Genomic DNA, 57,671 nt, shown 5'->3' on the forward strand with positions numbered 1-57,671 from the left:
GGTTCTCGACGAGCATCGCCCGGATCTGCTCCTCGGTCACGCCGCGGTCGCGCAGGGCCGGGAGGACTTCGTGGTGGATGTGGAGGTAGTGCCAGTTCGGCATCACGACGGGCAGGAGGTCGTGGGGCAGCCAGTCGATGAAGCACGAGGCGTCGTGGGAGAGCACCATCCGGTCCGCGTGGCCCCGCTCGCACATGGTGGCGACGATCCCGGCCCGGTCCTCGAAGGGGACGAGGTCGATGCCGAACCGGTCCATGCCGAGGTACGAGCCGTTGGCGATCAGCTCCTCGAGGTACGCGACGTCGGTGGTGTCGCCCGAGTGCCCGATCACGACCCGCGACAGGTCGACGCCCTCCTCGGTGAAGATCGCCTGCTGCTCGAGGCCCCGCCGGGTCCCGGCGTGGGTGTGCGTCGAGATTGGCGCCCCGGTCTCCCGGTGGGCCCGGGCCACGGCCCTCAGCACCCGCTCCACCCCCGGCGTGACCCCCGGCTCGTCGGTGGCGCACTTGAGGATCCCGGCCTTCACCCCGGTGCCGGCGAGGCCGCCGGACAGACGAAGGGGCTCGCCTGCAGCGGCGTGAAGGTCGATTCCCTGCCCGCGGGGAAGGGCGGCGGGACCCCCTTCTCCGCCTCGGCGATCGAGGACCTGGAGTTCCGGGTCGTCTTCGCCCTGGCGCCGCCGGGCCAGCACGTCCTGAGGCTCCGCGTGCTGCTTCCCAAGGGAGCCCTCTACCAGGAGATCGCCGTTCCGTTCTCCCTCGACCCGAGGGCGACGGGGGCGACGGAAGCGGTCCTCGAGGGGTACCCCCGTCCGGTCCCGGTCCGGACGCTCCAGAAGACGACCGACCGCAAGGGCACCTGGTGGAGCGTCTCTGCTACGCTCCCGGTCGCAGGGACGATGGTGGTGGAGAACTCCCTCTACGGGACCTGGCAGGTGGAGGCCTATCTCGACCGGGAGAAGAGCCCCTGCACACCGCCGGTCTCCTTCGACCTGGCCCCCTGAGCGCGGAGCGATGGACGAGAAGGCGCGGGGCCGGCCGGACGGCCGGGACGGGGAGGCCGACGGGCCGGCGCGGCGGTACGACCCGCCCGCGGTCGCATGGGAGGAGCCGATCGAGGTCCGGGCGGCGCTGACGCTGGCCTGCACCAAGACCGACTTCATCTGCAGCATCGACAGCGCCGCGAGCTGAGGCAGCAGGGAGCCGCGATGCGCTGGAAGATCGACCCCCGGGTGGCCTGGCAGACGGTGGCCGGCGAGGCCGTCGTCGTGGACCTCTCCGCCGGGAGGTCGCTTGGCCTGAACGAGGCCGGCACGTTCGTCTGGTCGCGCGTCGCCGGGTCGGACGACGAGGAGATCGCGCGCGACATGGCGGCGGCGTTCGGGATCCCCCCGGACCGGGCCCTGTCCGACGTCCGGGCCTTCCTCACCGGGATGGAGGCGAGGAAGCTCGTCTCTCCCGCGCCGTGACCGGCGCCGGGCAGGCCCGGCTCAACGCCCGGGCCCTCGCCGCCGAGCAGCCCCTCATGGCGAGCCTGGAGCTGACCTACGCCTGCAACTGGCGCTGCGTCTTCTGCTACAACCCGCGCCACCACGACCGCTCGCCGTTGACGACGGGGGAGTGGGTCGCCCTCCTCGGCGACCTCCGCGAGCTGGGGATCCTGACCGTCTCCCTGACGGGCGGCGAGCCGCTCGCCCACCCCGGCTTCCTCGAGATCGCCCGCGCGGCCCGCTCGCGCGGGCTGGCCGTGCGGGTCCTGACGAACGCGAGCCTCGTCGACGACACGAGGGCGGAGGCGATCGCGGAGCTCCTCCCCGCGGCGGTCGAGGTGAGCGTCCACGGGGCCGTGCCCGCGACGCACGACGCCGCGACGGGTCGGCCCGGGTCCTTCGCGGCGATGTGGGCGGGGGTCGATCGGCTCCTCTCGCGCGGCGTCCGGGTGACGGTGAAGACGCCGGTGACGCGACTCGACGAGCGGGAGGTCCCGGGGATGATCGCCCTCGTGCGCGGCCGCGGCCTTCCGTACGTCCTCGACCTCTCGATCACGCCTCGCGACGACGGCGATCTCTCGCCGCTCGCGTTCGCGCCGACCGAGGAGGGGATGCGAGCGGTCCTCTCCCTGCCGGAGTACCCGGCGCTGCGCGCCGCGCGCGATCGGAAGCCGGGAGAGCCGGCGTGCGGCGTCGGCCGGATCGGGCTCGCCGTCGACCCGGAGGGGAACGTCTTCCCGTGCGTCCAGTGGCGGCACGTCGCCCTCGGGAACGTCCGGCGGACGCCGCTGCGCCAGATGTGGAGAGGCTCGCCGGCGCGGAGGGAAGCGGCCGAGACCGCCACGCGGGCCACGACGATGCTCCTCGCGGAGGGGGGAGCCGTCGCCGCAGCACCGTTCTGCCCGGCGCTCGCGCACCAGCTCTCGGGCGACGCCCTCACCGTCGACGGGCCGTCCGAGAGGCGTGCCCGGCTCGCCGCGGAGGCGAGGGAGCTGTACGGCTCCTGAGGCGTTCCTCCTCTGCGGCCGCCGGGTCGCGCTGGCCGGGGCGCCGCCGTCCGGGGCCGAGCTCGACTGGCTGGCGCGGCGGCGCGCCGGCGGGGACGCCCCTCCCGACCTCGTCCTGACGGTCGAGGAGGGAGCCCCGTGGAAGACGCCGTTCCGGCCGCCGGACGGACTGCCTGCCGAGATCGTCGTCGAGGGCGACCGGGTCGTGGCCTGGGACGAGGCCGCCGCCGCGTTCAAGGAATTTTATCCCGACGGCAAGGATGAGGGCTTGGTGTGCTATGACAGCCGCGGCCCCGGCGGTTATGATCTGGCCGACAAAGAACTGGCCGTCTTGCTGGCGGAACTGGCGAAGAATGACCCCCATGTGGCCGTTCTCCTGGATTGCTGCCACTCCGGTTCCGGCACGCGGAACGTCAACGCCTTTAAAGGAATGAAAGCCCGCCTCACTCACGAGGTGACAAAGGAAAGGCCGCTGGAGAGCTATGTTGACGGCTATTATGCGGAGCGGCAAAAGAAGAAAGAACGGTTGGCGATCCCGGCTAGCAAACATATTTTATTGGCAGCCTGTGAGCGCACGCAGCTTGCCCAGGAAACCGTGAACTCCAGCGGTGTGTTTACGGACACGTTGATCGAAGTTTTGAGCAAATCCGGCGGCAATATTAGTTACGCGGATTTATTTGTGCGCTGCCGCGCCGCCGTGCGCACGCGCGCCGAAGACCAAAGCCCCCAATTCGAACCCTACGAGAATTTTGATGCCTATGCCGGCTTCCTGGGCCGGGCCGCCTCCGGCGCGGCGCATCGCCATCGGGTTTATTTCGAGGTTGATAGCCAGGCTTGGAAAATCGACGCGGGCGCGGTGGCACCGGTGCCCGGAATTCCCACGGATTCAACCAAAGTTGTAAGGGTCGCGCTTTATCGCGGCGATGATGCTGCAAGTTTTGCGGGAAATGCCGCCATTGTCAAAGTCGGCCCGCAGACTAGTATTTTGGAACCCGGTTTCCAGATCGACCCCGAGGTGCAGTATCAAGCCGAAATAACCAACATGCCGGCTGCGCCGGTGTTCGTCTACCTGGAAGGTGAGGCCAAAGGCACGGAAGTGTTGAAAAAAGCATTGACACCCGAAGTGGGCGCGGCGCTGGGAGTGGAGTTGACTGACATCCCCGAAGGCACGCGCTATGCGCTTGCTGCTGAGGGCGGGAAATTCGTGCTGAAACAACGCGAAACGAATGTGAAGATTCTGGGCGTCAAAGATTATTCCGAACAATCGGCTAAAACCATTTTCTATGAGGGCCTCAAGCCGGTGGTGCAATGGGAACGGATTCTGGCGCTGCAGAATCACCATTCTGAAATGAACAAGGATGAAATCGATTTTGTTTTCACCGAAACCCCGGAGAATGGCAAACCGCATCAGTACGAACAAGATGAGATGACGCTGGATTACGTGAAATCCGGCAAGGAGTGGAAGAAAATTCGCGGCAAGATTCAAATACGCAACCGCACCAGACAGCCCCTGCATTTTCTGGTACTCTATTTTTCGTCGAAGTATGGCATCTTCAAGATCAAAAACGATCCGGTGCCGCAGGGCGAGGAGTACGTCACCGTGTGGGGCGATCAGCCGGATCATTACTTCGACCTGGATGACACGATGATCGAGGGCCAGGAATATAAAGTCAAGGAAGAAATCAACAACCTCAAACTGATCGTCAGCACCGAAAAGATTGACGATTTCTTGCTGGCGCAGAAAAATGTGAAAAATTTTGGGGAAGATCTGCCTGCCACGCGCGGCATGGGCGGCGTGGGCGAGGAAGATCAAGCAAAGATGTATCAAGACGAATGGTTTGCCAAAAAACTCTGCATCAAAGTCGTCCGCCAGCTCGATCAGGTGGGCGCAAAGGATACCGCGCTGGCCAAAGGCAAGATCGTCGTCAAGGGCCATCCTTCCGTCAAAGCCAATCTCAGCCTGAACGCGGCCACAACCGGGACGCGCGGCGCGGGCCAGGGTTTTGATTTCTACAAAGCGTTCGAGCACCGCGGGTTGCAGATGCTCAATTTTAGCGCAGGCACGCGCGGCGACAGCGAGAACATTCTGGAGTTGACCGATATTCAAAACGCCGAAGCGTTGGCACAAAATCCGCTGGAAATCGAGGTGAATGTTCCGCTCAACGCCGACGAGGGCATTCTGCCGTTCGTGTTCGACGGCCAGCATGTCATGCTCGGCGGCGATACGTTCAAAGATGAGCAGGGCAACACCCACATCAGCATCGATCACATTCCCGAAGTTCCGGACAACCGCCGCAGCGTGGGCAAGGCGCTGAAGCTGTACTTTTTCAAAACCTATCTCAAGCAGGATAACGTCAATCAATTGTGCTGGGTGGAGTTCAAGGAGGGCGGCGCAATCGTGCAGCACAAGAGCATGCTTGCCGAAAAAGTGAATGCCGCACAGAACATCGTCGTACTGATTCACGGCATCATCGGCGACTCTGAGAACATCGCCAAGAGCCTGCATGCCTCCGGCCTCGACAAAAAATTCGATCTCGTGCTGACTTACGATTACGAAAACCTCAGCACACCGATTGCCGAGACCGCGCTCGATCTCAAGAAAAAGCTCGAAGCAGCCGGCCTGGGCGCCAATGACAACAAAAAGCTCACGCTGCTGGCGCATTCGATGGGCGGCCTGGTCTCGCGCTGGTTCATCGAGCGCGAAGGCGGCAACAGCATGGTCGATCATCTCGTCATGTGCGGCACGCCCAACAACGGCTCGCCCTTCGGCAAGATCGATTCGGCGCGCAAGATTCTAAACGTGCTCACCGGCGTGGCGATGAATTATGTGCCGGCGTTGATTCCGTTCAACGGCGCGATTCTGTTTGCCTTGAATCGCTCGAAAAAAATCACGCCGACGTTGGAACAGATGAATCCCGCTTCGGAGTTCATGGCCGCGCTCAACAGCAGCGGCGACCCCGGCGTGCGCTATATCATTCTCGCCGGCAATGTGGACGCGTATGAAGAACCTTCCGACCGATTTTTTACCAAGCTGTTGGAAAAGGCCGGCAAAGGAATTGTTTTTGATGTTCTGTTTGGCAGCGGCGCGCATGACATTGCCGTGGGCGTCGAAAGCATTTTGGGCATCGAGGGCTCGCGCAACCCCATGCCGATTCGGGAGAACGTCGCGTGTCATCATTTGAATTACTTTATTTCTGAAGCCGGAAAGAATGCGCTGACAGCGGTGAAATGGTGAGATTTTTTGAACACGGATACCGCGAAATGCACGAATTCGTGTAGATTTTTAGTTTTTTTTGTTATCCTTGCTGCTTTATGATTTCCACGCGGTCCGTGCGCCAATTACCAAAGGAACTGCTTCATGAGCGAAACCAACGCCAAACCCCTCATCGTTGTGGCCTTTTCCAACGATCAGGATGCTTATCTCAACATGATCATTCGCGAGCGGAAGAGCATCTTCAAAGCCCTGCAGCAGCATCATGATCGCGGATATATCCAGGTGCACAAGGAAGAGAATACTTCGATTGAAGATATTTTTGATCTGTGCAATCGCTACAGCGACCGTATTGCAATTTTTCATTACGGCGGCCACGCCAGCGGCACGCATCTGCAATTGGAGGCCACCGGCGGCGCGGCGGAGATGGCAAATGCCGCTGGATTGGCGCAGTTGCTGGGTCAGCAAAAGGCATTGCAATTGGTTTTCCTGAACGGATGCGCCACCCAGGATCAGGTGGAGAAACTGTTTGCCGGCGGTGTCAAGGCGGTCATCGCCACTTCGGTTCCCATTAACGATGAAATGGCGACCAAGTTTGCCGAACAATTTTATCAGGCGCTCGCGAATAAAGCCAGCATCCAAAAGGCCTTCCAAACCGCCCAAGCGTTTGTCGCCACGCGTTACGGCAAGGAAAAAGAAGTCGGCGAGTTTCGCGGCATGAACTGGGCCGGTAAGGAGGAAACCCAGCCAACCGGCATGCCGTGGGGTTTGTATGTCAATGAGAACGGCAATGAGGCGCTCGCCTGGACGCTGCCGGAAGCTGCCGAGCATCAGGTGATCATCCGCGGCGCTGCGGTTTCGGCTAAAGCTGGCGCGCCCGTGAACACGGAGCTGATCGAAACGTTGTTCAATGCCGTGGCCAAGCACAGCCCCGAGGTGGGGGTTTTGTGGGAAGCCGCCAAACAAAGCAAGCGGCAAGACCTGCGCATGGTGCGCCAGCAGATCATCGACAGCTTTCCCGCGCCGGTGGGCGAGCAATTGCGCAAGCTCTTTGCCGGCAATACCATCGACGTGCAGCGCTTGCGGCAATTGGTGCTGACTTATGAAACCGTGGCCGAGCTCTTCTGCTTCGCCGTGCTGTCGCAACTCTGGGATGCGCGGCACGGCAATCCGGCCTTGACGTTCAGCGATGCGCATTTGGCGGAACTCAACAGTTTTTTTGCGCTCAACGCCGAAAGCCAGCCGACGTTCGACTATGTCAAGCTGATTGCCGCCGTGGGGAACATTCTTCACGAAAATAAGGTGGCGCCGTTTGTGGAAGAATTCTCTGATCTCAACGCTGTGCTGCAATTCGAGGAGTTTGACCACGCCTATCGTTTCATGGAAGAAATGCGAGCCGAGCTGCTGCGCGGTAAAGTGGCGGCCGAAGAGATCGAGAGTTTTTGTTGGCAGGCAGAAAAGCATTTGGGTGCCATCATGTCCGCCCTGGCTTTTCTGGTCAAGTATAAGCTCACGGCCATCAAGAGGATTGATATCATCAAACCCCGTCACAAAAATCCTGCCTACCGCCACAGTCAGGTCGTGCTGGACCGGGTGACCGCTGGAATCATGGACAGCGAGGAAGTCTATCCCGCCTTCACCGACAGCGAATCGGTGATTCTTTTGAAAACCGTTGAAGATGTCAAAGAATACCTGAGCCTGTCGCCTTTTATTATCGACGAAAACGCCTTCACCGGCGACCAAAATTCCAAGCTGTTTTTCTATTCCCACCATAATGCGGCAGATGACAGCTTCCATTTCAGATTTGTCGACAATGCCGAGGATGAGTTGATTGTCTCGGAGGAACGCTATCCTCAAATCAAAAAGCAATTTGAAGAATTTCGACAGGCCATGTCGAACAAATAAGATGATTCAGTTTATTAAATCCCAACAATCGCATAAGCAGTCTATTTCGACCTAAATTATTTTTCGAGCCGCCATGACATCTCCCTTCAAATTTCTCGATGCCTACGATCGCCAAGACAAAGAAATCTTCTTCGGCCGCACGGAGGAGATCGAGCAGCTTTACAAACTCATTTTTCAAACGAATCTGGTGCTGGTTTACGGCCAGTCGGGCACGGGCAAGACCAGTTTGATTCAATGCGGCCTGGCCAATCGTTTCAAGCCCACCGATTGGTTCGAAGTGTTTGTCCGGCGCAAAGACAACATCAACATCTCGCTCCATCGCGAAATTCGACGGCGCGCTGAAACCCCAATTACAGATGAGACTGCTGTTCCCGCGGCCATTCAATCGTTGTATCTCGATCATCTCCGTCCGATCTATTTGATCTTCGACCAATTCGAGGAAATCTTCATCCTCGGTTCCCCCGAGGAACAACAGACATTCATCCGCACCATTGCCGCGCTACTCAAATCCGACCTCGCCTGCAAGATTATCATTGTCATGCGCGAAGAGTACATCGCGATGTTGTACAACTTCGAAAAGGCGGTGCCCTCGCTGTTCAACAAACGCTTCCGCGTGGAACCGATGAATCTACAAAATGTGCAGCAGGTGATCACCGGGACCACCGCTGCTTTTGGCCTGCAGTTTGAAGCGGGCGAGGCGACGGTGCAACAGATTATCGACAACTTGAGCGACGGTCGCGCCGGCGTGCAGCTTTCCTACCTGCAGGTCTACCTTGACAAGCTCTATCGCAAGGCCGCCGCCGAGCAGAATGGCGGCGTGGGAGGCAGCCAAACACCCATCGTCTTCACCGAACGATTGGTGCGGCAAACCGGCGCCCTGGGCGATGTGATGGTTGATTTTCTGGAGGAACAGACCCGTGCCATTCAAAGAGAACTTGCCGCAAAATTCCGGCAAACACCCCCGGAAGCGGTGCAACTCATTCTCGAAGAATTCACCACCCTGGAAGGAACCAAGCAGCCGGTGTTGCGTGCAGAGCTCTCCACCAAGCTGCAAATGACGGATCCTGTCATTGACGCTGGTTTGGCGGCGTTGGAGCGCAGCCGAATTCTGCGAAATCTCGAGGGCGTGTATGAGCTTTCCCACGATACGCTTGCCGGGCGCATTAACGAGAGGCGCAGCCTCGAGCGGAAAAACTTGTTGAAAGTTCAAAAGCTCATTAACGATCGTTTCGCGGCTTTCGACCAGACGCATACGCTGTTGAATAAGGAAGAAATCAATTATATCGATCCCTATCTCGATAAATTGAAACTGAGCCGGGAGACGGCCGCTTTTGTCGAAAAAAGCAAATCAGCATCCAAACGCAAGCAACGGCGGGTGCTGGCCGGGACGGCTGCAATTGGCGCCGTCTTTCTCATTTTGGCGATTGTGGCTTTTATTCAAAAGCGGAATGTGCAGAATCTCAAATACTACGACGACAATTTCAGCCGTGCCAAACAATTCGAAGAAAAAGCCGGCCGCGCGTTGCAGGACCTGGAGCCCCGCGAGTTGCAGAAATCGTGGCTGTACACGCTCGCGGCGCTTGGCCAGGACAATCAAAAAAGCCTGCCGCTTTCTCAGGAAAGACTCATCCGGCAGGGAATTGCTGCCGGAATCTATCAACAGCTTTGGTGCTCGCCGGGTACTTTGAACGAAATCCGGCAGACTGAATTCAGCCCGGAGGGCAAGCTCCTCGCCATTGCCTCCGATGACGGAACCATCCGCTTCTGCGACATGGTGACCGGCGCCGAACTGAATTCTCTGCGCGGCCATACTGCCGGCATTGCCGCCATTGATTTTTGTAATAACGGCAGATGGCTTGCCTCGGCCTCACAAGATACCATCAAATTGTGGGAGCTTGCGGCGGATACTCTCGTGCAAGCATGGAATGCGCAGCAGGCTGATATTCGCAGCGTGGCATTCGGCCCCGATGACCGAATGCTGGCCTCTTCTGCGCGCAACGGCAGCATCCGGTTGTGGAATCTTGCAACTCCGGGCTTCCTGCGCGCATCCTTGAGCAGATTTTTCCCATTCATCAGGCCGGTTGCCATTTTCGACACCCTGCGTGTTATTCGCAGCACCGGCGGTGCGGTGGAGACGCTGGCCTTCAGCCCCAATGGTAAACTGCTCGCCGCAGGATCCCAAGATGGCGCCGTTCGTTTGTGGGAAGTGAAGACTGGCAGGATCATCGGCACTTTGTCGGGACATCAACGCGCGGTTTCTTCGGTGGCGTTTAGTCCGGATGGAAAGGTTTTGGCATCCGGCGCAAAGGACACGATGATTCATCTCTGGGATGTGCAGCAGCAGTCACCCAAGCACACGTTAGCCGGACACAGGGGCGAGGTGCTAAAGATTGCCTTTAGCCCGGATGGCAGGCTCTTGGCTTCGGCTTCGCAAGATTCCACTATTGGAATTTGGGATATCGATTCTGGAACAGCAAAGCATCGTCTGCATGACCATGACGGTGCGGTACGAACTCTCGCCTTCAATCCAGATGACAGCAAAGGCGTGCTTTTGTTGTCCGGCTCCAGCGACCGCAGCATTCGGTTGTGGGATGCCAACACCGGCAAAGAACTTGGCGCAAATGCCGGGCATTGGGACAAGGTTAACTGCGTGGCCATCAGTCCGAATGATTCATTGTTGGCCTCCGGTTCGCACGATGGATCAGTGTTGCTGTGGAATCGTTTTACCGGTGAGCAGCTGCATCGATTGCCGGGCCACAGAGGTGCGGTCTTGAGCCTCGCCTTTAGTCACGATGGAATGCTTCTGATCTCCGGCGGCGAGGATAAGACCGTGCGGATATGGGAAGTGCAACAGAGGACGCTGGCGGATTCGCTAACCGGACACACCGGCGCAGTAAAATGTGTTGCCATCGATCACAGCGCAGCTTTTATCGCCTCGGGTTCGGCAGACAGAACTGTTCGCCTCTGGCAAAGAAACACTGAAGTGACCGGTCATGCCGAATTCCAGGCCAGCGACAATGCTCCGGCAAAGCTTGGCAGCAGCGTTCAAACTGTCGCCTTTCATCCCAGAAACAATCTGATGGTCTCCGGCGACAGCCTGGGCATGATAACCTTCTGGGACCTCGAATCTCAGCAAAGAATAACGAGCTGGATTGCTCACGACAAAGCCGTCAATTCTTTGGCCTTCGACCGTGCGGGAACCCGTCTGGCAACTGCTTCCAGTGACGATCAGATTCGAATTTGGAAAAAGTCATTGCTCGATTTCACGAAATCGTCGCCCGGGCCGTGGAAATTCCTGCCCACCGGCACCGTGAGCTATAAGTTGACCAAGCGTTCTTTTGAGAAATTGACCATCAAAGTTCCAGACGAGATTCTGAGTGCATTACGCAGCATGGAAGATGACTGGTTTACCGGAGAAGTCGCTTTCTTGGAGAGCATAAAACGCAAAATTGGTGAAGTGCCAACAAATCGCTATCAAGCTGCGCTGATGGAAGATGCCGTAAAAAAAGAAACGCGAAAATTGCTCGTCTATGGACCGGGCATCAGAACTCCCAAGGAATTGGACCTCAACTTGATGCTGGAGTTGAGCGGCCATGAAGATGACGTGCTCAGTGTGGCCTTCAATCATAGTGGCGACTTTTTGGCCTCCGGCTCCGGCGATAAAACCGTTCGGATTTGGGATATCCAAGCCGCCAGCGAATTGGTTTCGTTTGACGGACATCACGACAAGGTTCTCAGCGTTGCCTTCAATCATGATTCCACTCGGACAGTGCTGGCCTCGGCCTCGTGGGATAAGAGCATTCGTCTTTGGAATGTCCAAGAAAGCGCCAACCAAAATGTCCTCCTGAGCAATGAGTCGGCCGTGAGCGGCTTGTCGTTTAGCCCGTCCGGCCGGTACTTGGTTTCTACTGCAGAAGATCACCGCCTGCGCCGCTGGGAAATGTTCGACGGCTTCGCCGGTGGACTTGTCCGCAGAGTCGGAGGTGCCGCAGCCCTGTTGAGTCTGGCGTTTACTCCGAATGATTCACTCCTGTCCTTCGGTGCGGAAGATGATTTCATTAGATTGTGGGATATGAAATCGGGCAGAATCTCAGAGCTTACCGGGCATCACGGAGACGGTTTGAGTCTGGCCATCAGCCGCGATGGAAGATACCTGGCTTCGGGATCGAGCGACGGCAAGATTCGCCTGTGGAATTTGCAGGCGCGCGCGCCCAAGCCATTCAGCGTGGTCGCCCACAATGACAAGATCCGTAGTGTTGCCTTTGGCCCGGAGAGCAATCTCCTGGCTTCCGCGGGCAGCGACAAGCTCGTTCACATATGGCTGCTCAAGGAAGGCGAGTTGGAACTTTTAAAAACCTATGACGGCCACAAAAACGGCGTGTGGAGCATAGCCTTCAGCCCGGAGGGCAACACGCTGGCGACTGCTTCGTGGGACAACTCCGTGCACCTTTGGAACTTCAGAACCGGCCACGCAAAGCGGCTCATCGGACATCGTGGCCCCGTGCTGACCGTGGCTTTCAATTCCGATGGCACACGCCTGGCTTCCGGCTCTTGGGACCAGACGGTACGATTATGGGAAGTGCAATCCGGCCGTGAGCTTGATGTTATTCGCATGCACACAGCGCCGGTGACCAGTGTTGCTTTTGATCCCGCCGGGAAAATCCTGGCCTCCGGCGCGAAAGACCAGACCATCCGCCTGCGAAATCTTGGCTATCTAAGCTCCTTTGAATTCGGCAGGAGAGACGCCGTGGAAAAGTTGCTGAGCGAAGTTGTTGGCGATACCAGCGTTCATCTTCACGATCTCGATTATTTGACCTCTGCGAAGTTCACGCAGCACAATGCAGAATATTTGCCGTTCCACAACATTTTCGAAGTCTATGCTTATCTGTTCGGTTATCGTCTTGAGGGAGAGGCGGGATTGGTCGAAGAGCCGCCGAAGTTCTATCTGAAAGCGACGGGCGACAAAATTCTTGCCCCACACAAGTTTGAGAAATTGCGCCGGCCGCGTTCCCCCAATCAAGGCGTATTGGAGTGGGTGTATGTGCGAATACCAAGACGATAATTTTCTTTCTCGTTGACGCAGGTTACCAGAAAAAGGAAACACCATGATCACCGACGATTCATTGAAACAAATCATGCCCAAGCTTTCGGATGCCAAGCGCACGGCATTTCTGCCCTCGCTGCAAAGCGCGCTAAACGAGTTCGGCGTGAACACACCCAAGCGCGAAGCCGCGTTTTTGGCGCAAATCGCCCACGAGTCCGGCGAATTGAACATCTTCGTAGAGAATCTCAACTACGGCGCCAAGGGCTTGATGGCCACCTGGCCCAAACGCTTCGATGCCGCAAAAGCACAGCAGTATGAGCGCAACCCGCAAAAGATCGCGAGCTATGTTTATGCCAACCGCATTGGCAACGGCGATGAAGCGAGCGGCGACGGCTGGCGCTTTCGCGGCCGCGGCCCGATTCAAATTACCGGACGCGAGAACTATCAGAAATACGGCAGCCGCCTTAACGTCGATCTCATCAACGATCCTGACAAAGCCGCGACGCCGGAAGTGGGATTTCGCATTGCCGGTTTGTATTGGCGCGAGAACGGCCTGAACGAGCTAGCCGACGGCGGAATGTTCGAAACCATCACCAAGCGGATCAATGGCGGATTGAAGGGCCTGGAGGATCGCGTGAAATACTACACCCGCGCCAAACAAGTGCTGGGTGTGCCGGTAACCCGCAGCATGGGGATTCCGGAATCTGAACGCAATATTCAATTGCCGCCGCTGTTCACGCGCGGAGTCGAAGCTCTTGAGGAGGAGATGCCGGTTGAGCAAAGCAAACCGCGAACACGCGGGGCTGCGCTCACGCCCCCAGAGCCGGCAAAGAAGAGAACTGCCGGGAAAAAAGCCAGTCCGAAGAAGGCTGCAAAGAAGAAAGTTGTAAAGAAGAAGGCTGGTAAGAAGAAGGCTGGTAAAAAGAAAGTCAGCAAGAAGAAAGCTGAGAAAAAGAAGGTCAGTAAGAAAACCAGCAGCAAAACCCGGAAACCGGCAAAAGCAAAGGGCAAGCGCAAATCTGCATCACGCCGCAAATAATCAATGCCAGCGATTTTATCTGACAAACCCGTCATCTTCCTCGCCTTTGCGCAAGATCGCGTCGAAGGCGGCGCGTACTTGCGCAATTTGCCCACCGAGCTGGACGGCATTCGCAAGGCGCTGCAGAAAGCGCGGCAGGCCGGGCTGTGTGAAATCGTCGAGCGCTCAAACACGACGGTGGAAAACATACTCGATGTGTTTCAGGAATATCAGGATCGCATTGCCATTTTTCACTACGGCGGCCATGCCGACAGCTACGAGCTTTTGCTCGAATCACTGAGCGGCGAGCACGCCATCGCGCGCAGCGAAGGCCTGGTTTCGTTTCTCGCCCGGCAAAAAGGCCTGCAACTGGTTTTCTTGAACGGCTGCAGCTCGCGACAACAGGCGCTGGATTTGACCGAAGCAGGTGTTCCGGCGGTGATCGGAACGTCGCAGAAAATCAATGATGCCGTGGCAACCAATCTCTCCGGGCGATTTTACCGGGGATTGGCTGCCGGCCTCGCGATCGAACGCGCCTGGGCAGAAGCGATCGATCAGATCAACATCGAGACAGACACGGCGAATTTCCGCGGGATGCACGGCGAGGGCATTGCGGAGGAAGAAGCCGAGACCCGCTTGCCGTGGGAGATTTACTATCGCGAAGGCGCAGAGATTGTCAAGAATTGGAACCTGCCGGCGGCTGCCAATCAGCCGCTGTTTGGTTTGCCGCTGCCGGAAAGTTATTATCGCCGGCTGCCGGCCGCGCCCTTCATCTGGCTGAAAGATTTCAAGCAAGAGGATGCGGCGATCTTTTTCGGGCGCGGCGAAGAGATTCGAAAGCTGCATACACAAATCACTGCCGGTAGTCAACCAATTCTTCTTTTTTACGGCAAAGCCGGCGTGGGCAAATCCTCCTTGCTGCAGGCCGGGCTGATGCCGCGCCTCGAAAGTGATTACACGATCAAATACGTGCGCTGCCTTCCCGGCAAAAGTTTGGCTGACACACTAACGCAGGCTCTGCAGGACACAGGCGATGAATGCGGATTGCCGCCGCTGCAATCCCGCGGGCAAGAGGAACTTCGTCTCAAGCTCTCAGATCTGCAAAAAGCCATGAGCGAAAGCTCGGGATTCGCCCGGCAAGTGTTGGAAAAAGCGCGGCAGCAGCTTGCGGCGTTGACCGCAGAAACAGTGACGATTGCCGAGTATTGGCTTCGAATTGAACAGAAAACCAATCGGCCGCTGTTGCTCGTGCTTGATGAGGTGGAGAACAATCTGACGCATCCTGAGCGAGGCGAGGCCGTTCCCGCTGAGGCACTGCCAGGCTTTTTGAATATCGTGCAGCAGATTTTTACACAAACAGAAAAGCACCCCAAGGGAAAACTCCTGCTCAGTTGCCGCGAAGAATCTCACGGCCCGCTGCGCGAAACTCTGCAAGTTCAGTCGCTGCCCTTTGCAGAAATGTTTCTTGCGCCGCTGAGTTGGGAAGGAATCGTCGAAGCCGTGGAAGGCGTTACCCGGCATCCTGCCACGCAAACGCAGTTTCATTTGGAGATTGATAGAAACAAAAGCGTCAATCTGCCTGAGATCATTGCCGGCGATCTTTTGGAAAGCGAGGAATCGCCGCTGGCGCCGATGCTGCAAATTGTGTTGACCGGGTTATGGCGGGCCGCGATCAAGGAAAACGCCAAAGCGCCGCGCTTGAGCGTGCGGCAGTATCAAGAACTTAAGCAAGCTGGCGGCCTGGTCGGCGAATTTTTCAAACAACAGATCGAGCAGCTTAATATTTGGCAGAGCCGTGTGGTGGAGTCCGGGTTGGTGTTGGATTTGCTTTACCGGCATACCACGCCCTCCGGCAATGCGGTGAGTCTCAGCACCGAGCAACTGCAAAAAATTTATCATGGCCGGCAGCATTTGCTTGATCAACTTCTGGACAAATGCCGCGATCTTTACCTGCTCACGGATGTTCCGCCGCGCGGCACCGGTTTGGCGCATGCGCTGCTCGCGCCGATCGTGATCAAAGAATACAGCAACTCCGTCAAGCCCGGGCAGCAAGCCGCGCGCATTTTAAACAGCAGAATCGAGGAATTTCGCGCCAATGCAAAAGACATTTGGCTGAATGACGCTGATCTGGAAATGGCTGAAAAGGGCAGGGAGGGGATGCGGCAATTTGATGCCGATGAAGAACGCCTGCTGCAAATCAGCCGTGAGCGCAAGGCGCAACGCGAGCGCGAACGCAAGCGCAATCGGGTCATCCGCAATGTTTTGGCCGTGTGCATTCTTCTGTTTGCCGTGCTGGCGGGCTGGCAGTGGCAGGTGTCGGAGCGCAATTACAAACGCTCCAAGGCGAATCAACTGGCGTTTGCTGCGAAAGATCTCTTCAAGACTGACAATACCAAAGCGCTGCGGGTTGCTGAGGCGGCATATGCGATTTTGGGCGCGAATTCACCAGCCACCGTCACTCGCACATTGAGCGAGATTTTTCATTCGCAAGAACTCTGGCCGTTTTATGAGGCAAGCTATTCCCACGACAAGCATGTCACCTCCGCGGCCATCGCTCCGGATGGCCGGCGCATTCTCACCGCCTCGGAGGACGGTTTCGCCAAGCTGTGGGATGAACACGGAAATTTGCTGCAGGCCTTTGATCACGAGGGCTATGAAGTCGAATCCGCGGCGTTCTCTCCGAACGGCAAACAAGTCATGACCCTGGCCAACGGCATGGTGAAGCTGTGGGAAATGAATGGCAAGCTGGTTGATAGCGATACGCTGCCTGCCGGCCACGCGGCTGATCTCTCCGATTTTTCAACCGACGGCATGCGCATTCTAAAAACGTTTGCCGGCAGCGAGGATGAGAAGTTTCGCGCGCTCATCCAACGCCTTAAACAAGAGGAGGAAACGTATCAGGTCATCCCTGCCGCCAACCAGCAGCGTGTGGCGACTATTTCATCTTATGGAATTGCCATGCTGCTCGATGGTGAAGGCAACATACTGCGGAGTATCGATAGCAGCGTTGTCGCCGCTGCCATTTCACCTGACGGCAAGCGTTTGTTGACTGTCACGGTCGACAGTCTCAGCACCATCAAGTTTTGGGATGAGCAGGGAAATTTTCTCGGCGATTTCAAATACCGCGGCGAAGTGAACCACGCGGTTTTCTCACCCGATGGCGCGCAGATTCTCACGGCGGCCAACGATCACACGGCAAAGCTTTGGGATCTTTCGCAGAAGTTTGTGCATCGTCTGCCGCAGCACGGTTTGGGCGTTACCGCAGCCGGCTTCTCTCCTGACCGCAAGCATATCGTCACGGCCTCGCATGATGGCTTTGCCCGGCTTTGGGATGAACGCGGCGTGCTGCTTGACAGCCTCGCGCATGGTGATGTCGTGAACGCGGCGGCCTTTTCTCCTGATGGAAAACGAATTCTCACGGCCTCACGAGATGGCAATGCGCGATTGTGGCTGTTTGAAGAGGCGCGCGTGCTAAATTTGCCGCATCGCGGGGAAGTGCAATCTGCAATTTTTTCGCCGGATGAGGGCAGCCGCATTCTCACGGCTGCGCGCGACAGCACCGCGAGATTGTGGACGGCAGGCGGCTCTCCGCTATATGCGCTTCAGCATCCTGGTGAAGTGATGGCGGTTGCCTTTTCCCCGAGTGGCCGCCAAATCCTGACGGTTTCTTCGGACAGCGCGGTGACTTTGTGGAACGCCAGCGGCGATTCGATCAAAGTCTTCAAGCACCATGATGAAGTTTACGCGGCCGCTTTTTCTCCGGACGGGAATCAGATACTCACGGCCTGCGCCGACAGCGTTGCCCGGTTGTGGCAAGCAGAGAAGCCTTTTGCGGCGCAATCTTTCAAGCATGGTGAGAACGTGCGGATGGTTGCGTTCTCTCCGGCTTCGGGAAAACGTTTGCTGGTGACCGCGGGAAATACCGTCAAGTTGTGGAATGAGCAGGGAAATTTGCTCGAAAGTCTTGCGCACAAATATGGTGTCAAGGCAGTGGCATTTTCATCAGATGGTCAGCAGGTTCTCACGGCTTCCATCGATGCCAGCGCCAAGCTCTGGAATATGCGCGGTGAGCTGCTGGCCAATTACGGCAAACATACGCTGCCCGTGAATTCGGCGAATTTTTCCTTCAACGGCAAATACATTATTACTGCCTCGGATGACGGCTATGCCATTCTCTGGTGGACGTCCAGAACGATTTTTGAATGGTTAAAAACTGCGCCGGTTTACCGGCTGACGCGGGAGGAGGAAGAACGGTATGAAATCATCAGATGAGTCAATTGGCATCGCCCAGAAAAAAGAAATCCCACAGAAAGCTTGGATTGCGTGTCTGTGGGATTTCTAATTCCGTGAGCAAGCGAACTGGGCTTGACTCAATAGTAGGCAAAATCCGTCAGCATCGCGCAGGCTTCCATCATATAGTAGAACAGCCGTTCCTCCTTGTCATCATCCACCGTTTGCCAATCGTTCACCTTGACGACAACCCCGAGAAAATCATCTCCATCAATGGTGAGAGAAGCAAAAAGCTCTGCGACAGGATCGCCGTTCTCATCCACGGCGGCTCGTCCCATGAGCTTGCTGTAGTAAGGCTCCTCTTCATCATCCAGAAAATCATCGATCTCATCCTCATCTTCAGGATCGGTAGCCCAGTCCTCGCGGTCACTGAGAATATAACTTTCAAACCATGTCATCGCGGCCCGGCTTTCTTCGAGAGAGTTATTGCTGCGCGCAAAAATAATCATGGTGATGCCCTCGAAGGGACTGGAGGCTTCGATCAGAGTGTGGCCTTCGCTTTTTTCAATACTCAAGTCGCTTTGCGCCGGAATAGCAATGGAGGCGCCGGTATTCTCTTCTTGATAGACGTCGATGAGCTGTTCATACAAATCGTATAGGGTTGCCCGTTCGCCTTCGTCAAAGGACGCTTCATTTTCCGTTACCAGATCACGAATATACGCTTGCTCTTCTTCGAACATGGTGTCATAGACGTCCTTACAAGTCGCACGGTACTCGTGGGTAAAGACGATGGTATTGCCGTTGTCATCGACAAACGTAAAAGGCTCGTTCTCCGCCAATTCCGCCAGCACCGGATCATTTTCCAAATGCGGATTGTCGGCGCGCAGGCCGCTGTACAGCCGTTCGGAGCTACAGGCGCTGCGAGGAATGGCGGTCGAGCCCTCGCTCAATAATCTGGCAAAATTGCCGGCTGCTGGAATGGCCCAGATAAAACCTTTGCCGTTAATCGGAGGACCGCCGTCAACCAGGCCGACGATGTGTCCCTGAAAAGTCAAGGGCGAGCCGGAATGCGCTTTTCTGATGTTCTTTTCCTCAAACTTAAAAACACTGGTTTTCAAGGTTGGATAATTGCTCTGGCCGTCTGAGCAGAGCGCTTGCGCCAGGGCTGCCGAGTTTCGCTCGAGGCGATTATCCAATTGCTCCAGCGGCACGGCGCGATTGAGCTTGGTTTCTTTCTTATCCATGCGAAACATTTTTTCCGGCGCTTCCCAAAAATTGAGTGGCGTGTCCAACGGAGGATTGCCTGGATAAATTTTCAACGCCGGGATGTTGGGCGGGGGAGAGGCCTGCAAGCGCAGGAGGGCTAAATCAGCCGGTTTATAGGTTTTTTCAATCGCCGCAGAAAATTTTTGGTTTTTCCACACCACGGTTATCGGCGAGCGCCCGGCTACAACGTGAAGCGCGGTGACGATATTGCCCGGATTGCCGTAAGCCACGCCGTAGCCGGAGGCTTTGCCGGCATGCACCAGCACCACGGATTCTTGCTGACCCGCGGCGGGCGAAATCGCCAGCATCAAAGCGAATAACAGGAAGGTAAGTCCGCGAGCACTCAAAAAACGGTAAAGCACTCCTGGTGATTTGGGGAGAGTTGGCACGTGGTTATCTCCTAGAAAAGTTCACGCAAATGCAACACGATGGGTACGTTCACCCATGAGAAATGTGAGGTAGGACATATGGGTGCGACAAACCATGCAAAGAGAAAGATAAGAGAAGGAATCGCACCCAAGGTGACGGTAAAAATTGAACGAACGGAATATACACCGGCTGATTGAGCAAAGCGGGCCGCAAGCCTTGTGATACCGAACAACGGAGATCAGTTGCCGCCGGAGCCACTTTTAATCGGCTCGCCGCGGCTGCGCTTAAATTTAATGTGGCAGGTTTGGTCGCCGTCTGTTCCCGTCACCGTGTCGACTTCTCGTCCGGTGCCTTTATCTATGATCGTCCACACTTCGCCTGGCGCGGTGTTTTGCGTGGATGATAGCTTGGGCGCCAGATCAATGACAAAGTCGCTCCCGCGATTGATGCTGACTTCATACAGGCTCTCGTTCACGAACGTGATATTGCCCTGGGCGTTCGACATGATTCACCTCCTCCGATTAAGTTTTGATATGGAATGTTGCAGAAATATAACTATATTGTCTTGATTCGCAAGACAAATCTCTTGGAGACATGATTCTTGAGCCAGGGCCTTCGGCCATGAGAGTATTCTTCGCTTCCCTCATTCGTTTAAGCGGGCTATTGAGTTGGACAGTTTTGTCCGCCCAGTCTTTATTGCCGGTCTCGGACGATCAACTTCGATTTGAGCGGCTTTCCGTAGAGCAGGGACTCTCGCAGAACACGGTGCAGTGTATCCTGCAGGATCGCCGCGGCTTCATGTGGTTCGGCACGCAAGACGGCCTGAATAAATATGACGGCTATGCGTTTACTGTCTACAAACCGGATCCTCAGGACCCGCAAAGCCTAAGCAGCACGCGAATAGAATCGCTTTTCGAAGATCACACCGGAACACTCTGGGTCGGTACGGATGGCGGCGGCCTAAATCAATTCGACGCAGCCAGCGAGACCTTCAGGAATTATCAACACGATCCGAAAAATCGGCAGAGCTTGAGCAATAACCATGTTCTGACGATTTATGAAGATCGTGCTGGAACGCTTTGGATTGGTACGGAAAAAGGACTCAATCGCTTCGATCGTACGATGGGAGCCTTTAAACGATATCAAAACGATGCCAACAATCCAGAAAGCCTCGGCCACAATTCCGTCAGCTCGCTTTATGAGGACGAGGCGGGAGTGCTCTGGATTGGCACTTGGGGCGGCGGCCTTTCGCGTTTGAATCCTGCCGATCGAGAAGAAGGGACATTCGTTCATTGCCGGCACGATCCCGGCAACCGCCAAAGTCTGAGCGACAATGTCGTCAGAGCCATCGCAGGAGATCTGCAAGGAACGCTTTGGATTGCTACCAAGTCCGGGCTTTCTTGCCTGAGACGCGAGAATCGCGACACAGGAATTTTTCAGCGCTATCAATTTGATTCGAACAATCCTTCAGGTCTGAGTCATGACGACGTTTGGCCGGTTTATGTGGATCGCAACGGCGCGCTCTGGATTGGAACATATGGCGGAGGGCTTAGCCGCTTTGATGCGGCCACGCAAAGCTTCCGGCATTATCAGCATGACCCGCAAAACCCGTTTAGCTTGGGCAGCAATGAGGTTTATGCGATTCGTGAAGATCAATCCGGCGCGATTTGGATCGGCACGCGAGACGGCGTCAGCCGCGTTGATCGAACGCCGTTATCCTTCCGTCATTACCAGCATGATCCCAAGAATCCTCGCAGCTTGAGCGACAATTCCATCTGGACGATTTATGAAGATCGCGCCGGAAATGTTTGGATTGGCACGATGAGCGGCGGACTTAATTTGTTTGATCGCATCACTGAAACCTTCACGCATTATCAAAACGACCCGAAGGATTCTCGCAGCTTAAGCAACAACTCGGTGTGGACCGTTTATGAAGATCGCGCCGGTGATTTATGGATCGGCACACGAGGCGGGCTTTCGCGTATGAGCCGCGATGCCCGCGGCCAGGCGCGCTTTCGCAACTATCAACGCGATTCCAAGTCTCTTCAGGGTTTAAGCCACAATTGGGTGACCTCGATTCACGAAGATCGCGCCCGATCAGGGGTGCTCTGGCTTGGCACGTGGGGCGGCGGACTCAATCGCTTCGACCGCGCCACAGAAACGTTCCGGCATTTTCGCAATGATGCCAATAATTCCCGCAGCATCAGTTCGAATGCGATCTGGTTGATTCATGAAGATCGAGCAGGAAGAGTATGGATTGCGACGGAAGCCGAGGGCCTCGATGAATTTGATCCCGCCACCGAAGCCTTCCGGCATTATCAACATGATCCCAAGAACCCGAATAGCCTGAGCAATAATTCGATCTGGTCGATTCATGAAGATGACGACGGCGTGTTGTGGATTGGCACGCGAGCGGGGCTAAACCGGTTCGATCCCCAAACGGAAACATTCAAACATTATCGCGAAAAAGACGGTTTGCCCAATGAAGTGATTTATGGCATCCTGGGTGACGAGCACGGCCATCTTTGGTTGAGCACCAACAAAGGCCTATCCAAATTCGATCCCCAAGCCGAAACCTTTCGCAACTATGATGTGCATGATGGCCTGCAGAGCAACGAATTCAACGCTGATGCGGCATTTCGAAGCCGCAACGGCGAATTGTTTTTTGGGGGAATCAACGGCTTCAATGTGTTTCTTCCGGAGAGCGTGCGGGACAATCCTTACATTCCGCCTATAGTCGTCACGGGCTTAAAACGGTATAACACCGACGTTACCGGCGGCGCCGCGCTCACGGAAAAGGGAATAGCCGCAACGTCGCACATTTCTTTGACCTACAAGGATGAGATTCTCTCGTTTGAAGTGGCGGCGCTCAATTTTCGAAATAGCGCGAAAAACCAGTATGCCTATAAGCTGGAAGGATTGCATGATCGTTGGTTTCAACTCGGCGCCAAACGGGAAATCACTTTCACCAATCTTGATCCCGGCGACTATACGCTGCGCGTGAAAGGTTCAAATAACGACGGTGTGTGGAACGAGGAAGGCGCGGCGCTGCACCTCACCATCACGCCGCCGTGGTGGCGGACGAAATGGATGTATGCGTTTTACGCGGCCCTGGGCCTGGGTTTTCTCTTTGCCGCCAGAAGGTTCGAGCTGAATCGGCGTGAACAGAAGGCCAGAATCCGAGAATCTGAATTGCACGCGCAGGCGGCAGAAGCGCAAGCCAAGGCCCTGCAAGCGGAGAACGAACGCAAAGAATTGGAGCTGCAAAAAGCCGCCGAGTTGAAGGTGGCTTATGAGGCTTTGGGAAAAGCGCACGAGCATTTGCAGGCGACACAACAGCAGCTTATTACCCAGGAAAAACTGGCTTCGTTGGGCCAGCTCACCGCCGGCATCGCGCACGAGATCAAAAACCCGCTGAACTTTGTGAATAATTTTGCCGCGTTATCAGTAGAACTGGCGGCAGAGTTGCATGAGGAAATTGCAAAGATTATCGATAGTGGCGCAAATATCGCCGATCGCGACCAGCGCGCCGCGATCGAGGAAATTCTTGCCGCGTTGATGCAGAACGCGGAAAAAATCAATCATCACGGCAAGCGCGCCGACAGCATCGTGAAGAGCATGATGCAGCACGCGCGCGGGTCTTCCCATCAGCGCGAAAGCGCGAATATCAACGCGTTGCTGGAGGGTGCGGTGAATCTCATGTATCACGGCTTGCGGGCGAATGATGCTTCGTTCAATATTACCATTGAGAAGGATTACGATGAATCGATCGGCGAGTTGGAGGTGGCGCCGCAGGATTTGAGCCGGGTGTTCTTGAACGTCTTGAACAATGCCGCTTACGCCGCACATCAAAAGAAGAAAATCTCTCCCCAGAATTTTTCGCCAACATTGTCTGTCGCAACCAGAAATTTGAATGGTAAAGTCGAAGTCCGCATTCGCGACAACGGCAATGGCATTCCCAAAGATATTTGCGAGAAAATTTTTACGCCTTTCTTTACGACGAAACCGGCCGGTCAGGGCACCGGCTTGGGATTGTCGATCAGCTACGATATCATCGTGCAGCAACATCGCGGGCAGATCGAGGTGAAAAGTGAAGAAGGGCTTTTCACCGAATTTGTGATCAGCTTGCCAAAAGCAGAATGAATCCATCCTGCCCGTGTGACCCTCGCATCGCTGTTCCTGCCTGTTTTGGCACAAACTCTCCCAATCACTTTCCCGAGTTTCAGACACACGTGCAGACGTGCCGCCACGCTCTGTAGGCCTATAAAATTAGGCTGTGAAGACGTCCGGCCAAATTTTGTGTGCTCGGGCTTACGCACGCAAAAATCAAAATTTTTGCACAGATCGTTCTCGGTGTGAACCGTGCCCTCGCTCCCGTGATTTTCGTCTTTGGATGCGATAAGCTTTATAAACTAGAAGAGAGATGGTCGAAACGGCAAAAATTAGCAGTTATTCCGGCGAAGCTTTTCTGCAAAGGCCGTCCTTGCAGGTAAAGATGTGATAAATGAATTTTGTTGTTCCGGCGCATGCTGTTGCAATGAAGCTTGTTAGGCCGTAGAAACAGCCGAAAAATTTTGAAATCATGTTGCGGCAGGATTTTCTGCAAGGAGAACTCGGGACGATGGCAGGTTCGGGGTGGATGAAGCGATAAAACTTCTCCCCGGCTTGGCAACCTCATAGCAGTTTTTCATGAAGATGTTATTTGATGTATTAATTGGGAATCTTTTCTAGATCGCTCATACACGACTCTGGGATCCACACGATATATTCGATTTGAGCGATTAATCCTTCATTATTTCCATTTTCCTTTCTTGTAATCGACGTCCGGATTAGAGGCTTTATCCGGATTATGACAATTTCTGCTTGGCGCATTTGAATTTTGCTTGCGAAGAATGGGAAAAGCATTTTGGCATATTTTGTATGATTCGCAAGCCCTCGGGGCAACCGACTAAGCGGAACAATCTATTGACGTTCGTTAAGTCATTTGGCGAATATCGTTGAGAAATTTCTCGGAATTTCACGCGGTTTTGTCAAATGAATTGGCGAGGGTTTGCCCTTTTCTGAAACAGGCTGAAGCGCATTTTGATCCTTCGGAACCGATCAATTTTCGGTATCAGCAAGCTGGCTTCGCGCGATTTTAAGAATCTGTTTGCCTAACCCAACGATGGCGGGTTCATGCATTTGCCCGGCATGGAGGTTTGGGGCTGCAATGCTGGACGCTTCTGCGGATTAGAAAATTGGATACTTCGTTCTGTTTGTGCGTTTCAACACGGCAAGGGACATGCCAGAAATTAGATCGAGCATAGCAAGGAAACTGCCGTGACGTTTCCGCAGGAATGTACAAACGTAGAGAAACAAGAGTTTGTTGTTAAAAATATTCACAGCATGTCTGCGGCATTCGAAATTTGAAAAATGATGAAAGGGATATCATAAACGAATTGACCGCAAAAAGTTTTCACGCTCTGCGAAAATTTTTTGCATCGCCAAGATTTTAAGCGGGATGTTCCGTTCGGGGTAATAGGGAATTTATGAAGAATTTAACTTTCGCCGTGGGAGGACAGCGCCATGGTTACAAAATTTATTTCGTTGCGGGAAAATAAGTCCATTTTTGCCGCGTGGCGGGCGATTAACCTTTCGCTCAAATTGCTGATTTCAACGCCGCTTTTTTTGCTGGTGTTGCTGATTTTATTGCGGCTGCTGTTTTGATACTAACGCTTTGCCGATAACGCATATTCACCATCATTAATGGGGTTTGTCAACGATGTCACCTGGCGAACATTGGTATGCCATCTATTGCAAAAGCCGGCACGAACGCATCGTGCGCGACCGGCTCACGGCCAAAGGCATTGAAAATTACCTGGCCGATTACGTGACGCGCGTGAAGTGGGGAACGCGGTTGAGAAAATTCAAGAAAAATTTGCTGCCCGGGTATGTGCTGGTGCGGGCGAATATGCAACCGGACATTTATCTCACGATTTTGCAGACGCAAAGCGTGGTTAAGTTTGTTGGTCGTCCCTGGCCCAGGCTTTCGTGGATTCCAGATGAGCAGGTAAGAAGCCTGCGTTTGTTGCTCGAAAGCCATCAGCAATTCGAAGAAATTCCTTATTTCAAAGCGGGTGAACGGGTTGAGGTGATCGTTGGACCGCTGGCCGGCTTGCAGGGATTCATTCAAGGCCCCGCCAACCCCAAGCATCGCGTTATCGTGTCAATCGCTTTGTTGCGCCGCAGTGTGTCCATTGAGATTGATGCGTGTCTGTTGCGGCGCGCGAAGCATGTCCCGGAGTTAGTTGAAGAAGATGATGATGATGAATACGAGTGGGAAGAGGCGGCGTAATTGCTGTTTAGTGTTGCTGATGGACCGTTGTTCGGTTTCTCGTCTTTTGAAAGAAAACCTTCCGGGCGTTTAGAAGGCGGAGCTATGCTCAACCCAGAAGGGTTGGCTGTGGCACGGGCACGTGAAAAATTAGATTGGGTTACGGGGCGACGATCAGCAGAAATGCGTGAGGGCGTTGAGAAAGCGGAGCTATGCCAGGGAGTTGCGATCAGGTTTTCGCGGATGGCCGCAGGCAATGTCTTTACGCGTGCGGCGGAACGCGGTTTACTCATGGTATTTTACACCTTCGATCTCATTTATATGAAGCATAATCTGCTCAAGCGGCTTTTCTGCGCATCGGCTTTTTTTGTCCTGTTTATCCTGGCTGACAATGTGTCGGCGCAATCGGAAAGAGCCATTGAGCCTGGCAATGTTCTGGAAATCGTAGTCTTCGGCCATCAGGAACTGTCGCGCACCGTCACCGTTGCGCCCAGCGGCACAGTTGATTTTCCTTTTCTGCAAGATTTGCCGGTCAACGGTTTGTCGCTGAATGATGTGCGGGATATGATCGTCGCCCAGCTTTCAAAATACATTCCCGAACGCCCGATTGTGACGGTTAGCAAGGTGCAAAGTTATACCATTCCGGTGACGGTTCTCGGCCAGGTGAAAACGCCGGGTGAGCATAACATCGCCGTGAATGCGACGATTCAGGGCGCATTGGTCGCTGCCGGCGGCGCAACACATGGCGCGCAGCTCGACAAGATTCGCATTTTTTCCCGCGCTGCCACAAACGGCCACTTCACGGAAGTCAACCTGCTTGATTTTTTTAACAAAGCCAATCCCAGTTTGTTGCCCCAACTGGGAAAGGGCGACATCATCGTCGTTCCCGGCCATCCGCTCTCACTAGGCGCTACGGATCTCAAGGTACTCGGTGAGGTCAATCAACCCGGACCGTACACGGCTTATCAAGGCGCGAATCTATTGGATTTGATTTTTATTGCGGGCGGCCCAACACTCGAAGCCGATCTGAAAAAAACACGTATTCTGTCGCCGCTTAATCCCAGCAACCGGCAGAAAGAAGTGAACCTGGACAAATTGCTCACGGCGAAAGAGTTCAAGCAAATTCCCTTGATCAATCCCGGTGACATTGTTTACGTGCCCAAAAAGAAAAATTCGTTTGGCCGGATTTTTCTCAGCGTGGCGCGCGATGTGGTCAGCATCGGCTCTTTATTCTTGATTCTCGAACGCCTTTATGACGCTGCCAACAGAAGCGGCAACTCCAAGAAATGAAGCCGAACTCGCGTCGAATGAACATAAATCGCTTCAATCCTTTTGATCGTCGATTCGTCAATTTATGCAAACGATAACGGCCTCCACTAACGGCCATTTATCCTCGCCGGCAAAACCGGAAGCCCGGCAGGCCAATCCTTTTCGCGCCTATGTCGATCTGATTTACCGGCGCAAGTGGACCATTATCGTTGTTTTCATCATCGTGCTCGCGTCCACCGCAATTTACAATTTGACGCAGCCCGACGTTTATTTAGCCAAATCCGTTCTGATGATCGAATCGCAAAATGTCAGCATGGGAACCGGCGCGGGCATGGCGATTCGTGAGAACGTCCGGCCTCTGGGTTTCTATCAGGCGGTTCTGGGCAGCCGGCCGTTTCGCGAGCAGGCGGTCAAAAATTTTATGGACCACGCCCATGAATTGCCGCAACCGCCCTCGCCCGTCGACGTGCCGCAGTTGTTCAGCCAGAACTTGTCGCTCACCAAAGCGCAATATCTGGACTTCATCGAGCTGGGCGCCAAGGCCTTCGATCCTGATGTCGCCTATCTGCTCTGCACGGTTGCAACGCAAAATCTCAAGAACCGTTGCCAGGAGATCGAGCAGGAAGAAACCCAAAATGAAGTCAGTTTTATCGAAAATCAAATTTTATTGGCCCGGGGAAAACTAGAAGAAGCCGATCGCTCGTTGCAACAATTTAAGGACAAGGCCAACATCAGTGTTGCTGTGAAAGACGGTGATATTGTCAGCCAATTGGCGGGCCTTGAGACCAAGCTGGGGGAGGTGCAAGCCCAACGCGAAATGGCAGAGATCAACCTGCAATCGTACGAAACCCGCATCAAGCAAATACACGGTAATCGTACCACCAGTGCAGTTGACCTGGATGTGAATCAATCGCCCGAGGTTCTCCGGTTGAAATCCGAAATCACCCGTCTCGAACAGCAGTATCGCGAGTTGACCGAGCAAAGCAACTCCGGCAAGGGTAGTTTGATGGCAACAAGCGAGAACCAGGATGTGCTGGAGAAACTGAATGCCAAAAAAAGGCAATTGGTGCAGGCTATTGTGCGGTCCTCGGCCGCTCCTCAGGAAAATGTTGAAGCCGGTCAGGCTGAGCTTTCGCAATCGCTCGAAGAAAAAAGGGTGATGGAGCAGCTCAATATCTTTCTGCTCAGAAATCGCGAAGTGTATTATTCGCGCCTGGTGGAAAATTTCAAACAAAAGAATCCCAATATTGTGGATCGCGCCATGGAATTCACTCGGCTCTCGCGCGCTAAAACCGTGTACGAAAATTTGTATTCGTTTTTGATCGAGCGCGGCGAAGAAGCAAAGATCAAAGGCGCTTCCGGCACCGGCGGCATGCGCATCATCGATCCGGCGACGCGCCCGCTGAATCCTATTCCCAAGAATTTGCACCAAACGTTGCTGACGGCAACGCTTTGCGGCCTCGCCCTCGGCCTGGTGGTTGCCCTTGCCAAAGACAAGTTCGACAATTCGTTTCGCGTCGAAGACGATGTTACCGATACTTTGGCATTGCCCGTGCTGGGCTTGATCCCGGCCATCGAAGGAGGCATCATACCGCGCGACGGGGGATGGCGGACGCGCCTTTCTTCCTTGAATTTCAAGGGTATTTCCGATCAAGCGGCTCAATCCGTGAGATTTAGCGAGCGGCTGATCATCAACCTCAGCCCCAAAGATCCGATTGTAGAAGCGTATCGCACGCTGCGCACCAACATCGCTTTTCTCAACCCGGATCATCCGATCAAAAAATTATTGATAACCAGCACCGTGCCGAGCGAAGGCAAGACGTTGACTTCCGCGAACCTCGCGATTTCATTTGCGGAGATCGGCAAGAAAGTGGCGCTGGTGGATGTCGATCTGCGCCGGCCCAGCCAGCACAATTATTTCAACATCAACAAGACGCCGGGGCTGACCAATTACTTGTATGACGATATGCCCTTGCATGAGGCCATGCACGAATACAAAACGTCTCATTTTAGTTTGCATGTGCTTCCCGCCGGCAAGCTGCCGCCTAATCCCGTGCAAACTCTGACCTCCACCAGTATGCGCGAGTTGATTCAGGTGTTGTCACAAGAGTATGATATTGTCATTCTTGATTCGCCGCCGTTGATTTCTGTGACGGATCCCTTGTTGCTGGCGGCGCAGGTGGACGGCGTGCTGATGATCATCAAAGCCGGCTCCACCCCGCGTGAGGCGGCCTCGCAAGCCCTGGGCAAACTTCGCACAACGAAGGCAAATGTGCTGGGCGCAGTGTTGAACGACGTCGATGTCAGTCAGGGGTATGGCTATTATCGCTATTACTATTATTACCGCTATTATTACGGCGAAGAAGGCGGCAAGAAGAAACGCATGAAACGTGACACCTCAAAGGATTTACGCAAGATATAGCAGTCACAAAGTGGGGGAATGGGGAATGGGCGCCTGAGCCTGTCGAAGGCGAGCCTGTCGAAGGCGAGCAAGGGGTGATCGAAAGAGAATGGCAAGTAACCCTAAACCAGTGCTCCGTGAATGACGCCGTCACATAAGCGGAATAAAATACTTGCCATTTTCTTTCTGGGGTTTGTCGTATTCACCTCACGCGAATCGATTTTGCTCGGTGTGGGGAATTTCCTGATTGCAGGAGATGAATTGCAGCGGGCAGATCTCATTCACGTGCTTGGCGGCGATGTCGAGCGCATTGATTACGGGATTACGTTGTACCAACAGGATTATGGGGGGAAAATCCTGTTTACCGGCGGGCGCGTCGAGATTCCGCTGGCCGATGTAACATACTCACATTTGGCGCGGGAATATGCCCAAGCCCGGGGGATACCTTCTGAGAGTATCCTGCCCTTTGAATCCAAAGCCACCAGTACATTCGAAGAAGTTTTGGAACTGCACCACGTTTTGGCAAGCGACACCTCGCTTCAAACACTGCTAATTGTGAGCAGCCCTTTTCATCTGCGCCGCGCGCGCTGGATTTTTGAAAAGGCCCTGCCGCCTCGCGTGCAACTGCGTTTTGTGCCGGTGCCGTTTGAGCGCTCCCGGCATAAGCAACGCTGGTGGACGGCTGAACTATCTTTGCAGGCAGTGGTGAATGAGTATCTCAAGATTCCGTTTTATTTTCTGAAGTATTGAGGCGTTCACGCAAAGCCGCGAAGCCGCAAAGATTCAAACCATACAAAGCTTTTAATCGTTTTGTCCCAAATTGTTTTGCCTTGAATTTTTCATCCATTGTGTTGTTTCCATCCGTTGGGAAAATATTTTTGTAAACGGCGCGCTCACCTCATCGTTTGCATTTTTCTGTTTGCCATTTTCTTTTTGCTTTTTCGGCTTTTACCGCCTTTTCGCGAAACTACCCTGCTTGCTCTGGGAAACTTCTTAATCGTTCATGATGATCTTAAACCGGCTGAACTCATTCACGTGCTCGGCGGCGGCGACGTTGGCCGCGTCGATCACGGCGTCGCGTTATACCAACAAGGCTTGGGCAAAAAGATGTTCTTCACCGGCGGCCGGGTGGAGCCGCGCGGCATGTCTAATCTTCCCGATTCGTTCTTATCGGGAGATTATGCCGAGCTGCAAGGCGTAAGCCCCGAAGATATTCTGTTGCGTGGGGATGCCGCGGCAAATACGTATGAAGAAGCCGTGACCCTGCGAGATTTATTGGATAAAGAAAATGCCATTCATTCCGTCATTATCGTCAGCACGCCCTATCACTTGCAGCGCGCCCGTTGGATTTTCAACAAAGTGGCAGGCAATCGTGTTCACTTGCAGTATGCGCCCGTCCCTTTCGCCATTTCTCAATACAAGCAACGCTGGTGGGAGGACAAGCTCTCGCGCACGATGGTCAAACATGAATATCTCAAGCTCCTGTTTTACTTTTTGAAATACTGAGCATGGGAGCAACCAGCAACGAGCAACCAGCAACCAGATTATGAAACGCGCACTCATTACCGGCATCACCGGCCAAGACGGTTCTTATCTTGCAGAACTGCTCCTGTCCAAAGACTATGAAGTTCACGGCATCATCCGCCGTTCGAGCAGTTTCAACACCGGGCGCATCGAGCATCTCTATATCGACCCGCATGCTGAAAATGCCCGCATCTTTTTGCACTATGGCGATCTGGCGGATTCGGTGCAGCTCGTCAAGCTGCTCTATGACTTGCAGCCGGATGAGATTTACAACATCGGCGCGCAGAGCCACGTGCGCGTGAGCTTCGACATTCCGGAGTACACCGCCGACATCGCTGGCCTGGGCACGCTGCGCATTTTGGAAGCGATTCGTGAATCCGGCGTCAAATGCCGTTTCTATCAAGCTTCCAGCAGCGAGATGTTCGGCAAAGTCGCAGAAGTTCCGCAGAAAGAGACCACGCCGTTTCATCCGAGAAGCCCTTATGGCTGTGCTAAAGTTTTCGCTTATTGGGCCACCGTGAATTATCGCGAAGGTTACCGATTGTTTGCCACTAACGGCATTTTGTTCAATCACGAATCTCCACGCCGTGGCGAAACCTTTGTCACGCGCAAGATCACGCGCGCGGTGGCGCGCATCAAACTCGGCCTGCAAGACAAGCTTTTTATGGGAAATCTCGATGCACGCCGCGACTGGGGCTACGCGCCGGAATACGTCGAGGCCATGTGGCTGATGCTGCAGCACGAGATTCCCGACGACTTCGTCATTGCCACCGGCGAGACGCATTCCATTCGCGAATTCTTGCAGGAAGCTTTTGCCTACCTGGACATGGATTGGCGGGAATTTGTGGAGATCGACGCGCGTTATTTTCGCCCGGCCGAAGTTGATTTGTTAATCGGTAACGCCGCGAAAGCGCGCGAGCTGCTGGGCTGGGAGCCGCGTGTCCGCTTCAAAGAATTGGTGCGAATCATGGTTGATGCCGATTTGCAGGATTTGCAGCGGCAAAGCCAGGGTATGCATTTGAAACGCGAAGCCAGCAAAGAAGCCGCCCACGCGGTTCTCGTCCGTTAGATGGATTGATGGAGTACTGGATCAATGGAGTTTTAGAACCATCGGCGATCTATCAATCCAGACATCCATCAACCCAACTGATGACTGGTAACTTCACGTCATGAAGTTAGCGAGCAAAAATTACGTCCCGTAGGGACAATGTGAAAATAACCCAGAGATTTTATCTCTGGGAATTTGAAACAACAGCGTTTTCCAGTCCCGCTAGGGACGATTGAAAAGAGCCGTTTAAAATATCACGATCACCGTGTTCTCATTCGTCCCTTGCGGGACTCGTGAGGCAACGATAGGCGATATTTTCCAACAATAAATTGTTGGGCTATGGTCGAATGTCCCTTCGGGACGCAAAAAGCAACAGACTCTTTGCTTAACTTAATGATATGGACTTGTAACTGATAACTGCCCTTGTCTTTCTGGCTTAACAAACATGTTTTAGTCACCGGTGGCGCCGGCTTTCTTGGTTCCTTCATTGTAGAGAACCTGCAAGCCCGTGGCTGCCAACACATTTTCGTGCCGCGGCGCAAAGATTACGACCTCACCCAAATCGAAGCCGTGCGCCGGTTGTATCGCGAGGCGAAGCCGGATATCGTCATTCACCTCGCCGCCGTGGTCGGCGGCATTGGCGCCAATCGTCTGAATCCCGGCAAATACTTTTATGAGAACGCCATCATGGGCTTGCAGATGATGGAAGAAGCCCGGCTGAACAACGTAGAAAAATTTGTCGCCACCGGCACCATCTGCGCGTATCCCAAATTCACGCCGGTACCGTTTCGTGAGGAAGATTTGTGGAACGGCTATCCCGAAGAGACCAACGCGCCCTATGGTCTCGCCAAAAAAATGATGCTGGTGCAAAGCCAGGCCTATCGCGAGCAATACGGTTTCAATTCGATCTTTCTTCTGCCGGTGAATCTCTACGGCCCGCGTGATAATTTTGATTTGGAATCATCGCATGTGATTCCGGCCTTGATTCGCAAGTGCCTGGAATCCAAAGAAACGAAAGCAGAACATCTCGTTGCCTGGGGCGACGGCTCACCCACCCGCGAGTTTCTTTACGTGGAAGACGCCGCTGAAGGCATTCTCCTGGCGACCGAGCTTTACAACAGCAGCGATCCGGTCAACCTCGGCGCTAGCCATGAAATTTCCATTAAAAATTTGGTCGAAATGATCGCGCACCTCACTGGTTATGAAGGCCAAATCAAATGGGACACCACCCGTCCCAACGGCCAGCCGCGACGAGCGTTAGATACCGGCAAGGCTGAGAAGCTCTTTGGATTCAAAGCGGAGATGCCGCTGGAAGAAGGGTTGCGTAGGACTATTGAGTGGTACGAACAGACTCGCGTGGCGCATAGAGCAAAGCGCATGGCATAATTCGCTTTGCGCCAAGCGCTATGCCCTCTGCGCTTTGCTTTCAGGACACAGATGATCGAAACCAAAACATCACCCGACATATTTCCGACTGAAACCGCCATCCAGCCCGCCAACGGCAAGGCCTCTCATCCTCCGGCATTGCCCGCGGATGACAGCGGCTGGACCATGGTTATCCGGCCCAAAGGCCATTGGCTGGAGCTGCGGCTTGACGAGTTGTGGCAGTACCGCGATCTCATCATGCTCTTCGTCCGCCGGGATTTTGTCGCGGCGTACAAGCAAACCATTCTCGGGCCGCTGTGGCATCTCATTCAGCCCTTGTTCACGGCCCTGACGTTCACGTTCATCTTCGGCAACGTTGCCGGACTCTCCACCGATGGTTTGCCCAAATTTCTGTTCTACATGGCGGGAACCGTGGCGTGGGGCTATTTTGCCAAATGTGTTACCAGTACCTCGGAAACGTTTGTCGCCAATGCCGGCATCTTTGGCAAGGTCTATTTCCCGCGCCTGGCCACGCCGATTTCCATTATCATCTCGGCGCTGATTTCGTTCGGCATTCAGTTCGGCATCTTTTTGTTCTTCATGGCCTACTTCGGCGTGCGCGGCGCGGACCTTCATCCCAACAAGTGGATTCTGCTCACACCGGTGTTGTTGCTGCTCATGGCCGGCCTCGGGCTTGGCGCCGGCATCATCGTGTCCTCGCTCACCACGCGCTATCGCGATCTGCGGTTTCTGGTGTCATTCGGCGTGCAATTGCTAATGTACGCCACGCCGGTGATTTACCCGCTCTCCACCATTCCGGAAAAGTACAAGAGCCTGATCATGGCCAATCCCATGACGCCGATCATCGAGACTTTTCGCTTTGCGTTCCTGGGCGCCGGCACCGTGGATGCGATGCACCTGCTCTACAGTGCGGGTTTTACCGTGGTAGTCTTGCTGGCGGGGATTCTGCTGTTCAACAAAGTCGAGCGGACGTTTATGGATACGGTATGAGGGGGTGGAAGGGCGTGGGCCGTAGAGCGTAGGTGCGAGCCAGCACCATGCGCTTTGTCACAAAGTCAACCCTGTTTTTGAAGATTTTTGTAACGAAGTAAAGGCAATTTCTGTTTTCATTACTTCCACCAAAACAATAGATGACAGAAAAATAAAAGATTTTCAAATCTTTCTTTGTGCCGCTACGGGCGTAGCCTTTGTGGTGATGAATTATTCCGGATTAAAGTTACCACATCATTTTGGCCTAAAGCTTCTACACCGGATTTCAGACAAGCTGAACACCGGAGCCTTTCAGGCAGCACAAAAACTTTTGGCAGAATGATTTGACGACAGAATTATTTCAAAATCATTCTGCCGAAAAATTATTCTGCCAAGAGCTTTCATGATTTTTTTCTGAGTTTGAAAAGCTGCTCGATTAATAGTTTTGCCCTAAAATGGTTTTGCCTTACGCTTTACGCCTTACGTTTTACCCCACATGCCAACAGTCATCAAAGTCGAAAACCTCTCCAAATACTACCGCCTCGGTTTGATCGGCGGCAAGACCCTGCACGATGACCTCAACCGCTGGTGGGCGCGGGTGCGGAAACAGCCGGACCCGCTGCTCAAGATCGGCCAGGAAGACCGCCGGAACGGGAACGACGAATCTATCTGGGCGCTGCGGGACGTGAGTTTTGAAGTGCAGCAAGGCGAGATTGTCGGCATTATTGGCCGCAACGGCGCCGGCAAGAGCACCCTGCTCAAGATTCTCTCGCGCATTACCGCACCCACCTCGGGACAGGTGAAGGTGAAGGGGCGGATTGCCAGTTTGCTCGAAGTGGGCACCGGCTTTCACCCCGAGCTGACCGGACGCGAGAATATCTACTTGAACGGCGCGATCTTGGGAATGAAAAAGGCCGAGATCGACCGCAAGTTTGACGAGATTGTGGCATTCGCGGAAGTGGAAAAGTTCATCGACACGCCGGTGAAGCGCACACCATTCCGGAAAAGTATCGCGGCTTGATCATAGTGAATCCCATGACGCCAATCATTGAGACCTTTCATTTTGCGTTTTAGGCGTGGGCACCGTAATGCGGCATAATGCAGGAATAATATACCAAAATGCTATTTAACTCCATACAATATATATTATTTTTACCAACGGTCGTAATCCTTTATTTCGCATTGCCACAGCGCTATCGCTGGACGTTGCTTCTTGCCGCAAGCTGCTATTTCTACATGTGTTGGAAAGTAGAATACATTTTTTTGCTTGCCGGTTCGATCATGATCGACTATTATGTTGCCATTTGCATGGATCGGACAGAAATAAAATCAAGAAGAAGGATATACTTGCTTATTAGTTTGGTTTCAAATGTCGGTATTTTGTTTACATTTAAATATTTTAACTTTCTCAACGATTCATTCAGGGCGATTTTCAACCACTTCAATATTTTTTATGGCGTTCCTGCATTCAACTTGCTTCTTCCCGTAGGAATTTCCTTTTATATATTCCAATCCTTAAGTTATTCGATTGATGTTTATCGTGGTCAAATAAAGGCTGAAAGGCATCTAGGAATCTTTGCTTTGTATGTAGTGTATTTCCCGCAATTAGTCGCCGGCCCGATTGAAAGATCTACCCATCTGCTTCCCCAATTCCGGCTAAAACAAAAATTCGATTTTCATAGAGTTTATGAAGGTCTGACGCAAATACTCTGGGGGTTTTTCAAAAAAGTGGTTATAGCAGATCGTTTGGCAGTTTATGTCAATGAAGTTTATAACAATCCAGGCAGTTACGCGGGGGCACCTGTACTTTTGGCAACATACTTTTTCGCTTTTCAAATCTATTGTGACTTTTCAGGATATTCTGATATCGCGATCGGTTCAGCTAGAATTCTGGGCCATGACTTGATGACTAATTTTAAACGTCCGTATTTTTCAAAGTCGATCGCTGAATTTTGGCAGCGTTGGCATATTTCCCTATCCACATGGTTTCGGGATTATCTCTACATTCCACTCGGTGGAAACCGAGTCGGCAAATGGCGCTGGTATTACAATTTGCTGATTGTTTTCATCATAAGCGGGATCTGGCACGGTGCTAACTGGACATTCTTCTTATGGGGATTCTTACACGGAATTTATCTTGTTTCTTCAATTTTGACCAATGGAATTCGCCAAAAGATATCACATCTGTTTGGTTTTGAGGCGTTGCCACTGTTGCAAAAGTGCATGAGAATCTTTGTTACATTTCATTTAGTGTTATTTTCCTGGATTTTTTTCAGAGCTAATTCTTTGGGAGACGCCTTTCTTATAATAAAAAACATTTTCGCTATTGCCGAGTCTTCGCCAGTGCTTTTGATCGATGCTGGCTTTGGTCTGATTGAATTCAGCATCGCTCTGTTCACGATCATGCTAATGCTGTCCATCCACCTGATCGAACGCAGGACCACGCTCGCAACTTTGATTTCTCAAAAGCCGCTATGGATGAGATGGACGTTTAATTACGCACTAATTCTTCTGATCCTTAATTTTGGCATGTTTCATAATCCCGCCGAATTTATCTATTTTCAGTTCTAAGTTTACAGATGCAATCTGGCAACGCTTCGTACATATTCAAATCAATACTCTTTGTGGCTATATTGGTTTTGCTGCTCGGAGTAAATCATGCCATAATCGAATACTTGCTCGAAAAAAATAAAGCAAGTCTCGCAAATTGGTTATTATCGCAGCAAGAGAAGAAAGAATATGATGCGGTAATTCTTGGCTCTTCCTCGGCCCGAGCTGCAATCAACGTTCACCAATTCTCAAAGGCCGTTAACCAATCGGTCATTAGTCTGGCCTCTGCCGGCGTTGCCTACCCGGAGCAATATTTAATCTGGGAATTATTCTTGCGCAATAATAAGACTAAATCCCTGATCCTTGCTGCAGATTACTGGGGGCTCAGCGACTATGGGTTTTCTTACCCTTACCACGAGTATCAGTACATGCATCGCTTGGACAACGAGATCGTTCTTACAAACCTTGAAGACAATTATGGGAAATCGAAAATACTTCTGTGGCAATTTTTGCCCATGTCTAAGTATGCGGAATTCAACGCTCAAATTGGTCTTCATCACGCCTTGATTAATCTCATGAAGAATCCTGCTCCATATAATCCTTATCCAACAAATGACAACCGTAAAAAGCTGGCTTACGACGAAGAAAGCGCTGCCAGCATAACTGTTTCCGTAAAACCGAGCGAGAGCTGGGATGAGAATCGTGAAAAATATTTTTTGAAAATTCTTCAACTATCCAGAGATCATAATGTTCAATTATTTTTGTTCATTTCTCCCGTCTTAAATGATTCCAGAATTTATGACCTCCCGAAAGACAAAATTATTGACTATTACGCCCAGAAAGCAAAAGCATTCGGTGCATACCTCTTCAATATAAATGGACATGAGCTGACCAGAAATCCCAATAACTTTGTGAATGTAACGCATCTAAACAGTGACGGTGCTAAAGTCTTCACCGATCTCTTCGCCCAATTCCTTTTGTCAAAGAGATTTCTGGCCATAGGGCAGACACTCTCGCCGCAAAATATCCCGTAACTGTCTTATGTCAACCGTTATACAAATAGAAGACCTTTCCAAATACTACCGCCTTGGGTTGATTGGCGGCAAGACCCTGCACGATGATCTCAACCGCTGGTGGGCGCGGGTGCGGAAACAGCCGGATCCGCTGCTCAAGATCGGCCAGGAAGATCCCGCTACGCGGGACGAATACATCTGGGCGCTGCGGGATATAAACTTTGAAGTGCAGCAAGGCGAAATCGTCGGCATTATCGGTCGCAACGGCGCCGGCAAGAGCACGCTGCTCAAAATTCTCTCCCGCATTACCGCGCCCACTTCGGGACAGGTGAAAGTGAAAGGGCGGATTGCCAGCTTGCTCGAAGTGGGCACCGGCTTTCACCCCGAGCTGACCGGACGCGAAAATATCTACTTGAACGGCGCGATCTTGGGGATGAAGAAAGCGGAGATTGACCGCAAGTTTGACGAGATTGTCGCTTTCGCCGAAGTGGAAAAATTTATTGACACGCCGGTGAAACGCTACTCCAGCGGGATGTATGTGCGCTTGGCGTTTGCAGTGGCCGCACACTTGGAGCCGGAGATTTTGATAGTGGACGAAGTGCTGGCGGTGGGGGATGCGGCGTTTCAGAAGAAGTGTTTGGGAAAGATGGGAGATGTTGCAAGAGAAGGGCGGACGGTGTTGTTTGTGAGTCATAATATGGGGGCAATTACAAATCTATGTTCGCGCGCTGTTCTTATCGTTAATGGACAAATTATCGCAGATAACAATGCGAGCACAATTGTCGGAAAATACATAGGTAGTCTCTCGTGTGCAACGGATTCCTCCTATATGTGTCAGGAAAAGCCAAATAATCGCGCTTGGATCGATTCTGCATCTCTCAAATCTGCGAATGGGAAAAAAACCGACACTTTTTTGATGACTGAGTTCATGATTGTGGAATGTTTACTTAAGATTGTGGAGAAGTCGAGATTCACACTTAGTGTTCAAATCAAAGAAATGAATAATTCGCCAGTATGTCATTTCCCCAATGGAGATTCGTCCTACATTTTGCCTTCTCTTCCTGGATCTCATCGAATTAAAGTACGTATTCCTTCTCTCAATCTTTACCCTGGAGAGTATCTTTTACAACTAACCTTGTGCGAATTTGCATTTGGACATTTTGAAGAAATTCACATTGTGGAAAGTATCAGTTTCCATGTTGAACAAGACCATTCACTATGTCGTCGTCCACTTAGTCGACATGCAGGTTTGGTATTTTCCTATGCTGAATGGTCCGATTGAGCATACGGAATGAGGCATAAAAACAGCAAAACGATCTATACACATCGCTGCGTATAGGTCAGTGTAATCGGAAGAACGCAACCATTATCACAATGTTTTATTTAGGAGAAAATTGATCATGAAGATTTTAGTAACGGGTGGAGCGGGATATGTGGGAAATTTACTAGCTAAGGCGTTGCTTGGAGCTGGACATGTAGTTACGATCTTCGACAACTTCATGTTTGGTTACGATTCTGTTCTACATATCGTGAATCATCCAAATCTGCATATAATCAAGGGCGATATCCGAAATGACAATCTCGCATACTTGCATGACAAGGATGTTATCTTCCATCTGGCAGCAATCAGTGGGTATCCAGCATGCGAGGCAAATCCTAATTCGGCGAAGTTAATTAATGTTGATGCTACAGTGCGAATTTCTGACTACTTAGCTAAGGATCAATTGCTTATTTATGCTTCAACCACTTCCTTTTACGGGAATAGTGGCTCGGTCAGTGATGAGAAAACAATTGTAAACCCGGTCAGTCTCTATGGGTTAACTAAACATCAAGCCGAACAAATAATATTGCAGAGAGAGAATGCGATTTCCTTGCGGTGGGCAACAGTGTTTGGAGTAAGCCCTCGGATGCGCGCAGGATTGCTAGTGAATGACTTTGTTCAAAAAGCAGTACAAGAAGGAACGTTGGTATTATACTCTCCCTATTCGAAACGTACGTTTATGCATGTTGCTGATTCGGTGAAAGGATACCTTTTTGCTTTGGATCATGCCCATCAGATGCGTGGTCAAATATACAATATGGGCAGTGAAAAGCTAAACTTTTCTAAAAGAGAAATCGCTGATGCTATAAAACAGTATTTTTCTTTTGAAATAATTGAGGCAAACATGTTAGACAAAGATGTTCGACATTTTAGCGTTTCTTTTGCCAATGCGCGTGCGCTTGGTTTCAATTGCGAAGTCTCTTTAGAAGATGGCATTCATGAAATGATCAAATTGTATCGTTTCTATACTCCACATTCCTTCATAAAGCCTATTTGAGGAGGATCACAGGTGAAGATTCCACAAGTTTTACCATGGCTTGACCAAGATGAGATATCTGCCGTTAATGATACCATTAAAGCGAATTGGATCACAGAGGGCCGATTGTCGACTGAGTTTAGCTTAAAACTCAATGAGTTAATTGGAACACAATATGGTGTATTTGCGCCCAATGGTACTTTAGCGCTCTTCCTGGGGTTGTTAGCTATGGGAATTGGGCCAGGTGACGAGGTCATAGTTCCTGATTGTACTTTTATTGCTTCTGCTAATGCTGTTATTCTGACAGGTGCCAAGCCGGTCTTCGTTGATGTAAATCGCCTCAACTACCAGATTGATGTATCGCAGTGTGAACATTTGGTGACGCCGCGTACACGTGCTATAATGCCAGTGCATTTATTTGGGATGACTGCCAATATGATGGAAGTGATGCAATTTGCCGAACGATATCATCTCCGTGTCATTGAAGATGCTGCACAGGCAATAGGTGTTCGGTACAAGGGGCGACATGCTGGTACGTTTGGCGATATAGGGTGTTTCTCCTTTTTTGCAGACAAAACGATTACAACGGGCGAAGGAGGATATGTCGTGTGTAAGGATAAGGGACTTTATGAAAGATTGCTTCTGCTTAGAAATCAGGGACGTATTGATCGTGGTTCGTTTATCCATCCGGCTATTGGTTACAATTTCCGTATGACCGATTTGCAGGCAGCGATCGGACTAGTGCAATTGGCCAAACTGGATACGATCATTCAACGTAAGCACATTATATTGGAATGGTATCATCGCGAGCTAGATTCCATAGAAAATATACAGTTCGTTACAGTGGTGCCTGAATCCGAGTACGTTCCTTTTCGTGTTGTGCTGATTTGTCGTGGTGCGCACAGCTTGATGACTTACTTGTCAGAGCATGGTGTTCAATCGCGAACGTTTTTTTTCCCATTGCATAGGCAACCGTGTTTTGAATACTTAGGAAGGGCGCAAGGAGGTATGTTGGACTTGGATGACGAGCTTTATCCTAATGCAGTCTTTGGCTATGAAAATGGTATTTGTTTGCCAGTATTTCCTACTTTATCTAATGAACAAGTGGATTATATCTGTTCTCACATAAAGGAATTCTACGTAAGATGATGGATCCTCTCTACTACGATTATTACGATAAGATATACTCAGGCAAGAACTACCGGGCTGAAGTCGAAACGGTGCTTGGACTTTTTCAAAACAGCGTTGGCAAAATTCCTAAACGAGTTCTTGATGTTGGCTGTGGCACTGGAAGCCATGCTTTAATTCTTGCTGAAAAAGGCTGTGACGTGGTTGGAATTGACCTGGATTGCGGTGTAGTCGATATAGCTCATCGGAAATGCAGTGGCCAGACAAACGCCACGCCTGTATTCTTATGTGAAGACGTAAGCAAACTTGAAGCAGGGAAATTCGATTTGACAGTGTCACTGTTCAATGTTATAAACTACATTGATCAAATGGATAGCCTATTGATGTTTTTTGAATCTATTCATAAGCATCTTTTTGATGAAGGCGTATTCATCTTCGATTGCTGGAACGGCCTGGCTGCCATTTTGGATCCGCCACGTAACAAGGATTCTAGGTTTTTAGTTGGTGGGGAACAGATTGATATTACTACCCGTCCTTGTGTTGAGTTAATGAATCAAAGCGTGAGGGTAGATAATTGTGTTGAAGTGACCGGTTCTGATGGAAGCAAACGTAAATTTATCTTTAGTTACCATCAAACCCTGTGGACTCCTTGGTGTTTAAAGAACGTCCTAATGATAGCGGGTTTCGAGATACTTTATGTCTCTGCTTGGATGCAGCCAAATGTTATAGCTACCTATAATACATGGAAGATCACTTTTGTTTGTCAAAAAACCGGTAAAGTCTTGAGTCATATTAATAATAAATGATAATTTATCTGTCCCACCCTTTCAAAACCTTATTATTAAATTTGCGTCTAATTTTGCCGAAAGAAAGGAGTGTGAAAATGCTGCAAAACGCAAGAAAGCGACGAAGAGATCACAACATAGAGAAAATAAGGCAAATGATCAACATCGCATATTACCCAGGCTATCGCGTCTATCTACAGAATCAGGGGTTTAATATTAATCATCCACTGAATCTCACTGGTAACCTGGATAAATGGGCGGCGTTAAAACAATTCTTAGAAGAACGGAATATAAGCATCAATACTTACGATATGTATCAAGATTTCAAAAAGATCGACATTTGGCTAATAGAAGACGCCGTACCTGACAGGTTCAAGTTTCTGCTGAAACACTGTATTAATCCTCGAAGCATAATATTTATGTTGATGGAACCTCCTGTCGTAAATCCATGGGGATGGAGATATTTAAAATACTATTCTTGTCTTTTCAAAGCTATCTTGACTTGGAATAGTGAACTTACCCAAAAACATAAAAAGTTTTTTCATTATCATTTCCCACAAAGATTTGATAGATCGAAGCACTCTTACTATAATTCAAAGAGAAAACGAAACTTATGTGTCATGGTGCACTCAAACAAATTGTCAAGCGTTCCCGGCGAGTTATATTCCTTTCGCCGAGATATCATTAGATATTTTGAGAAAAGAGGGGATAGCTTGTTGGAACTTTATGGATATGGCTGGAATGATGAAAAAAGCAGTACCCCATTTTTTACCAATCTTTATAAAGGTACTACACCAGACAAAAAAGAGACATTCTCAGAGTACTATTTTACCTTTTGTATTGACAATAGTGTAGTTCCAGGATACATTACATATGATCCGCTTATAGCAATGTCTACAGGATCGGTGCCCATTTATTTGCCCATGCCTGATTCTCTCAAATATATTCCCGGCAATACATTCATCAATATCAACGACTTTTCAACCCTTGATGAACTTGTGTTGTATTTACAAGATATTATTAATACAAACAGATATGAGGAATATAGACATAATGGCTGGGAGTTTATCAATTCTGAACGCTATTTTCCTTTTACTATTGAGAAATTTTGCGAGGATATATTTAAAGCGATTTCAATATTGACCACAACTTGTTTTAGATTTTAATGGGTACAATATAATTGATCATATAATTTCGATACGATGTCAGGGGCTGTTAATACTCTTAAATATATGGCTGATTTAAGATAATTCTTTGAATCTTAGATGATAGCAACAGAATTTTCACCTTCTTGAATTATTATCAGGGTGCGTTGCAGTACTATAATTTTATTTGTTACCAAGAAAGGAAGCATGACCATTGGAAGAATTTTACTATCAAATACACGATCTTGTCAATGTAGTGGTTGATGCACGAGTGGATGATAAGATTGTCAAACAAATAGATTTTCAGATAGGATATTTTCGGAGCAACTTGAGAAGTGATATTGCACCTTACCAAATAGTTGTGAAGCCTTTTGAAGATTTTCAAGCGAGCAGTGAGTGTGATTTACACACATTTCACTTGGTTAAAGGGATTCCCGGAAAATGTCTAATCGATAATAATGCACGACTTGCTTTCGTAAAACAAAAACAGGGCTATACAATTTATACAGATCGGGGGGTATTGATAAATCTTTTTATTCAATTTTTCTTAATTGAGCAAGGAATATCCCTGATTCATGCCGCTGCTATTGCAGATAGATATGGCTGCGTCACGTTGCTCCCTGGAGCTGGTGGAGTGGGGAAAACTGCTCTTTTGGGTTACATGGTAAAAGAACACAATTACCGCCTTTTGGGAGACGATATTATTGGTCTGAATGATCAAGGTTATTGCCTCGCGTTTCCTAGATCTTTTGTCCTGAAAGAATATCATCAATCTGTATACCCCGAGATATTTCAACGACTGAACATTAATATTCAACAAGAGAAGCAGCGAAAGCTCACTTATTCAATTAACCCGACTGCACAGAAATTTATGAGGCTTATTCGAGAAAATGCGCCATTCCTCGGAATAACAAAAAGTCTTTTGCGTCGGTTTAAACTTTACCAGAAAATTACTCGCCATTCCAATGAAACAAAGAATCTTCCCTATTTGGCAACTGTTCCTGTTGAAGAAATATTTGGCCCGGGAATTGTCGCGAATCGAGGAGAAATTGAACGAATTCTATTCTTGGAACGCTATGCAGGCAAACAGTTCAAATTTGCGCCTTTGAGTGAGGAATCGCTTTGCCGTCGTATGTTCGCAATCATAAACCATGAATGGGTGGAAATTATGAGACAATTGTTCACAATAGGTGCATTGGAAATAGAAAATTTGCCAAGGTATTTCGACCGTCTTGCAGCTACAGTACGTTCTGGGATTTCGGGAAAGAAATGCGAAATTTTTTTTATACCGGACAATGCTTCTCCTCGTGAGTTAGAACAATACTTTATCGGTCATGTAAATGAGATCGATGTTCGAAATCGCAGTGTTGTAATCAGGAACGAGATTGATGAGGAACCGGCCACCCAAAATAACAGTGTTAATGCCAGTATATAATGGCGAAAAATATCTAAGTGAGGCAATTGACAGTATTCTTAATCAGACATTCACTGACTTCGAGTTTCTGATTATCAATGATGGTTCGACTGACGACAGTGTAAAGATTATTCAATCGTACGAGGATACGCGTATCCGTTTGATCCATAATGAGACCAATCTCAAGCTGATTGCCACCCTTAATAAAGGGATAGAGGTAGCAAGAGGTGAATACATTGCGCGTATGGATGCAGATGATATTAGCCTACCTGATCGTCTTGCTAAGCAGTTCGACTTCCTGAATGCAAATTCTAAAGTTGGTGTGTTGGGCTGTGCAGTGAAACTCATTGATCATTCCGGAAGCCAGGATCAGATAATGCGATTTCCATCCGCGCATGGTTTTCTCAGATGGTCTTTGTTTTTTTATTGTCCTATTGCCCATCCTTCGGTGATGATGAGACGAGTGCTCGTTAGCGATGCTGGAGGATATCGCTCTACTATGCTGCATGTGGAAGATTATGATCTCTGGTGGCGACTAAGCCAGAAGACACGTTTATCTAACTTACAAGAGGTATTACTTCTTCTTAGAAAACACGAATACAATACGACAAAAACACATTTTGATGAACATGTACAAAATACTTTTAGAGTCATCCAACTCATGATGTGGGAGTTTTTAAATAAGGAAGTTTCAATCGAGTTAGTTCGATGCATTTGGAACGGACGATGTGAGACGTCAGATGACTTTTACCCATTAGCTACACTCATATATCAACTTGCAAACGCTAGCGTAAATGACAATACACTATCGGCGGCGGAGAAACAAGCAATATGTAAAGATGCGGTTAGCCGACTTTCTGCTCTAATTAACCGCAGAGCACGATATGTGAATATATTGGCCGTTCTCGGATTGGCTTTTCGATTAGACTTTGTGTTAACCTGTAGAATAATTATGAAATTGATCCGAAGAAAAATTTTTAAGAATTAGTAAGGATTGAGGTTTATTGCATATTCTCCAAGTCAGCCCGGGTGACATAGGTGGCGGTGCTGAAAAGGTAGGGTGGAACCTATTCACAGGCTGTCGGGAACGAGGTCATCCTTCATGGTTGGCAGTGAGGGCCCAGCATTCTAGTGATCCGGACGTAGTTAAGATTCCTCGTCTGCCACAGTCAAAGGCGTGGGCGACTGCGTGCTGGTTGTTCCATGGACGCTTGGCCCCCTTAAAAGAACGAGTGGCTGGTATTGAACGACTCTGCTCTTGGTTAAGGGATTTGGCCAGAGGGTGGCAACCAGCGATTGAACGCAGAATGGGGCACGAGGATTTTAATTTTCCGGGTAGCCATCGATTACTGCAATTACCGCCATGCAAGCCCGATATCGTTCACTGCCACAATCTGCACGGTGGTTATTTCGATTTGCGATTATTGCCATGGCTTAGCCAACAGGTACCGGTTATCGCGACTTTACACGATGCGTGGCTGCTCAGTGGGCATTGTGCGCATTCTTTTGATTGCGAGCTTTGGCGTACAGGCTGTGGTCATTGTCCTGATTTGACCATATACCCGGCTATCCTCCGAGATGCAACAGCATATAATTGGCGACGAAAACAGCGGATTTATGAGCAAAGTCGACTTTATGTTTCCACTCCCTGTCAGTGGCTGATGAAAAAGGTTGATCAATCCATTTTAGCCCCCAATGTGATAGAGACTCGCGTGATTCCCAACGGGGTAAATTTAAATATTTTTCGACCTTCTAACAAGCAAATAGCTCGAGCGAAGATAGGATTGCCGTCCGATATTCCAATGCTTCTTTTCACAGCCAACTCCATTCAAAAAAATATATGGAAAGATTATCAGACCATGCAAGCTGCTGTAGCAATAATAGCCGAGCAACTCAATAATCAACGGCTGCTTTTTGTTGCCTTGGGCGAAGACGCGCCGAGTGAACAAATAGGGCAGGTAGAAATACAGTTTGTGCCGTATCAGGCAGACCCTGCAATCGTTGCCCGTTACTATCAAGCAGCAGACATCTACATTCACGCTGCCCGTGCTGAGGTGTGGGGTCTTACAATCACTGAGGCGCTAGCTTGTGGTATACCGGTAGTTGCTACGGAAGTAGGGGGAATCCCTGAACAAATTAATGATAATGTTTCCGGGTTTCTGATTCCACCTGGCGATAGCAAATCGATGGCAGATCGAATAATACGGCTTTTGACTGACAAGGACTTGCGGCAACAAATGGGAAAGCAGGCTGCTGAAATAGCGAGAGACAGATTTGATTTAAATCGCCAAGTAGACGATTATTTGGCATGGTATCAGGAGATATTAGACAATCGACAGAATTTTCAAATTTAAGTAAAGTTACACCTACTAATATGGTCGTCGTGCAACTTCTGGGCGGTTTGGGCAATCAACTATATCAATATGCTATTGGTCGGCAAATCGCTCTAACCAATGACGCTCCACTCAAACTCGAGTTATCAAAGGTGGCTAAAGACCCTCTTCGAACCTACAGATTGAAACACTTCAAGATTGAAGCCGAGATCGCTACACCTGATGACGTCATACAGGCTAAAGGCGGAGCCGGCATGATCGGTCGCTTGCTCCGCCGCCTTGACCGATTTAAACCGTATTATCGACGCTTCTGGGTGAAAGAACGTCACTTTCACTTCGATCCTAAAATCTTGACCATCTCTGGCACTGTTTTCTTAGATGGATTCTGGCAGAGCGAGGCCTATTTTAAAAGTATCGAAAAAAAACTTCGTGAAGAGCTGGCGCTTCGTTCCAAACTATCAGCATGCAGCGAACGGATCGCACAAACTATGCAAAACACTACTTCGGTGAGTCTGCACGTGCGTCGGGGAGATTACGCCGCCAATCCGGATATATACTACAATTGCCCTTTGGAATATTACCAAAACGCCATTGCGAAAATCAAAAGCCGCGTTGAAAACCCACATTTTTTTGTCTTTTCAGATGACCCGGCATGGACTCGGGTGAATTTAACGATCAATGACCCCACAACCTTTGTGACCCATAACGGCGTTGATAGAGATTACGAGGATCTTTGGCTGATAAGTCAGTGTAAACACCATATCATTGCCAACAGCACATTTAGTTGGTGGGGCGCATGGCTGTGCTCGCAGCCTGGAAAAACCATTATTGCGCCCAAACAATGGGCTTGGCAAGCGAAGTACAATCATAAAGAGCGCATCCCAGAGGAGTGGGAAACGCTATAAAGAAGATGCACATTTGCCTGGCAACACGAGAGTTTCCACCGATAACAAATGGCGGCATAGCCTCCTATTACGTTCATTTAGCGCAACTGCTTGCCGACCATGGGCATGAAGTAACGGTTCTGACGGTTGGTAAAGAAGGTAAAGAGTCGCTGTGGACTTATCCGGGCGTAAGGGTTATCAGGCTAAGCCACCCGAGCGAGAAGCTCTTTCGCCGGCTTCGACGGAGATTTGAGGTGGGAATGGATAGCGCGGCGCGCTCCATCGCCGATGGTCTGGCCATGCGTGACTGGCTATTCGCCAACGCTACAAAAATGGATATTGACGTTGTAGAAACTGTTGAATTTGATGGGGCAGCGCCGTTTTTGATTGAAAATGAGTTGCCGCCAACCTTGGTGATGTGCCATGGTTCAAATGGACAGGTGAAGTTTCATACTCAAAAAGGTGAAACGCCAAGGCAAAAACTCATCAATTCACTGGAAGTGATGAGTATCGGATTGGCCGACGAAGTCGGATGTTATAGCCCGCTTAATGCAGAGGACTGGGAGCGTTTCATCGGCCGTAAACCGCGCTTCATTACCGCGCCTTATAAGTTTGCTGACCCTCGCATACTTAAGAAATCTTATGATACGAACAATACCGGCATTGTTGTGGGCAGAATGAATAATTGGAAAGGCATCTTTGAGCTGGTTGAAGCGCTAAATCTTTGCGTGCAAAGAGGAAATAATGTCAAAATCCGCTGGATAGGAAGTGATCAGGCGGCGCCTTTAGAATCGGTCAAATCCGTAAAAGCGTATTTACAGGAACGCTATCCGTCACTGTGGGGAAAGCATTTTCTGTGGGAAGAGTTTTTGCCACCCGAGGAAACCCGGCGTGCGCAGTTGGAAGCAGACTTTGCTATCGTGCCGTCGCGATGGGATACGTTCAATTTCACCGCTATTGAGGCCTTGTCACTGGGTACACCATTGATCATTTCGACCGGCGCCGGTGCCAGCTATCTCTGCAAAAATATGGAAAACGGCATCGTCGTTCCCTCCAGAGATGCCAGGGCATTGGCAAATGCCATTGAAATTCTCCAAGATGGTGTTCTGCGAGAACGACTGGGCAAACAAGGACGAGCAACGATCCAACGAGAATTTGCGGCGGAAAAGATTGTGGCGGAGCACGTCGCCGCGTACGAGTCGGCCATGGAAAGGCACCGATATCGCAAAGAGAAGATTTACAATTCTTCTCTCATGGAGCCGTTTGTGCGGCAATGGCAACAGTCCATAAATATTGCTTCGCTAAAACGATTGGCGCATTTGCCGAGAAAATTGTTGAGTTGATGAATAAAGCTCCTTTGGTTTCCATCGTTATACCCTGTTATAACTATGCCCATTTCTTGCCGGAAGCCATTGAAAGTGCGCTTCATCAGACTTACGCCAATGTGGAGATTTTGGTTGTAGACGATGGATCAACGGATAACACACCAGGGGTGGCAGCGGGCTATAAGGGGCGAGTGAGTTATCACCGTAAGCCGAACGGTGGCCTCTCGCAAGCTCGAAACTATGGGGCACGCCTCTGTCATGGCGAATACGTTGTTTTCCTTGATGCGGATAACCGCCTTGAGCCTACATTTGTTCAAGAATGTCTTGGTATGTTCGCCGTCCATCCGAATGCAGCATTTGTTTATACGCAGTTGCGCCACTTCGGTGATCTGAACTATGTAACTGACCATCCGGCTTATGATCCTGCCCGTTTGAAACGAGGCAATTACATTGACGCCTGTTCGCTTCTCAAGACTGATCTCGTCCGTCACTATCCTTATGATGAGAAAAACCGGACGAGTTGGGAAGATTGGGATTTCTACCTAACCCTGGCAGAAAATGGATTCTACGGCGTACTTTTGAATAAACCACTGGTGTGGTATCGCCGTCACGGGGAAAACATGACCAAAAAGCTTGACCCGCTTATTAAACAGCGGTTGCGGGTCTCGATCTTGAAACGCCATCTGCGGCTCGTGGGGCTCAGAATGTATAGCCAACAGTTATGGCGTTTTTATAGGTTGGTGTTGGGCCGCTATTGGCGTAATTCTTTGAATGTCATGCAAGGTTGAATTTGCGTCCGCAGAACATGAATTACGACCCCACGCTATCTATAATTGTGGTCTCCTGGAATACACGGGACTTGCTTCGACTGTGCATTCATTCGGCGTTGGACTCACTGACTGGCATGAACGGCGAAGTCATTGTGGTGGACAATGCCTCCACCGACGGCAGTGCCGCGATGGTGCAGGAGGAGTTCTCGCATGAGCCGCGTGTTCGCCTGATGGCCAATACAGAAAATTTAGGCTTTGCCGCCGGCAATAATCAAGCATTGGCTGCAGCCAGTGGAAATATCATTGCCATCGTCAACCCTGATATCGTGCTCAACCGCGCGACCTTAGCGGCCATGCTCGAATACTTGCTGGCACATGGCCGGGTGGGGCTGGTGTCTTGCAATCTTGTGGGTTCGAATGGAAAGTCGCAATCTATTCACCGACGATTTCCTACCATACCGATCATATTTTTTGAATGGGCCCGGGTTGGCAAACATATTGACCGCTGGCTGTTGCGAAACAGATTTCATCGTCATTACCGCCTGCAGGATATGTCCCGTAAAGACGTCAAGATCATCGACCAGGCGGCTGGCGCATGCATGATGATGAGACGTGCAACCATTGAAAAAATTGGCGTGTTGTTCGATGAACGATTTCCTATTTTGGGTAACGATCTTGATCTCTGTAGGAGGATATGGAATGCTGATCTTGAAGTTCATGTACTTTTCAATGTCTCGGTGACGCACTATGGAAGCGCAAGCTTAGAACAAGTGGACGGGACATTAAAAGAATCCTGGCTATGGGAGGCTCTAAAAGTTTACTACGATCTGCATGAGCCACAATGGAAGAGATGGGCATTACGTCGTTTAATACCTCGAAAATGAAGCTTGGTATTCTCACGCGAGGCTCAGAGTTAAACGGCAGCAGCCGCCTTCGCGCCTTTCAATACACCAAACATCTCCAGAAGGTGGGCGTCGAAACACGAATTCTTGCACGAGATCAGAATCCATCTTTGCTGTTAAGATCTCAATATGTGATGAAAGCTATTTCATTGGCTGCCTGGGCGGATGTGGTCTTGCTGCAAAAACCCAATCAAGCGAATAGGTTGATTGATCTTCTTCACGCTGTCAATCCCCGCCTCGTTGTTGATTTTGATGACGCGGTTTGGGCCCTTCCGCCTGGCAAATCTGGCCCGCGTGCTCAGAAGGTTTCCCATGAATTTGGTGCCCGTTTGCGATATGCGATTAACCGGTCTCGCTTCGCCATCACTGGCAGCCATTATTTGGCAGAATGGGTTAGAAAACAATGTGTAAATTGCGATGTTACCGTCATTCCGACTTCCGTTGATCTAAATGATTATGAGCCAGTCCCAACAACCAATTCTGATGATTCGTTAACAATCGGTTGGATTGGTTCACAAGGAAATTTGCCCGACTTGACACAGGTCGTTTCAGCTCTCGTTCAGCTCTACAAAAGCCATGGCCCGAAACTAAGGGTGATCAGCAGTTGCCGGCCATCGTTGGGTGATTTAAATTTCGATTTTGAACCGTGGTCGGCTGAAACTGAAAATGAAGCGCTTCGACGGCTCGATATTGGTATTATGCCTTTGGTTGAAGATGAGCGTGCCCGAGGACGATGTGGATTCAAGGCAATTCAATATATGGCAACTGGTTTGCCAGTTATAGCTTCGCCTGTTGGAGCGGCGTGTGAAGTGATTGAACACGGCATTACAGGCTATTTTGCAGCGACTCCTGAACAGTGGTTGGCCCGGTTTAGCGAGCTTGTTGAAAACAAAACTTTGAGAACAAGGATGGGAATCAATGGCCGAAAGCGTGTTGAAAAGCACTATAGTATTCAAAGCAATCTCTCGTTACTTTTGAATACCTTCGAGAGACGACTCTCCCAATCTTGATTATTCATCTCCGTTCTGAAAATAGTATGAATATTTGCTATATCTCTAAGACGGCTATCCCGTCAACCAGAGCCGAAAGCATCTATGTGATGCAGATGTGCCAGGCGTATGCAAGCTTGGGCCACAAAGTCACCCTTCTGGTGCCGAACCATCCAATCTCGGTCGACTTGGGGAACGCAGATGTATTCTCTTTCTATGGCGTGCGCCACCCGTTTGACATCCGCAAAATACCTCTGCCTCGTTGGTGCCCTGATATGATGACTTTTGGGACGTTCTTACCATTGGCAGCATTATCTACCCAGCCGGATCTTGTCCATTCGCGTAGTGTGGCGCCTGCCTGGGGAACGACTAACTTGTTTCGCTTGCCGACCATTTTCGAGATTCACAACGCCCCTTCTGAGAATCATCGTCAAGTGAAACTGTTTAAAGAGGTTGTAACGAACCAGAATCTGCTGGCTCTTGTTGTCTTGACCAATGCTTTGGCAAACCATGTAAAGCAGCTTTTGCCCGAAAACACGCGATTATTGGTTGCGCCTGATGGCATTGATACTGCTTTGCTGTGCCGGCAAAAGTCGCCAAAGGAAGCGCGATCAGAAATTGGTATGGCACAGGAACAACGTAGGATAGTTGTTTATACGGGGCATCTTTATCCTGGGCGTGGCATTGAGCTTATCATTGAACTGGCCCAACACATGCCCGATCACTTGTTTTTGATTGTAGGAGGTCGGGATTCCGATATTACGCATTATCGTCAACAGACAAGTCATCTGAATAATTTTCATTTAGCCGGTTTTAAGTCCCCTGCACAGGTTTTCACTTATCTTCAAGCAGCAGATGCCCTCCTCATGCCTTATGCTAATAAAGTTACGTTGGCTAGTGGTGGTGATACTTCATCCTTTTGTTCCCCAATGAAGATGTTCGAATACATGGCCGCAGGTCGTCCAATTTTGGCTTCGACTCTTCCCGTCCTACAGGAAGTTCTAAAAGATGGCATAAATGCGTTCCTGTTGCCTTATGATCAACCCGAGAAGTGGATTGAGTCCCTGCGACGCTTGCAACAAGATAGCACACTGGCAGAAGACCTTGGCCGTCAAGCTCACACCGACGTGCGAGACTATACTTGGGAAATTCGAGCGAAAAGACTTTTAGAGAATTGTGGTTTTTAAAGATGAAATTTGGAGCTTTTGTCGTTACTTATAATCGCCCTACGATTTTGCAGGAAAGCATTAAATGCTTTTTGGAACAAACGCGGCCGCCTGATATAATTTTGATCGTCGACAATGGGGATCCCGAGGGAACAAAATCAGTATTAAAAGGTTTTCCCCAAGCGAAAGTCATACACGAGCTTACCGGTTCGAACCTCGGATCAGCCGGGGGCTTTGCTTATGGTGTGAAGTGGCTGTATGAGCATGGTTATGACTGGATCTATTGCGGCGATGATGACAATCCGCCAATCACCTCAGATACCCTGGAGCGACTCTTGAAGCTGGGTAGTATCTCCGATGATGTCGCTGCCGTAGGCGCTGTTGGAGCGCTTTGGGATTGGAAAAAAGGAGAAGCGCGACGTTTGTCCGATGAAATGCTGAAAGATATACTTTATGTCGATTTCATTGGACAAGGACATAGCTTTACATTGAATCGGAAAGTGGTTGAGTCGGTCGGGTTGCCCAATGGCAAACTCTTTTTTGGTTATCCAGATTTGGAATATTGTCTCAGAATACGCCGGGCCGGCTACCGTTTGCTCGTTGACGGAAAATTGATGCATGAGCATCGAGCCCGTGCCGGGCGACTCAATCTGGAATTAAAGCAGTCGCTTCTTCCTTCCCGCACTTATGACAGCATCTGGCGGAATTACTACACGACGCGCTCATATATTTTTATGATGACACAAATCTTCAAGAGATCCGACCTGGCCCGGCGCGAGACCCTCAAGGCCATGGGCAGAATTTTGATGTCTTGGAAACGTGGCCCCAAATACGGTGCGGCATTCACTGGCTATCAATTGCGCGGCGTCGTGGATGGCTATCTTGGCCGCATGGGACGCACGGTTCTGCCCAAGCCCAAAAAGGCTACGACATAACTTTAGGCGCCATAAAAATAGGGATGATTTCTTGCAGTCAACCGTGAGACATTCAATCAATCTTCTTTTCACGAGCGTGGGACGCCGAGTCGAGCTGCTTCGAGCGTTCAAAAGCGCTTATCAAGCTCTGGAGCTGGAAGGGCATATTATCGGATTAGATATCGACCCAATAGCGCCGGCCCTAAACGTCGCCGACTGCTCTTATATCGTTCCGCGCCTCAGCCATCCGGATTACCTGAAAACGCTTGTCCAAATTTGTCAGCATGAAAAAGTGGGTCTGATTTTTCCGCTGATTGATCCCGACATTCCCTTTCTGGCCAAACATCGAGAACAGCTTGCCGGGATCGGCGCTCAAGCCGTGGTTGTCCCCGCAGAAGCGGCAACGATCACCACAGACAAATGGCAAACCGGGCGTTTTTTCCGGAATTTAAATTTGGCCACACCCAGATCATGGTTGCCTGAGCAAGCGCACGCCATCGAAGTCGATTATCCCCTGTTCATCAAGCCGCGAAGCGGTAGCGCCTCCAATCACGCCTACAAAGTGAAAAATGAGAGAGAGCTGAAATTTTTCCTGGACTATGTGCCTGATCCGATCATCCAAGAATATCTCACAGGGGCGGAAATCACCAATGACGTCGTTTGCGATCTGAATGGTGAAATCATTTCCGTTGTGTCACGGCGACGCCTCGAAGTGCGCTGGGGCGAGGTGGCCAAAGGCGTCACCGTTTACGATCCCAAGGTGACCGAGGCGTGCATCACGATTGTGCAAGCTTTACACGCCATCGGTCCGATTACGGTGCAATGCATCTTGAAAGACGGCATCCCTTATTTTACTGAAATCAATGCCCGCGTCGGTGGTGGCGCGCCTTTGGGCATCGCTGCCGGAGCAGATTGGCCGAAGTGGTTCTTGGCAAAATTTGCCGGAATTCCCCTGAAGATTCCGCCTTTGGGAAGTTACCAACACGGCCTCTATTTGACCCGGTTTGACGATTCTTTCTTTTTATCTGAGACGCACGTTGAGAAAATGGCAAGCCGTCATCTTTGATCTCGATGACACCCTCTATCCGGAGCGCGACTATGTTTTGAGCGGATTTCGCAGCGTCGCGATTTGGGCGGAAACCCGCCTTGGCATTCCCGCCGCGCCAGGTTTCGCCGAATTAGAAAGGTTATTCGATCAGGGCGTGCGTGGCAAAACGTTTGATCTCTGGCTCGCCTCGCACCACCTCGAAGCGAACCGTATTATTCCGGAATTAGTTCAGGTCTACAGAAATCACGAACCCAATTTAGCGCCGTTGCCCGAAGTGGCTGCTTTGCTTTCGTCGCTGAAAAATACTTACCAGTTGGGTCTTCTCAGTGATGGCTACCTTGAAGTGCAGCAACGCAAACTTTACGCTTTACGCCTGACGCATTATTTCGATGCCGTCGTCTTTTCGGATGAATGGGGGCGCGACGCCTGGAAGCCTGCTGTCAAGCCTTTTGCAGAAATCCTGGCGCGTCTGCGGACGGAGGCCGGCGCCTCGATCTACGTCGGCGATAATCCAACCAAAGATTTTCTCGGCGCGAGGGAGCTCGGCATGTTCACGATTTGGGTCAAACTGCCGGAAGGCCTTTACACCGCACTGGAGCCGCCAACACCTGCGCATGCTCCCGATCTTACGCTGGAATCCTTAGTGGAATTGAAACCTTTCTTGGATGGCAGAATTACAAAAGCTTCCAAGTAACATGTCATTCTGGAAGAATCCTGTTTAGGCCAAGCACTGTGCTTGATATTAACAAGATCGTTTCACGATGACATTATAACCTTACGCATCACGCATTACGCTTTACGCCTTACGCTTCACGTATCTCCCTTGCGCATTCTCCAAGTCGTCCAAAAACCTCAACGCCGCGGCGCGGAAGTTTTTGCCTTTCAGCTTAGCCAAGAACTAAAACGGCAGGGACATGAGACGCGTCTCGTCTATTTATATCCGCATGAAGAGACCTGCGCTCTACCGTTGGCTCATAGTGATCGCTTGCTGAACGGCAAACCGAACCACCCATTTGAAAAATTTCCCGGCATCAATCCCTTTTTGCTGCGCCGGCTCTTGCATGCCATCGACGAATTCAAGCCCGACGTGGTGCAGGTCAACGGCGCACGGACGGTAAAATATGGCGCATTTGCCAGCTACTCATGCCGTGACGCTTCCTGGGCTTTGATTTATCGCAATATTGGCAATCCCAGTGATTGGCTTCACGGTTGGCATTACCGGATGTTTTATCAGAAGCTGGTCATGCCCAGATTGCACGGTGTGGTAGGGGTGAGCCGTAAAACGTTGCAAGCCGTCAAAGACTTCTATGGGATTTCGGTTCCCATCAAGAATATTCCACGCGCCGTCGATCCGGCGAGCCTGGTCCCAACAATATCGCGTGATACCGTGCGCCGTCAAACAAAAACTCCTAATGATGCGCCGGTGCTGATCTTTGTCGGCAGCCTGGCCCCCGAAAAACGATTAGACCGCCTTTTGCGCCTGACACAACAGGTGCGCTTGCAAATGCCAAAACTTCACCTTTGGTTGATTGGGTCTGGTCCACTGCAATCTACTTTACGGCAGCAAGCACATTCTCTTGGCATCGCAGAGAGCGTACGGTTTTTGGGCGTACAAAGCAACGTGGCGGACTATCTCAATGCCGCCGATCTTTTTGTGCTCACCAGCGATACGGAGGGAATCCCCGGCGTAATTTTGGAAGCCGGCTTATTGGGTCTTGCGGTGGTGGCTACGCGGGTCGGCGGGGTTCCGGAGTGTGTTTTGGACGGAGACACCGGAATTCTGGTTGATCGGCAGGATGAGCAGAGATTGGCCGAAGTCGTTTGCGACTTGCTGCATGATTCAGCCAGAAGACACAAACTGGGAGCACGGGCAAAAAATTGGGTTGGGGCGAACTTCACGATCGATAAAATTACCGGCGATTACGTCGAATTTTATCAACAGGTCCTGGCATTTCGCCACCGACTCGCCCCGACCATTGGCGCATTGCATCGTGAATTGGCGTGACCGGTGAAACGACTTAAAATCCTATTTGTGATCGACAGCCTGGGCGGCGGCGGTACGGAGCGGTCGCTGGCTGAGCTGTTGCCGTTTCTGATTCAGGCGGGTTTCATGCCGATCATTGCCTGCTTTTATCATCGAGAAGGGGTGGAAAGCGAAATTATCCGCCAGGGCATCGACGTGCGTTTCCTTAAAGGCAAGGGATTGTTTATCTGGGCTCGACAACTGCGTCAACTAATCAAAGGCGAGCGGCCAGATATTGTCCATACGATGCTTTCGGATGCAAATCTTGCCGGTCGCTTGGCAGCTATGGGAAGTCCCGCCGTCGTTATCAGCAGTTTGGTCAATACCCCTTATTTGCCGGTGCGCTTTCAGGACCCGAGAATCAATGTCCTGAAGTTTCGATTGGTGCAATTGGCGGATGCTCTGACGAGTCATTTGCTGACAACACATTTTCATGCAGTTTCACAGGCTGCTAAAGATGCGGCGGTCTCATCATTAAGGCTTTCACCGGAACGTATCACCGTTGTTGAACGTGGGCGTGATCCGAATCGTCTTGG

The 57,671-nt window shown here is 51.0% G+C and carries 39 protein-coding genes and 2 pseudogenes (1 of these 41 running past the window's edge); 38 read left to right on the forward strand and 3 right to left on the reverse strand.

All coding sequences use genetic code 11. The features are described from left to right. Positions 1–1,162, reverse strand: a 1,162-nt coding sequence (locus tag FBQ85_01435) for a hypothetical protein (protein MDL1873827.1), incomplete at its 3' end; no start/stop codon positions are given. On the opposite strand from FBQ85_01435, the gene FBQ85_01440 reads away from it, so the two are divergent. The 7 genes and pseudogenes from FBQ85_01440 to FBQ85_01470 all read left to right on the forward strand — a co-directional run bounded on the left by FBQ85_01440 (position 1,100) and on the right by FBQ85_01470 (position 17,946). Next, on the forward strand, positions 1,100–1,468 hold the full coding sequence (locus FBQ85_01440) for a PqqD family protein (protein MDL1873828.1): 369 nt from the start codon (positions 1,100–1,102) through the stop codon (positions 1,466–1,468). The genes FBQ85_01435 and FBQ85_01440 overlap by 63 nt on opposite strands. Positions 1,469–1,524: 56 nt before the next feature. Next, positions 1,525–2,496, forward strand: coding sequence for a radical SAM protein (locus tag FBQ85_01445; GenBank protein MDL1873829.1), 972 nt, complete (start codon positions 1,525–1,527; stop codon positions 2,494–2,496). Next, positions 2,453–5,731 carry an alpha/beta fold hydrolase gene (locus tag FBQ85_01450; protein MDL1873830.1) on the forward strand — a complete coding sequence of 1,093 codons (3,279 nt, stop codon included), beginning with the start codon at positions 2,453–2,455 and terminating at the stop codon, positions 5,729–5,731. Before FBQ85_01445 ends, FBQ85_01450 begins: the two co-directional genes overlap by 44 nt. Positions 5,732–5,854: 123 nt before the next feature. Further along, a complete protein-coding gene (locus tag FBQ85_01455; GenBank protein ID MDL1873831.1) occupies positions 5,855–7,612 on the forward strand; it encodes a CHAT domain-containing protein in 1,758 nt (585 codons plus the stop codon). A 73-nt stretch (positions 7,613–7,685) separates the two neighbouring features. Beyond that, positions 7,686–12,674: a hypothetical protein gene (locus tag FBQ85_01460; protein MDL1873832.1), complete on the forward strand. Its 4,989-nt coding sequence runs from the start codon at positions 7,686–7,688 to the stop codon at positions 12,672–12,674. Positions 12,675–12,717: 43 nt separating this feature from the next. Then, positions 12,718–13,323: pseudogene (locus FBQ85_01465) on the forward strand (glycoside hydrolase family 19 protein). 375 nt (positions 13,324–13,698) lie between these two features. After that, complete coding sequence (locus tag FBQ85_01470; GenBank protein ID MDL1873833.1) at positions 13,699–17,946, forward strand: CHAT domain-containing protein; 4,248 nt, start codon at positions 13,699–13,701, stop codon at positions 17,944–17,946. 98 nt (positions 17,947–18,044) lie between these two features. Here FBQ85_01470 and FBQ85_01475 read toward each other — a convergent pair whose 3' ends face one another. Together FBQ85_01475 and FBQ85_01480 are read right to left on the reverse strand one after the other, a co-directional pair. Further along, positions 18,045–19,559 carry a trypsin-like peptidase domain-containing protein gene (locus FBQ85_01475; GenBank protein ID MDL1873834.1) on the reverse strand — a complete coding sequence of 505 codons (1,515 nt, stop codon included), beginning with the start codon at positions 19,557–19,559 and terminating at the stop codon, positions 18,045–18,047. 218 nt (positions 19,560–19,777) lie between these two features. After that, the gene (locus FBQ85_01480) at positions 19,778–20,044 is read right to left on the reverse strand and encodes a hypothetical protein (GenBank protein ID MDL1873835.1); all 267 of its coding nucleotides are present in this window, start codon (positions 20,042–20,044) and stop codon (positions 19,778–19,780) included. 89 nt (positions 20,045–20,133) lie between these two features. On the opposite strand from FBQ85_01480, the gene FBQ85_01485 reads away from it, so the two are divergent. The 31 genes and pseudogenes from FBQ85_01485 to FBQ85_01635 form a co-directional block, all read left to right on the forward strand. Continuing rightward, positions 20,134–23,682: a GHKL domain-containing protein gene (locus FBQ85_01485; protein ID MDL1873836.1), complete on the forward strand. Its 3,549-nt coding sequence runs from the start codon at positions 20,134–20,136 to the stop codon at positions 23,680–23,682. 1,618 nt (positions 23,683–25,300) lie between these two features. Next, entirely contained in the window at positions 25,301–25,873 is a 573-nt protein-coding gene (locus tag FBQ85_01490; protein MDL1873837.1) for a hypothetical protein, read from the forward strand. Between the two features lie 84 nt (positions 25,874–25,957). Beyond that, the gene (locus FBQ85_01495; protein MDL1873838.1) at positions 25,958–27,142 is read left to right on the forward strand and encodes a hypothetical protein; all 1,185 of its coding nucleotides are present in this window, start codon (positions 25,958–25,960) and stop codon (positions 27,140–27,142) included. 64 nt (positions 27,143–27,206) lie between these two features. Continuing rightward, positions 27,207–29,543 (forward strand): polysaccharide biosynthesis tyrosine autokinase, encoded by a 2,337-nt coding sequence (locus FBQ85_01500; protein MDL1873839.1) that lies wholly within the window; start codon positions 27,207–27,209, stop codon positions 29,541–29,543. 120 nt (positions 29,544–29,663) lie between these two features. Beyond that, positions 29,664–30,272, forward strand: coding sequence for a YdcF family protein (locus tag FBQ85_01505; protein MDL1873840.1), 609 nt, complete (start codon positions 29,664–29,666; stop codon positions 30,270–30,272). Positions 30,273–30,356: 84 nt separating this feature from the next. Continuing rightward, positions 30,357–31,028, forward strand: coding sequence for a YdcF family protein (locus FBQ85_01510; GenBank protein ID MDL1873841.1), 672 nt, complete (start codon positions 30,357–30,359; stop codon positions 31,026–31,028). A gap of 40 nt (positions 31,029–31,068) precedes the next feature. After that, positions 31,069–32,115: a GDP-mannose 4,6-dehydratase gene (gene gmd, locus FBQ85_01515; GenBank protein MDL1873842.1), complete on the forward strand. Its 1,047-nt coding sequence runs from the start codon at positions 31,069–31,071 to the stop codon at positions 32,113–32,115. 402 nt (positions 32,116–32,517) lie between these two features. Further along, positions 32,518–33,480 carry a GDP-L-fucose synthase gene (locus FBQ85_01520; GenBank protein ID MDL1873843.1) on the forward strand — a complete coding sequence of 321 codons (963 nt, stop codon included), beginning with the start codon at positions 32,518–32,520 and terminating at the stop codon, positions 33,478–33,480. A gap of 165 nt (positions 33,481–33,645) precedes the next feature. After that, complete coding sequence (locus FBQ85_01525) at positions 33,646–34,470, forward strand: ABC transporter permease (GenBank protein ID MDL1873844.1); 825 nt, start codon at positions 33,646–33,648, stop codon at positions 34,468–34,470. A gap of 475 nt (positions 34,471–34,945) precedes the next feature. Continuing rightward, positions 34,946–35,501: pseudogene (locus FBQ85_01530) on the forward strand (ATP-binding cassette domain-containing protein). 67 nt (positions 35,502–35,568) lie between these two features. Continuing rightward, positions 35,569–37,020, forward strand: a complete 1,452-nt coding sequence (locus FBQ85_01535) for an MBOAT family protein (GenBank protein MDL1873845.1) — start codon at positions 35,569–35,571, stop codon at positions 37,018–37,020. 53 nt (positions 37,021–37,073) lie between these two features. After that, a complete protein-coding gene (locus tag FBQ85_01540; protein MDL1873846.1) occupies positions 37,074–38,033 on the forward strand; it encodes a hypothetical protein in 960 nt (319 codons plus the stop codon). A gap of 7 nt (positions 38,034–38,040) precedes the next feature. Further along, positions 38,041–39,294: an ATP-binding cassette domain-containing protein gene (locus tag FBQ85_01545; protein ID MDL1873847.1), complete on the forward strand. Its 1,254-nt coding sequence runs from the start codon at positions 38,041–38,043 to the stop codon at positions 39,292–39,294. A 118-nt stretch (positions 39,295–39,412) separates the two neighbouring features. Then, positions 39,413–40,330: an NAD(P)-dependent oxidoreductase gene (locus tag FBQ85_01550; GenBank protein MDL1873848.1), complete on the forward strand. Its 918-nt coding sequence runs from the start codon at positions 39,413–39,415 to the stop codon at positions 40,328–40,330. 12 nt (positions 40,331–40,342) lie between these two features. Further along, positions 40,343–41,458, forward strand: a complete 1,116-nt coding sequence (locus FBQ85_01555) for a DegT/DnrJ/EryC1/StrS family aminotransferase (protein MDL1873849.1) — start codon at positions 40,343–40,345, stop codon at positions 41,456–41,458. Beyond that, entirely contained in the window at positions 41,455–42,243 is a 789-nt protein-coding gene (locus tag FBQ85_01560; protein ID MDL1873850.1) for a methyltransferase domain-containing protein, read from the forward strand. Before FBQ85_01555 ends, FBQ85_01560 begins: the two co-directional genes overlap by 4 nt. Beyond that, the gene (locus FBQ85_01565; GenBank protein ID MDL1873851.1) at positions 42,240–43,388 is read left to right on the forward strand and encodes a hypothetical protein; all 1,149 of its coding nucleotides are present in this window, start codon (positions 42,240–42,242) and stop codon (positions 43,386–43,388) included. Before FBQ85_01560 ends, FBQ85_01565 begins: the two co-directional genes overlap by 4 nt. A 193-nt stretch (positions 43,389–43,581) precedes the next feature. Beyond that, positions 43,582–44,802, forward strand: a complete 1,221-nt coding sequence (locus FBQ85_01570; GenBank protein ID MDL1873852.1) for a hypothetical protein — start codon at positions 43,582–43,584, stop codon at positions 44,800–44,802. After that, positions 44,756–45,769 carry a glycosyltransferase gene (locus tag FBQ85_01575; GenBank protein ID MDL1873853.1) on the forward strand — a complete coding sequence of 338 codons (1,014 nt, stop codon included), beginning with the start codon at positions 44,756–44,758 and terminating at the stop codon, positions 45,767–45,769. Before FBQ85_01570 ends, FBQ85_01575 begins: the two co-directional genes overlap by 47 nt. Positions 45,770–45,785: 16 nt before the next feature. Next, entirely contained in the window at positions 45,786–47,135 is a 1,350-nt protein-coding gene (locus FBQ85_01580) for a glycosyltransferase (GenBank protein ID MDL1873854.1), read from the forward strand. After that, on the forward strand, positions 47,090–48,019 hold the full coding sequence (locus FBQ85_01585; protein ID MDL1873855.1) for an alpha-1,2-fucosyltransferase: 930 nt from the start codon (positions 47,090–47,092) through the stop codon (positions 48,017–48,019). The genes FBQ85_01580 and FBQ85_01585 overlap by 46 nt, the downstream gene beginning before the upstream one ends. Before the next feature lie 5 nt (positions 48,020–48,024). After that, positions 48,025–49,341, forward strand: coding sequence for a glycosyltransferase family 4 protein (locus FBQ85_01590; protein MDL1873856.1), 1,317 nt, complete (start codon positions 48,025–48,027; stop codon positions 49,339–49,341). Continuing rightward, positions 49,272–50,111: a glycosyltransferase gene (locus FBQ85_01595; protein ID MDL1873857.1), complete on the forward strand. Its 840-nt coding sequence runs from the start codon at positions 49,272–49,274 to the stop codon at positions 50,109–50,111. The genes FBQ85_01590 and FBQ85_01595 overlap by 70 nt, the downstream gene beginning before the upstream one ends. A gap of 17 nt (positions 50,112–50,128) precedes the next feature. Further along, on the forward strand, positions 50,129–50,977 hold the full coding sequence (locus tag FBQ85_01600) for a glycosyltransferase family 2 protein (protein ID MDL1873858.1): 849 nt from the start codon (positions 50,129–50,131) through the stop codon (positions 50,975–50,977). Continuing rightward, on the forward strand, positions 50,935–52,005 hold the full coding sequence (locus FBQ85_01605; GenBank protein MDL1873859.1) for a glycosyltransferase family 4 protein: 1,071 nt from the start codon (positions 50,935–50,937) through the stop codon (positions 52,003–52,005). The genes FBQ85_01600 and FBQ85_01605 overlap by 43 nt, the downstream gene beginning before the upstream one ends. Before the next feature lie 26 nt (positions 52,006–52,031). Continuing rightward, positions 52,032–53,171, forward strand: coding sequence for a glycosyltransferase family 4 protein (locus tag FBQ85_01610; protein ID MDL1873860.1), 1,140 nt, complete (start codon positions 52,032–52,034; stop codon positions 53,169–53,171). 2 nt (positions 53,172–53,173) lie between these two features. After that, entirely contained in the window at positions 53,174–54,085 is a 912-nt protein-coding gene (locus FBQ85_01615) for a glycosyltransferase (protein MDL1873861.1), read from the forward strand. Further along, positions 54,024–55,130 carry an ATP-grasp domain-containing protein gene (locus FBQ85_01620; GenBank protein MDL1873862.1) on the forward strand — a complete coding sequence of 369 codons (1,107 nt, stop codon included), beginning with the start codon at positions 54,024–54,026 and terminating at the stop codon, positions 55,128–55,130. The genes FBQ85_01615 and FBQ85_01620 overlap by 62 nt, the downstream gene beginning before the upstream one ends. Continuing rightward, a complete protein-coding gene (locus tag FBQ85_01625) occupies positions 55,069–55,806 on the forward strand; it encodes an HAD family hydrolase (protein ID MDL1873863.1) in 738 nt (245 codons plus the stop codon). Before FBQ85_01620 ends, FBQ85_01625 begins: the two co-directional genes overlap by 62 nt. 129 nt (positions 55,807–55,935) lie before the next feature. After that, entirely contained in the window at positions 55,936–57,117 is a 1,182-nt protein-coding gene (locus FBQ85_01630) for a glycosyltransferase (protein ID MDL1873864.1), read from the forward strand. A gap of 3 nt (positions 57,118–57,120) precedes the next feature. Further along, on the forward strand, positions 57,121–57,671 hold the 5' portion of the coding sequence (locus tag FBQ85_01635) for a glycosyltransferase family 4 protein (GenBank protein MDL1873865.1). Its footprint extends 604 nt past the window's final position; 551 of the gene's 1,155 nt are visible here — the first part of the coding sequence; it begins with the start codon at positions 57,121–57,123; its stop codon lies beyond the right edge, outside the window.

This window comes from Cytophagia bacterium CHB2, from assembly GCA_030263535.1.
Classification (GTDB): Bacteria; Zhuqueibacterota; Zhuqueibacteria; order Zhuqueibacterales; family Zhuqueibacteraceae; genus Coneutiohabitans.

Coding starts and splice junctions, on each gene's coding strand:
- FBQ85_01440 (MDL1873828.1), top strand. CDS start 1,100: ATGGGAGGAGCCGATCGAGGTCCGGGCGGCGCTGACGCTGGCCTGCAC.
- FBQ85_01445 (MDL1873829.1), top strand. CDS start 1,525: ATGGCGAGCCTGGAGCTGACCTACGCCTGCAACTGGCGCTGCGTCTTC.
- FBQ85_01455 (MDL1873831.1), top strand. CDS start 5,855: ATGAGCGAAACCAACGCCAAACCCCTCATCGTTGTGGCCTTTTCCAAC.
- FBQ85_01460 (MDL1873832.1), top strand. CDS start 7,686: ATGACATCTCCCTTCAAATTTCTCGATGCCTACGATCGCCAAGACAAA.
- FBQ85_01470 (MDL1873833.1), top strand. CDS start 13,699: ATGCCAGCGATTTTATCTGACAAACCCGTCATCTTCCTCGCCTTTGCG.
- FBQ85_01480 (MDL1873835.1), bottom strand. CDS start 20,044: ATGTCGAACGCCCAGGGCAATATCACGTTCGTGAACGAGAGCCTGTAT.
- FBQ85_01485 (MDL1873836.1), top strand. CDS start 20,134: ATGATTCTTGAGCCAGGGCCTTCGGCCATGAGAGTATTCTTCGCTTCC.
- FBQ85_01490 (MDL1873837.1), top strand. CDS start 25,301: ATGTCACCTGGCGAACATTGGTATGCCATCTATTGCAAAAGCCGGCAC.
- FBQ85_01495 (MDL1873838.1), top strand. CDS start 25,958: ATGCTCAACCCAGAAGGGTTGGCTGTGGCACGGGCACGTGAAAAATTA.
- FBQ85_01500 (MDL1873839.1), top strand. CDS start 27,207: ATGCAAACGATAACGGCCTCCACTAACGGCCATTTATCCTCGCCGGCA.
- FBQ85_01505 (MDL1873840.1), top strand. CDS start 29,664: ATGACGCCGTCACATAAGCGGAATAAAATACTTGCCATTTTCTTTCTG.
- gmd (MDL1873842.1), top strand. CDS start 31,069: ATGAAACGCGCACTCATTACCGGCATCACCGGCCAAGACGGTTCTTAT.
- FBQ85_01525 (MDL1873844.1), top strand. CDS start 33,646: ATGGTTATCCGGCCCAAAGGCCATTGGCTGGAGCTGCGGCTTGACGAG.
- FBQ85_01535 (MDL1873845.1), top strand. CDS start 35,569: ATGCTATTTAACTCCATACAATATATATTATTTTTACCAACGGTCGTA.
- FBQ85_01545 (MDL1873847.1), top strand. CDS start 38,041: ATGTCAACCGTTATACAAATAGAAGACCTTTCCAAATACTACCGCCTT.
- FBQ85_01550 (MDL1873848.1), top strand. CDS start 39,413: ATGAAGATTTTAGTAACGGGTGGAGCGGGATATGTGGGAAATTTACTA.
- FBQ85_01560 (MDL1873850.1), top strand. CDS start 41,455: ATGATGGATCCTCTCTACTACGATTATTACGATAAGATATACTCAGGC.
- FBQ85_01565 (MDL1873851.1), top strand. CDS start 42,240: ATGATAATTTATCTGTCCCACCCTTTCAAAACCTTATTATTAAATTTG.
- FBQ85_01575 (MDL1873853.1), top strand. CDS start 44,756: ATGAGGAACCGGCCACCCAAAATAACAGTGTTAATGCCAGTATATAAT.
- FBQ85_01585 (MDL1873855.1), top strand. CDS start 47,090: ATGGTATCAGGAGATATTAGACAATCGACAGAATTTTCAAATTTAAGT.
- FBQ85_01590 (MDL1873856.1), top strand. CDS start 48,025: ATGCACATTTGCCTGGCAACACGAGAGTTTCCACCGATAACAAATGGC.
- FBQ85_01595 (MDL1873857.1), top strand. CDS start 49,272: ATGGCAACAGTCCATAAATATTGCTTCGCTAAAACGATTGGCGCATTT.
- FBQ85_01600 (MDL1873858.1), top strand. CDS start 50,129: ATGAATTACGACCCCACGCTATCTATAATTGTGGTCTCCTGGAATACA.
- FBQ85_01605 (MDL1873859.1), top strand. CDS start 50,935: ATGGAAGAGATGGGCATTACGTCGTTTAATACCTCGAAAATGAAGCTT.
- FBQ85_01610 (MDL1873860.1), top strand. CDS start 52,032: ATGAATATTTGCTATATCTCTAAGACGGCTATCCCGTCAACCAGAGCC.
- FBQ85_01615 (MDL1873861.1), top strand. CDS start 53,174: ATGAAATTTGGAGCTTTTGTCGTTACTTATAATCGCCCTACGATTTTG.
- FBQ85_01620 (MDL1873862.1), top strand. CDS start 54,024: ATGGCTATCTTGGCCGCATGGGACGCACGGTTCTGCCCAAGCCCAAAA.